58 protein-coding genes and 1 tRNA gene (2 of these 59 cut by a window edge) are annotated in these 55472 nt (G+C 61.1%); 37 read left to right on the top strand and 22 right to left on the bottom strand.

What is annotated here, in order from left to right; genetic code table 11:
- The 11 genes from ruvB to QQL64_RS11225 form a co-directional block, all read left to right on the top strand.
- Positions 1 to 599, top strand: the 3' portion of a protein-coding gene (gene ruvB / locus QQL64_RS11275) for a Holliday junction branch migration DNA helicase RuvB (protein ID WP_284399368.1). It extends 451 nt beyond the left edge of the window; the window shows 599 of its 1050 coding nt (coding positions 452-1050); its start codon lies beyond the left edge, outside the window; the stop codon is at positions 597 to 599.
- A complete protein-coding gene (gene ybgC / locus QQL64_RS11270; protein ID WP_284399366.1) occupies positions 592 to 1005 on the top strand; it encodes a tol-pal system-associated acyl-CoA thioesterase in 414 nt (137 codons plus the stop codon). Before ruvB ends, ybgC begins: the two co-directional genes overlap by 8 nt.
- Positions 1006 to 1047: 42 nt before the next feature.
- On the top strand, positions 1048 to 1734 hold the full coding sequence (gene tolQ / locus QQL64_RS11265; RefSeq protein ID WP_284399362.1) for a protein TolQ: 687 nt from the start codon (positions 1048 to 1050) through the stop codon (positions 1732 to 1734).
- A gap of 12 nt (positions 1735 to 1746) precedes the next feature.
- On the top strand, positions 1747 to 2193 hold the full coding sequence (gene tolR / locus QQL64_RS11260) for a protein TolR (RefSeq protein ID WP_284399359.1): 447 nt from the start codon (positions 1747 to 1749) through the stop codon (positions 2191 to 2193).
- Positions 2180 to 3124 (top strand): cell envelope integrity protein TolA, encoded by a 945-nt coding sequence (gene tolA, locus QQL64_RS11255; RefSeq protein WP_284399357.1) that lies wholly within the window; start codon positions 2180 to 2182, stop codon positions 3122 to 3124. The genes tolR and tolA overlap by 14 nt, the downstream gene beginning before the upstream one ends.
- Positions 3125 to 3132: 8 nt before the next feature.
- Positions 3133 to 4455 carry a Tol-Pal system beta propeller repeat protein TolB gene (gene tolB, locus QQL64_RS11250; protein ID WP_284399356.1) on the top strand — a complete coding sequence of 441 codons (1323 nt, stop codon included), beginning with the start codon at positions 3133 to 3135 and terminating at the stop codon, positions 4453 to 4455.
- Positions 4456 to 4709: 254 nt separating this feature from the next.
- Positions 4710 to 5219, top strand: coding sequence for a peptidoglycan-associated lipoprotein Pal (pal, locus tag QQL64_RS11245; RefSeq protein ID WP_284399354.1), 510 nt, complete (start codon positions 4710 to 4712; stop codon positions 5217 to 5219).
- Positions 5219 to 6064 carry a tol-pal system protein YbgF gene (gene ybgF / locus QQL64_RS11240; protein WP_284399353.1) on the top strand — a complete coding sequence of 282 codons (846 nt, stop codon included), beginning with the start codon at positions 5219 to 5221 and terminating at the stop codon, positions 6062 to 6064. The genes pal and ybgF overlap by 1 nt, the downstream gene beginning before the upstream one ends.
- Positions 6065 to 6101: 37 nt before the next feature.
- Positions 6102 to 6779, top strand: a complete 678-nt coding sequence (gene queE, locus QQL64_RS11235) for a 7-carboxy-7-deazaguanine synthase QueE (RefSeq protein WP_284399770.1) — start codon at positions 6102 to 6104, stop codon at positions 6777 to 6779.
- Between the two features lie 112 nt (positions 6780 to 6891).
- Positions 6892 to 7572 (top strand): 7-cyano-7-deazaguanine synthase QueC, encoded by a 681-nt coding sequence (queC, locus tag QQL64_RS11230; protein WP_284399351.1) that lies wholly within the window; start codon positions 6892 to 6894, stop codon positions 7570 to 7572.
- 53 nt (positions 7573 to 7625) lie between these two features.
- Positions 7626 to 7701 (top strand) — tRNA-Lys (locus QQL64_RS11225).
- A 161-nt stretch (positions 7702 to 7862) separates the two neighbouring features.
- Here QQL64_RS11225 and QQL64_RS11220 read toward each other — a convergent pair.
- On the bottom strand, positions 7863 to 8855 hold the full coding sequence (locus QQL64_RS11220) for an NAD-dependent epimerase/dehydratase family protein (protein WP_284399349.1): 993 nt from the start codon (positions 8853 to 8855) through the stop codon (positions 7863 to 7865).
- A gap of 44 nt (positions 8856 to 8899) precedes the next feature.
- Positions 8900 to 9805: a LysR family transcriptional regulator gene (locus QQL64_RS11215; protein ID WP_284399347.1), complete on the bottom strand. Its 906-nt coding sequence runs from the start codon at positions 9803 to 9805 to the stop codon at positions 8900 to 8902.
- 118 nt (positions 9806 to 9923) lie between these two features.
- Between QQL64_RS11215 and QQL64_RS11210 the strand changes: the two genes are divergently transcribed.
- Both QQL64_RS11210 and QQL64_RS11205 read left to right on the top strand, forming a co-directional pair.
- Positions 9924 to 10664 (top strand): SDR family oxidoreductase, encoded by a 741-nt coding sequence (locus QQL64_RS11210; RefSeq protein ID WP_284399345.1) that lies wholly within the window; start codon positions 9924 to 9926, stop codon positions 10662 to 10664.
- Positions 10665 to 10729: 65 nt separating this feature from the next.
- Positions 10730 to 11641 (top strand): SDR family oxidoreductase, encoded by a 912-nt coding sequence (locus tag QQL64_RS11205; protein WP_284399343.1) that lies wholly within the window; start codon positions 10730 to 10732, stop codon positions 11639 to 11641.
- 94 nt (positions 11642 to 11735) lie between these two features.
- Here the strand turns inward: QQL64_RS11205 and QQL64_RS11200 are convergent, their stop codons facing one another.
- The 5 genes from QQL64_RS11200 to QQL64_RS11180 form a co-directional block, all read right to left on the bottom strand.
- Positions 11736 to 13298, bottom strand: a complete 1563-nt coding sequence (locus tag QQL64_RS11200; RefSeq protein WP_284399341.1) for a DHA2 family efflux MFS transporter permease subunit — start codon at positions 13296 to 13298, stop codon at positions 11736 to 11738.
- A gap of 11 nt (positions 13299 to 13309) precedes the next feature.
- Positions 13310 to 14548 carry an HlyD/EmrA/EmrK family protein gene (locus QQL64_RS11195; RefSeq protein ID WP_284399338.1) on the bottom strand — a complete coding sequence of 413 codons (1239 nt, stop codon included), beginning with the start codon at positions 14546 to 14548 and terminating at the stop codon, positions 13310 to 13312.
- A 71-nt stretch (positions 14549 to 14619) separates the two neighbouring features.
- Positions 14620 to 16110 (bottom strand): efflux transporter outer membrane subunit, encoded by a 1491-nt coding sequence (locus QQL64_RS11190; RefSeq protein ID WP_284399336.1) that lies wholly within the window; start codon positions 16108 to 16110, stop codon positions 14620 to 14622.
- Between the two features lie 43 nt (positions 16111 to 16153).
- The gene (locus QQL64_RS11185; RefSeq protein ID WP_284399333.1) at positions 16154 to 16747 is read right to left on the bottom strand and encodes a MarR family winged helix-turn-helix transcriptional regulator; all 594 of its coding nucleotides are present in this window, start codon (positions 16745 to 16747) and stop codon (positions 16154 to 16156) included.
- A 21-nt stretch (positions 16748 to 16768) separates the two neighbouring features.
- Entirely contained in the window at positions 16769 to 17359 is a 591-nt protein-coding gene (locus tag QQL64_RS11180; RefSeq protein ID WP_284399330.1) for a TetR/AcrR family transcriptional regulator, read from the bottom strand.
- 327 nt (positions 17360 to 17686) lie between these two features.
- Between QQL64_RS11180 and QQL64_RS11175 the strand changes: the two genes are divergently transcribed.
- Positions 17687 to 17890 (top strand): DUF3311 domain-containing protein, encoded by a 204-nt coding sequence (locus QQL64_RS11175; protein ID WP_284399329.1) that lies wholly within the window; start codon positions 17687 to 17689, stop codon positions 17888 to 17890.
- The gene (mctP, locus tag QQL64_RS11170) at positions 17880 to 19349 is read left to right on the top strand and encodes a monocarboxylate uptake permease MctP (RefSeq protein WP_284399327.1); all 1470 of its coding nucleotides are present in this window, start codon (positions 17880 to 17882) and stop codon (positions 19347 to 19349) included. The genes QQL64_RS11175 and mctP overlap by 11 nt, the downstream gene beginning before the upstream one ends.
- 58 nt (positions 19350 to 19407) lie before the next feature.
- On the opposite strand, the gene folE2 is transcribed toward mctP, so the two are convergent.
- The 8 genes from folE2 to QQL64_RS11130 form a co-directional block, all read right to left on the bottom strand.
- Complete coding sequence (gene folE2 / locus QQL64_RS11165) at positions 19408 to 20310, bottom strand: GTP cyclohydrolase FolE2 (protein ID WP_284399769.1); 903 nt, start codon at positions 20308 to 20310, stop codon at positions 19408 to 19410.
- Between the two features lie 86 nt (positions 20311 to 20396).
- The gene (locus QQL64_RS11160) at positions 20397 to 21707 is read right to left on the bottom strand and encodes a S8 family serine peptidase (RefSeq protein ID WP_284399324.1); all 1311 of its coding nucleotides are present in this window, start codon (positions 21705 to 21707) and stop codon (positions 20397 to 20399) included.
- The gene (locus QQL64_RS11155) at positions 21704 to 22336 is read right to left on the bottom strand and encodes an anti-sigma factor (RefSeq protein WP_284399322.1); all 633 of its coding nucleotides are present in this window, start codon (positions 22334 to 22336) and stop codon (positions 21704 to 21706) included. The genes QQL64_RS11160 and QQL64_RS11155 overlap by 4 nt, the downstream gene beginning before the upstream one ends.
- Entirely contained in the window at positions 22333 to 22917 is a 585-nt protein-coding gene (locus QQL64_RS11150; protein ID WP_284399768.1) for an RNA polymerase sigma factor, read from the bottom strand. The genes QQL64_RS11155 and QQL64_RS11150 overlap by 4 nt, the downstream gene beginning before the upstream one ends.
- A 76-nt stretch (positions 22918 to 22993) precedes the next feature.
- A complete protein-coding gene (locus tag QQL64_RS11145) occupies positions 22994 to 23815 on the bottom strand; it encodes a TorF family putative porin (protein WP_284399320.1) in 822 nt (273 codons plus the stop codon).
- Between the two features lie 109 nt (positions 23816 to 23924).
- Positions 23925 to 24254: a c-type cytochrome gene (locus tag QQL64_RS11140; RefSeq protein WP_284399317.1), complete on the bottom strand. Its 330-nt coding sequence runs from the start codon at positions 24252 to 24254 to the stop codon at positions 23925 to 23927.
- A gap of 94 nt (positions 24255 to 24348) precedes the next feature.
- The gene (locus tag QQL64_RS11135; protein WP_284399315.1) at positions 24349 to 25695 is read right to left on the bottom strand and encodes a cytochrome C; all 1347 of its coding nucleotides are present in this window, start codon (positions 25693 to 25695) and stop codon (positions 24349 to 24351) included.
- Between the two features lie 49 nt (positions 25696 to 25744).
- Positions 25745 to 26245: a cytochrome b gene (locus tag QQL64_RS11130; RefSeq protein WP_404600980.1), complete on the bottom strand. Its 501-nt coding sequence runs from the start codon at positions 26243 to 26245 to the stop codon at positions 25745 to 25747.
- A gap of 422 nt (positions 26246 to 26667) precedes the next feature.
- Between QQL64_RS11130 and QQL64_RS11125 the strand changes: the two genes are divergently transcribed.
- From QQL64_RS11125 to QQL64_RS11055, 15 genes are all read left to right on the top strand, one after another.
- Positions 26668 to 27105 (top strand): sugar 3,4-ketoisomerase, encoded by a 438-nt coding sequence (locus QQL64_RS11125; protein ID WP_284399313.1) that lies wholly within the window; start codon positions 26668 to 26670, stop codon positions 27103 to 27105.
- A complete protein-coding gene (locus QQL64_RS11120; protein ID WP_284399311.1) occupies positions 27090 to 27755 on the top strand; it encodes an acetyltransferase in 666 nt (221 codons plus the stop codon). Before QQL64_RS11125 ends, QQL64_RS11120 begins: the two co-directional genes overlap by 16 nt.
- A 6-nt stretch (positions 27756 to 27761) precedes the next feature.
- Positions 27762 to 28715, top strand: a complete 954-nt coding sequence (locus tag QQL64_RS11115) for a glycoside hydrolase family protein (RefSeq protein ID WP_284399308.1) — start codon at positions 27762 to 27764, stop codon at positions 28713 to 28715.
- Positions 28702 to 29634 carry a GNAT family N-acetyltransferase gene (locus QQL64_RS11110; protein ID WP_284399305.1) on the top strand — a complete coding sequence of 311 codons (933 nt, stop codon included), beginning with the start codon at positions 28702 to 28704 and terminating at the stop codon, positions 29632 to 29634. The genes QQL64_RS11115 and QQL64_RS11110 overlap by 14 nt, the downstream gene beginning before the upstream one ends.
- Positions 29634 to 30746, top strand: coding sequence for a DegT/DnrJ/EryC1/StrS family aminotransferase (locus tag QQL64_RS11105; protein WP_284399302.1), 1113 nt, complete (start codon positions 29634 to 29636; stop codon positions 30744 to 30746). The genes QQL64_RS11110 and QQL64_RS11105 overlap by 1 nt, the downstream gene beginning before the upstream one ends.
- A complete protein-coding gene (locus QQL64_RS11100; RefSeq protein WP_284399300.1) occupies positions 30743 to 31993 on the top strand; it encodes an O-antigen translocase in 1251 nt (416 codons plus the stop codon). Before QQL64_RS11105 ends, QQL64_RS11100 begins: the two co-directional genes overlap by 4 nt.
- Positions 31993 to 32943 (top strand): glycosyltransferase, encoded by a 951-nt coding sequence (locus QQL64_RS11095; protein WP_284399765.1) that lies wholly within the window; start codon positions 31993 to 31995, stop codon positions 32941 to 32943. Before QQL64_RS11100 ends, QQL64_RS11095 begins: the two co-directional genes overlap by 1 nt.
- Positions 32944 to 32947: 4 nt before the next feature.
- On the top strand, positions 32948 to 34108 hold the full coding sequence (locus tag QQL64_RS11090) for a hypothetical protein (RefSeq protein WP_284399298.1): 1161 nt from the start codon (positions 32948 to 32950) through the stop codon (positions 34106 to 34108).
- A gap of 10 nt (positions 34109 to 34118) precedes the next feature.
- Positions 34119 to 35018, top strand: coding sequence for a Wzz/FepE/Etk N-terminal domain-containing protein (locus QQL64_RS11085; protein ID WP_284399295.1), 900 nt, complete (start codon positions 34119 to 34121; stop codon positions 35016 to 35018).
- A 91-nt stretch (positions 35019 to 35109) separates the two neighbouring features.
- Positions 35110 to 35913, top strand: coding sequence for a class I SAM-dependent methyltransferase (locus QQL64_RS11080; RefSeq protein WP_284399762.1), 804 nt, complete (start codon positions 35110 to 35112; stop codon positions 35911 to 35913).
- Positions 35914 to 35917: 4 nt separating this feature from the next.
- Entirely contained in the window at positions 35918 to 37150 is a 1233-nt protein-coding gene (locus QQL64_RS11075; RefSeq protein ID WP_284399292.1) for an amidohydrolase family protein, read from the top strand.
- The gene (locus QQL64_RS11070; RefSeq protein WP_284399287.1) at positions 37150 to 37848 is read left to right on the top strand and encodes a class I SAM-dependent methyltransferase; all 699 of its coding nucleotides are present in this window, start codon (positions 37150 to 37152) and stop codon (positions 37846 to 37848) included. The genes QQL64_RS11075 and QQL64_RS11070 overlap by 1 nt, the downstream gene beginning before the upstream one ends.
- 25 nt (positions 37849 to 37873) lie before the next feature.
- Positions 37874 to 39385 (top strand): B12-binding domain-containing radical SAM protein, encoded by a 1512-nt coding sequence (locus QQL64_RS11065; RefSeq protein ID WP_284399284.1) that lies wholly within the window; start codon positions 37874 to 37876, stop codon positions 39383 to 39385.
- A 4-nt stretch (positions 39386 to 39389) separates the two neighbouring features.
- A complete protein-coding gene (locus QQL64_RS11060; protein ID WP_284399282.1) occupies positions 39390 to 40520 on the top strand; it encodes a glycosyltransferase family 4 protein in 1131 nt (376 codons plus the stop codon).
- Positions 40517 to 41647, top strand: coding sequence for a glycosyltransferase family 4 protein (locus tag QQL64_RS11055; protein WP_284399279.1), 1131 nt, complete (start codon positions 40517 to 40519; stop codon positions 41645 to 41647). Before QQL64_RS11060 ends, QQL64_RS11055 begins: the two co-directional genes overlap by 4 nt.
- Here QQL64_RS11055 and QQL64_RS11050 read toward each other — a convergent pair.
- Together QQL64_RS11050 and QQL64_RS11045 are read right to left on the bottom strand one after the other, a co-directional pair.
- Positions 41644 to 42867 carry a nucleotidyltransferase family protein gene (locus QQL64_RS11050; RefSeq protein ID WP_284399276.1) on the bottom strand — a complete coding sequence of 408 codons (1224 nt, stop codon included), beginning with the start codon at positions 42865 to 42867 and terminating at the stop codon, positions 41644 to 41646. The two genes, QQL64_RS11055 and QQL64_RS11050, sit on opposite strands and share 4 nt — an antisense overlap.
- Complete coding sequence (locus QQL64_RS11045) at positions 42842 to 44353, bottom strand: B12-binding domain-containing radical SAM protein (RefSeq protein ID WP_284399273.1); 1512 nt, start codon at positions 44351 to 44353, stop codon at positions 42842 to 42844. The genes QQL64_RS11050 and QQL64_RS11045 overlap by 26 nt, the downstream gene beginning before the upstream one ends.
- 285 nt (positions 44354 to 44638) lie before the next feature.
- Here QQL64_RS11045 and QQL64_RS11040 point away from each other — a divergent pair, with 285 nt between their 5' ends.
- From QQL64_RS11040 to QQL64_RS11010, 7 genes are all read left to right on the top strand, one after another.
- The gene (locus QQL64_RS11040; protein WP_284399271.1) at positions 44639 to 45661 is read left to right on the top strand and encodes a phosphoenolpyruvate carboxykinase (ATP); all 1023 of its coding nucleotides are present in this window, start codon (positions 44639 to 44641) and stop codon (positions 45659 to 45661) included.
- Between the two features lie 162 nt (positions 45662 to 45823).
- The gene (locus QQL64_RS11035) at positions 45824 to 47512 is read left to right on the top strand and encodes an ATP-binding cassette domain-containing protein (protein ID WP_284399269.1); all 1689 of its coding nucleotides are present in this window, start codon (positions 45824 to 45826) and stop codon (positions 47510 to 47512) included.
- A gap of 109 nt (positions 47513 to 47621) precedes the next feature.
- Positions 47622 to 48260, top strand: a complete 639-nt coding sequence (locus QQL64_RS11030) for a class I SAM-dependent methyltransferase (RefSeq protein WP_284399266.1) — start codon at positions 47622 to 47624, stop codon at positions 48258 to 48260.
- A 1-nt stretch (position 48261) separates the two neighbouring features.
- Positions 48262 to 49185 (top strand): flavin reductase, encoded by a 924-nt coding sequence (locus tag QQL64_RS11025; protein ID WP_284399263.1) that lies wholly within the window; start codon positions 48262 to 48264, stop codon positions 49183 to 49185.
- 311 nt (positions 49186 to 49496) lie between these two features.
- Positions 49497 to 50468 carry a LysR family transcriptional regulator gene (locus tag QQL64_RS11020; RefSeq protein ID WP_284399260.1) on the top strand — a complete coding sequence of 324 codons (972 nt, stop codon included), beginning with the start codon at positions 49497 to 49499 and terminating at the stop codon, positions 50466 to 50468.
- Between the two features lie 108 nt (positions 50469 to 50576).
- Entirely contained in the window at positions 50577 to 51287 is a 711-nt protein-coding gene (locus tag QQL64_RS11015) for an SDR family NAD(P)-dependent oxidoreductase (RefSeq protein ID WP_284399258.1), read from the top strand.
- 52 nt (positions 51288 to 51339) lie between these two features.
- Positions 51340 to 51576: a tautomerase family protein gene (locus tag QQL64_RS11010; protein WP_284399256.1), complete on the top strand. Its 237-nt coding sequence runs from the start codon at positions 51340 to 51342 to the stop codon at positions 51574 to 51576.
- Positions 51577 to 51660: 84 nt separating this feature from the next.
- On the opposite strand, the gene QQL64_RS11005 is transcribed toward QQL64_RS11010, so the two are convergent.
- From QQL64_RS11005 to QQL64_RS10985, 5 genes are all read right to left on the bottom strand, one after another.
- Positions 51661 to 52413: a TVP38/TMEM64 family protein gene (locus QQL64_RS11005; RefSeq protein ID WP_284399254.1), complete on the bottom strand. Its 753-nt coding sequence runs from the start codon at positions 52411 to 52413 to the stop codon at positions 51661 to 51663.
- Entirely contained in the window at positions 52410 to 52967 is a 558-nt protein-coding gene (locus QQL64_RS11000) for a nucleoside deaminase (RefSeq protein ID WP_284399759.1), read from the bottom strand. Before QQL64_RS11000 ends, QQL64_RS11005 begins: the two co-directional genes overlap by 4 nt.
- A 5-nt stretch (positions 52968 to 52972) precedes the next feature.
- Positions 52973 to 54733: a glutamine--tRNA ligase/YqeY domain fusion protein gene (locus QQL64_RS10995; RefSeq protein WP_284399252.1), complete on the bottom strand. Its 1761-nt coding sequence runs from the start codon at positions 54731 to 54733 to the stop codon at positions 52973 to 52975.
- An 87-nt stretch (positions 54734 to 54820) separates the two neighbouring features.
- Positions 54821 to 55441, bottom strand: a complete 621-nt coding sequence (gene coaE, locus QQL64_RS10990) for a dephospho-CoA kinase (RefSeq protein WP_284399249.1) — start codon at positions 55439 to 55441, stop codon at positions 54821 to 54823.
- A protein-coding gene (locus tag QQL64_RS10985; RefSeq protein ID WP_284399247.1) for a prepilin peptidase crosses the window boundary here: on the bottom strand, positions 55438 to 55472 show its 3' end. Its footprint extends 823 nt past the window's final position; the window shows 35 of its 858 coding nt (coding positions 824-858); its start codon lies beyond the right edge, outside the window — the gene reads right to left on this strand; the stop codon is at positions 55438 to 55440. The genes coaE and QQL64_RS10985 overlap by 4 nt, the downstream gene beginning before the upstream one ends.

Raw genomic sequence — 55472 nt, 5'->3', positions numbered from 1 at the left:
TGCCGCCTTTCACACTCATCGGCGCCACGACGCGCGCAGGCTTGCTTACCGCGCCGTTGCGCGACCGTTTCGGCATCGTGCAGCGGCTGGAGTTCTATTCGCCGGAAGAACTGACCGCGATCGTGCGTCGTTCGGCGCGCATTATGGGCATCCCATGCGAGCTTGACGGCGCGCAAGAGATCGCACGCCGCTCGCGCGGTACGCCGCGTATCGCCAACCGGTTGCTTCGTCGCGTACGCGATTACGCGGAAGTGCGTGCGGCAGGGCACATCACACGCGATGCAGCGCAGGCGGCCATGACTATGCTGAAGGTCGACGCCGAAGGTTTCGACGAGCTGGATCGGCGTCTGCTGACGGTCATTATCGAAAATTTCGACGGCGGCCCGGTCGGCGTCGAATCGTTGGCCGCCGCGCTCAGCGAAGATCGCGGCACGCTGGAAGACGTGGTCGAACCCTACCTCATCCAGCAAGGTTTCCTGGTACGTACGGCTCGCGGCCGCATGGCCAGCGCCAAGGGCTGGCGGCACCTGGGGCTGACGCCGCCGCCGCGCCAGTCGCAGGCGGCGGATCTGTTCGGCGTGGGCGACGGCGATGCCTGAAACCAAGGTTTTCGACTGGCCCGTCCGTGTTTACTGGGAAGACACCGATGCCGGTGGCGTGGTCTACCACGCCAGCTACCTGCGCTTCCTGGAGCGCGCCCGCACCGAATGGCTGCGCGACCTGGGCGTGGACCAGATGGCGTTCAAGGAAACCACCGGACTGGCCTTTATGGTGCACCGGATGGAGATCGACTTCCTCAGGCCCGCCCTGCTGGACGATGAACTGACGGTGACGGTGGAAGTCAAAGAAAGGCGCGCAGCCAGTATCCTTTTCGCCCAGACGATCACCCGGGCGGACGGAACCGCACTGATCCAGGCGCAAGTACGCGCGGCGTGCGTGGATCTGAAACGAATGCAGCCTGCTCGGATCCCGGACGACATTACCGGCCGGATCGATCGCCATTGAACATCCTTTAGACATGCCCATGCGGTGGAGAACCCCCAAGCCATGAACGGTGGACTGAACGTTTTCGAGATCCTTGCGGACGCAAGCTGGCCGGTGAAGCTGGTGATGCTGGCGCTGCTGATCTTCTCCTTCCTGTCCTGGGTGATCATCATCCGCAAGTATTCGCAGCTGAAGGCGGCGATGGAAAACGCCGAATCCTTCGAGGAGCGCTTCTGGTCCGGCACGGACCTGGCGCAGCTGTTCCGCGAGGTCAGCAACAACGGCGGCGACAACGGCGGCATGGAAAACATTTTCGAGTCCGGCTTCCGCGAATTCGCACGCCAGCGTCAGCGCCGCACGCAGGACATGCGCACGGTGATCGAGGGCTCCGAGCGCGCGATGCGTGTCACGGGCACCAAGGAAATCGGTGCGCTGGAGCGCAATCTGGAATTCCTCGCCAACGTCGGTTCGATCAGCCCCTACGTGGGCCTGTTCGGCACCGTGTGGGGCATCATGGGTGCGTTCCAGGGTCTGGGCGAGATGAAGGATGTGACCATCGCCGTGGTCGCGCCGCACATCTCCGAGGCACTCATCGCTACCGCCATGGGTCTGTTCGCTGCGATCCCGGCTGTGTGGGCCTATAACCGCTACGCCAACAAGGTCGAGCGGGTCGCCTCGCGCTACGAGGTATTCCAGGAAGAGTTTTCTTCCGTGCTGCAGCGGCAGATCCAGATCGACGACACCAACTAAGCGGAGGCGATCATGCGTAATGCAGCGCGCCACAAGCGCTTAAAGCTGAAGTCCGAGATCAACGTCGTGCCGTACATCGACGTGATGTTGGTGTTGCTGATCATCTTCATGGTGACCGCGCCGATGCTCAATGCGAACGTCGACGTGAACCTACCGCAGGCCAATGCCAAGTCGCTGCACGACAAGAAAGAGCCGGTGATCATCTCGGTCGACAGCCAGGGGCAGATGTATCTGACCCTGGGCACCAGCAAGAAAGAGCCGATCGATGCCAACGCGTTGAAAGTGAAGGTGGGCGCTTTCGTGCAGCAGAATCCGGATGTCAGCGTGCTGGTCGCGGGCGATCGCGATGGCAAGTATGACGGTGTCTATCAGGTGCTGGCCTTGCTGCAGCAGGCAGGCGTGGCCAAGGTGGGTTTGATGAGCGCGCCGGAGTCGGGCAGCCCGAATGGACGACCGTAACCCCAAAGGCACCCCGATCGCGGTAGTGCTCTCCGCCATTCTGCATTTGGGCATCGTGGCGTTTCTGTTTCTGGCGATGTTGTCGTGCACGACGTACGACAAGTTCCTGAGTGCAGTGGGTCTGCCCAATCCGATCTCTTGCACGCCGCCACCGTTGCAATTGACCGGCCCGGTGATCGAAGCCACGTTGATCGGTAACACGGGCGCACCACCACCCAAAGCGGTGAAGGTGACGCCGGTGCCCAATACCGTGCCACCGCCACCATCGGTACCGCCGCCCACTCCGCCCCAGGTCGAGCCGCCGAAAACACCAAGCCAATTGCCGCCGCCGCCCGAGCATCCGGACACGGTGGATCAGGAGCGCGTGGTGCAGGATGCGCTGCAGAAAGCCGAAGACGCCAAGAAGGAGCAGGAAGAGAAGGAGCGTCAGCGCCAGGCCGAGCTGGACGCCCAGGCGGCTAAAAAGAAGGCGGAGCAGGAGAAAGTGGATGAGCTGTTCAAGCAGATGGACGCAGCTTCCGCACAAACACAAAAACTCGACACCAAGGCCAAGCAGGCGAAGCAGCAGCTAGCCGATCTGAAGAATGCACAGGAAAACGGTCTGCCCGATCTGCCTAACGCCGCACAGCGCCAGTCAGGCAACAATGCCGCCAACAGCAGTCTGCTGTCGCAATACCTGGCAGCGATTCAGAACGCCGTCACACAGAGTTGGACTCGTCCGGATAACATGCCTAACCTTCCATGTGTCGTGCACATTGTGCAGCTACCCGGCGGCAATGTGATGAGCGCCAAGGTGTCACCCAGTTGTCCGTATGACGAGGCTGGCAAGCGATCCGTCGAAAATGCCGTGCTGCGCGCGCAGCCGCTGCCCTACCAGGGCTTCGAAAGCGTGTTCCAGCGTGAAATTGACTTCACCTTTACACCGCAGTGAGCAAGCCCATGCGCAGATCATCCCGATCACTAGTTACTCTTATCCTGATGTTGATTGCTGGCCTGGTCGCCGGCCCCGCAGCGGCGCAAACGCTGAATGTGCAAATCGTGGGCGGCCTGAAAACAGCGACGCCCATCGCGGTTGTGCCGTTTGCGCAACAGGGGGGCGCCCCGCTGCCGACCGACGTCGCCGACGTGATCCGCAACGACCTCAATCGCTGCGGCAAATTCCGCTCGCTGGCGGTCAGCGAAATCGTCGAGCAGCCCAGTCAGGGCTCGGATATCAAATTCGCCACCTGGCGTCTGCTCAAGCAGGATTACATCGTGATCGGCCGCATCAAGGATGCGGGCGGCGGCGGGCTGCAAGTCGAGTACGAGTTGTGGGATGTCAATCGGCAGCAGCGTCTGCTTTCGGGCACCGTCGATGCATCGTCGTCGGCCGACTTGCGTAATGCCGCGCACAAGACTGCCGACGCCATCTTCCAGCAGATCACCGGCATCCCCGGCGCTTTCTGGACTCGTATCGCCTACATCACGGCGGTCGGTACCGGCAACAACATGAGCTATTCGTTGATCGTGGCCGATTCGGACGGCTACAACCCGCAGGTCGTGGCGCGCTCGCATGAAGCGCTGCTGTCACCGAAGTGGTCGCCGGACGGTAGCCGCATTGCCTACGTGTCGTTTGAAAGCGGCAACTCGGCCATCTATATCCAGAACATATCGACCGGTGCCCGTCAGCTGATTTCCGGACGCGCCCGGGGTATCAACAGTGCGCCGGCCTGGTCGCCGGATGGCACCAAACTTGCGTTGTCCCTGTCCTATTCCGGTAACCCGGAAATCTACGTGATGGATATGGCCTCCCGCCAGGAAACGCGCTTGACCCGCAGCCTGGCGATCAACACCGAGCCGGTCTGGTCGCCGGACGGGCAGAGCATCTATTTCACCTCGGATCGGTCGGGTCGCCCGCAGATCTATCGCATGTCCGCCGCTGGCGGCACACCGGAGCGCGTCAGCTTCCAGGGCCAGCAGAATCTGGACGCAGCGGTCAGCTACGACAGCAAGCAGATTGCCATGGTGCAGGCCAACGGGAACGTGTATCGTATTGCTATCGCTGACCAAAACCTCGGTGGGCAGGTGCGCTACATCTCGCCCGGTCCGATTGACGAGTCGCCAAGCTTCGCACCGAACGCTAGCATGCTGATATACGCCGCCACTGATGGAGCCCAGGACGTGCTTTATGCCGTTTCTGACGATGGCATGGTCAGGCAGCGTCTGGTTCTAGCCAACGGCGACGTCCGCCAGCCGGCGTGGGGACCCTATCGTAAAAACTGAATTCGATCCGGCCGTGTCCCCTGGGGGTACGTCCGGATGACCTGAGGAGGGGTCCGGAATGCTTGAAGCGTTCCGGCTACCAGGGTCGCGGTGCTTTGCCACGTCCCGTTTACAGGCCGTAAGCAGTACAATGCGTGGCTGTAAATTGAAGTGTGAAAAAATAAATACAACAGCCGGTCTACCGGCGATCACTGTCCCGTAACCGCAATCGTCATTGACTGTCGGAAATCAAACCCGTTTGAAGGAACGTCACCATGAATAAGACCGTTCGTATCGCTCTGGTCGCCCTGCTTTGCGTTGGCGCGGCGGCCTGCTCCAAGAAGCAAGAAGTGAAGCCCCAGGCTCAGGCTCCGGAAACCACCCAGGAAACCCAGCAGCCGTCGGGTCCCGCCAAGTACACCCCGGCTGACCTCGACACCGACGCTTGCCTGCGTCAGCGCGTCGTTTACTTCGATTTCGACAAGGACGAAGTGAAGCCGGAGTTCCAGCAGATCATGCAGTGCCACGCCAAGTACCTGCAGGATCGCCCGACCGCTCAGATTCGTCTGGAAGGCAATACCGACGAGCGCGGTACGCGTGAGTACAACCTTGGCCTCGGCGAGCGCCGCGGCAACGCCGTGTCCAGCGCGCTGCAGGCTAATGGCGGCTCCGCCAGCCAGCTCAGCGTGATCAGCTACGGCAAAGAGAAGCCGGTGTGCCGTCAGCACAACGAAGATTGCTGGAGCAAGAACCGTCGCGTCGAGATCGTTTACACGGCTCAATAATGACGGTTTGGCTGGCTAATCGCTTCACGGCCAGTATCAGCATGGCGGGCGCCTTGGCGTCCGCCTTGCTGTTTGTGGCCCCCGCACATGCGCAGAACTCCCCGATGAGCCTGGCCGACCGGGTTGCCCGGCTCGAGCAGCAGTCGCAGAACCAGGGTCAGAACCGCGTCGATCAGCTCAGTCAGCTGCAGCAGATGCAAACGCAGATGCAGCAGATGCAAGGTCAGATCGAAGAACTGCAGCACCAGCTGCAGCAGTTGCAGGATCAAAGCAAAGCCCAGTACACGGACGCGGACAGCCGCCTCGGACGCCTGGAGAAGGGTGCGAGCGCCAATCCGGCCTCGGCTGCCTCGAGCAGCGGACCTGCGCCCGCCGCCTCCGCGCCGAGCAACGCGTCTACTAAGCCTGTTGCATCGCCCACGCCATCGGCGCCTGCAGAATCGGCTGCCGACAAGGCCGCAGCGCTTACCGCTTACAACGCCGCATTCAAGTCCTTGCGCGCTGGCGATTACGTATCGTCGTCGCGCGGGTTCCGGGAATTCATCCAGAAATACCCGAACGATGCCCTCACTTCGAATGCGTTCTACTGGCTAGGCGAGTCGTATTACGCCACGACCAACTACCCGGTCGCCGTGGAAGCCTTCAAGCATCTTTTGAGTCAGTACCCGCAGAGCGACAAGGTGCCGGACGCCACGCTCAAGCTCGGCTACAGCCAGCTGGAGATGAAGCAGACGGATGCGGGTATCGCGACCCTGAAATCGGTGCCGGCCAAGTATCCCAATTCCAACGCGGCCAAGCTGGCCCAGGAACGACTGCGCCGGCTCTCGCAGCAGCCGGCTCACTGAGGCCATGGTCGTGAGTGGCAGCAAGGCAAGCGTGGATATCGCCACGTCGGCTACGGTTTCATCCGCGGTGTCGACCGAGCGGTTGCGCATCACCGAGATCTTTCATTCGATTCAGGGCGAAGCCGATGCTATCGGTTGGCGCACCGTATTCGTGCGTCTTACTGGCTGTCCGCTGCGTTGCGTGTGGTGCGATACCGAGTATTCGTTCTATGGCGGCAACTGGCGCGATATCGACGACATTCTTGCCGAGGTCGCTTCGCACGGTGCACGGCATGTCTGCGTTACCGGCGGCGAGCCGTTAGCGCAGAAGCGCTGCCTCGTGCTGCTGCAGAAGCTGTGCGATGCCGGTTACGAGGTGTCGCTGGAAACATCCGGCGCACTCGATGTTTCCCTAGTGGATCCGCGCGTGCGCAAGGTGATGGACCTGAAAGCACCGGATTCCGGCGAGAGCAGGCGCAACCTGTGGTCCAACCTGGATCAGCTGTTGCCGCACGACCAGGTGAAGATCGTGATTGCCAGTCGTGCCGACTACGAATGGGCGCGCAACGCCGTGGCAGAGCACGCCATCGATCAACGCTGCATGGTGCTGTTCTCGCCCGTGCACGGCGCAGTCGAGCCGCGTGCGCTGGCCGAATGGATCATCGAAGACAAATTACCGGTGCGTTTCCAGCTGCAGCTGCACAAGTTGCTCTGGCATGACGCGCCTGGCCACTGATCGATCTTTCCCTGCACGCAGGGGAGGGCACACGTTTCATGCGCATCGGCCTGTGTCGCCGTTAGCGTTTCCCAACCGGTGACCGGTTGTTTCAGCACGTTGGAATCTATTTATGTCAGGACCCACTCCCCGCAAGGCCGTCATCCTCGTTTCCGGAGGTATGGATTCGGCCGTCACACTCGCCATCGCTCGTCAGCAGGGTTATCAGATCCACGCGCTGAGCGTGGCTTACGGCCAGCGGCACAGTTCCGAACTCGAAGCCGCGGCACGCGTGGCGCACATGCTCGGTGCCGTCGAACACAAAACGGTGCACGTCGATCTGCGCAGCATCGGCGGTTCCGCGCTTACCGCCGATATCGACGTACCGGAAGAGGGCGGTGAAGGCATTCCTGTTACTTACGTACCCGCCCGCAACACCATCATGCTGTCGATAGCGCTGGGTTGGGCCGAAGTGCTGGGTTCCACCGATATCTGGTGCGGTGTCAATGCGGTGGACTACTCCGGTTACCCCGATTGCCGCCCCGCCTTCATCGAAACGTTCGAGCGTCTCGCCAACGTGGCCACCAAGGCGGGAGTCGAAGGCGCCAGCATCCGCATCCATGCGCCGCTGATGGCCATGAGCAAGGCCGATATCGCACGTGAAGGCCAACGCCTGGGCATCGATTTCGCTGCCACCGTCAGTTGCTACCAGGCCGACGCCGAAGGCCGCGCCTGCGGCCATTGCGACGCCTGCCGCCTTCGCGCGCAGGGTTTCCGCGACGCTGGACTGCCCGATCCCACCCGATACGCCTGATTAGCTTGTGTCGCAGGCGGCAAGGCAATAAAATTACCGACTAACTTTTTACCGGGTCGTTAGCTCAGTCGGTAGAGCAGTAGACTTTTAATCTATTGGTCCCGAGTTCGAATCTCGGACGACCCACCAATTCGAAACCCGCACGGCATCAGGCTGTGCGGGTTTTTTTGTGTCGTTCGTTCTGCGCTGACGAACGGTCAATTTCAAATGAGAGCCCGCAACAGTAGTAACCAGTGGGGAACAGCCCGCATGAAACCTGCCGAGGGATGAAGGAGGGAAAGCCGCAATGGCTATCGCGTCACGAGGCCAAGCTTCTTGAACCAAGCGAGCGTGCGCTCGATCGCTTCATCGACGTTCACCTGCGAGGCAAAGTTGAGAGTGCGCTTTGCTTTCTCGCCGCTGATGAATTGGCCAGACGCCATCACCGCGATGGCGCTTTCACTGACGGTCGGTTCCGGGCCGCTGAGGAACTTGTAACGCGCCGATTGGATACTGCTGATGAGGCGCGCAACGGGCAAAGGAATACGCTTCGGCATCGCCGTACCCGTGAGCTTTGAGATCTTGGCCATCAGCTCGGACATGGTGAGATTCTCACCGGCAAGCAAATAGCGTTCGCCAACCGCGCCGTCTTCCGCGACTCGCACGAGGCCGCGACCAGCGTCGCCAGCGTAGATCACATTGCGACGACCCTCGACAAAGCCGGGCAGGGTGTTATTGGCCATCTCAAGAATGAGGCGACCTGTCGTCTTACCCACGTCGTATTCGCCAAAACTCATCGTCGGAATACCGATGGAGACTGGCAAACCTCGCATCGCTGCTTCGCGCGCCTGCTTATCCAGCGCCCACTTCACTTGCAGATACGGGCTGTGATGGCTCGGAGGCTCAGCGTAATCGAGCGCTTCGGTACCGGGTCTGCCTGAGGGGTCTCTTGGAAGTGCGATGGCGGCGCCAACGTAGACCACTTTGGTCAGTGGCAGCGATTCGCACACCTCGTAAAACGTCTTCATCCCGCGCAAAGCGGCATCGACTTCTTCCTGCCAAGGGCGTGGCACGGTTGGGTAGTAGCCAGCGCAGTTAATCACGGCGTTAACGTTTTCTAGCGCGGCGCGAAGCGACGCCGCGTCACCCATGTCCGAAATACGCAGCGCGACATTCGGCTGTTCGATCGCCATCAAAGACGTCTTGCTGCGACCGATAGCCACGACTTCATGTCCGGCCGTCAATGCCGCTTGAACAGTATGGCGTCCAAGCAATCCCGATGCGCCTATGACTGCCATTCGCATGGCATTTCTCCGAGTTGATGCGTGGCTGCAGGATATCCACGAGATTAGTGCTGGATGTCTTGACGTGAAGGGGCCAATGCTTGCGTCACCCAGTCGATAAAGACGCGGACACGCGGTGAGAGTTGTCGACTATGCGGATAAAGCAGCGATACCGGCGTCGGCGAGGGTGGAAAATCGGGAAGGACAGATACCAGTGTTCCCGCAGCCAGGTCTGCTTGAACGTGGTATCGAGGTACCTGGATCAATCCGAGTCCGAGCTTGGCCGCTGCGACGTAGGTTTCCGCGCTGGTCACGGTCACTGTCGAGTGCAAGTTGACGTTTCGCAGCTCGCCGTTGACGGTGAATTCAAGCGGCAATGCCATACCACTGGCTGAAGACATGAAACCGATGCTGACGTGTCCCGCGAGATCGTCGACGCTGACAGGGGTGCCGTGATGCGCCATATAGGCAGGACTGGCGCAGGTCACTTCTTCGAGCAGGGCAACGCGTCGTCCGATCATCGCGCTGTCCTGCAGGTCACCGACGCGCAATACGCAATCGATGCCTTCACGCACCAGATCGACAAGCCGATCCCCTTCGCCGATATGAAGTTGAAGGTCCGGATACTTGGCAAGAAAAGCGGGGAGTGCCGGCAGCACGAAGTGACGCGTTAGCGTGCCATGCACATCGATCCGCAATAGACCCCGTGGCTTGGCGTCGCTGAAGGCCGCCTCGGCATCTTCGACCTCGCCCAGAATGGTTACGCACCGGCGGTAATACGCTTCGCCGTCCAGCGTGGCTTTTACATGGCGGGTGGTCCGCTGCAGCAGTCGCACGCCTAGCCGCTTTTCCAGATCCTGGATGACCTGCGTGGCCGTTGAGCGAGGCCATTCAAGATCCTGGGCGGCCAGGGTGAAGCTATGCCGCTCGACGATCCGGGTGAATAAACGCATGACGTCCAGGCGGTCCATATCAGCCTCATTGTTCGCTCATGGAGAATTCTGTTGCCAGATTAGCACTGATTATTTACTCATTTAGAAAGCCTAGAGTTCTTCCAAGCCGGCACGGTGCTGGTCCTGGAGAAAACTCATGAACAAGCAAACTCAGAAAGTCGCCCTGGTAACTGGCGCTTCGCGTGGCATCGGCGCCGCCATCGCACAACGTCTGGCGGGCGACGGTTTCACCGTCATCGTCAATTACGCGGAAAACGCCGCACCGGCCGAAGCCTTAGTGCGCACGATCGAACAGGCTGGCGGCCATGCACTGGCAGCAAAAGCGGATGTCAGTGATGCCGCGGATGTGCGTCGATTGTTCGATGCTGCGGAAACCGCTTTCGGTGGCGTGGATGTGCTGGTCAACAACGCCGGAATTATGAGCCTCGCCAGCATTGCCGATGCCGACGATGCCTCGTTCGATCGCCAGATAGCCGTCAATCTGAAAGGTACGTTCAACACATTGCGCGAAGCGGCGGCGCGTTTGCGCGCAGGTGGCCGCATCATCAATTTCTCCTCGAGCGTCGTCGCGCTGTTGCAGCCGACCTATGCGGTGTATGCCGCCACCAAGGCCGGTGTCGAAGCGATGACGAGTGTGTTTGCCAAGGAGTTGCGTGGACGCGATATCACCGTCAACTCCGTTGCGCCGGGTCCGACTGCCACGGATTTGTTCCTTAAAGGCAAGCCGCAGGAAATGGTCGAGCGCCTCGCCAAGCTGGCTCCTTTGGAGCGGTTGGGGCAGCCGGAGGATATCGCCAATACCGTCGCCTTCCTGGCCGGTCCGGACGGCAGCTGGGTCAACGGCCAAGTGTTGCGCGCCAACGGCGGAATCATCTGATCACACGCGGACATCAGCGCAAACCGTCGCGTATTTTCCAACTCTCAATGCAAGGAATCCGTATCATGAAACAAGTCATCGTCATCACCGGTGCATCCAGTGGCTTTGGTGCGCTTGCCGCACGGGCTCTTGCCCATGCCGGCCACACCGTCTACGCCAGCATGCGTGAAACCACCGGCCGCAATGCACCCCAGGTTGCCGCTGTGCAACAGTACGCGGCCGAGCATGCTGTCGACCTGCGTGCGGTCGAGCTGGATGTCGCCTCGGAGGCCTCCTGCGAAACGGGCATCCAGGAGATCATTGCGGCGCACGGAAGGCTCGATGTGATCATCCACAACGCCGGCCACATGTCGTTCGGTCCCGCCGAGGCTTTTACGCCAGAGCAATTCGCCCAGCTCTACGACATCAACGTGCTGAGCACGCAGCGCGTCAATCGTGCCGCGCTTCCGCAGCTGCGCAAACAGGGTCGCGGATTGGTGATCTGGGTTTCCAGCAGCAGTGCGCGTGGCGGCACGCCGCCTTATCTTTCGCCGTACTTTGCCGCAAAGGCGGCGATGGATTCGCTCGCCGTCAGCTACGCCAGCGAGCTATCCCGCTGGGGCATCGAAACCTCGGTCATCGTGCCGGGTGCGTTTACCAAGGGCACCAATCATTTCGTCCATTCGGGCTCTCCCGCCGATAAAGCCCGCGCTGCCGAATACGATCAGGGTCCTTATGCCGGCCTTCCGGAACAGAGCCTCAAGGGTCTCGCTTCGCTGGAACCCGCCGACGCTGACGTGGGTGCCGTGGCGGACGCGATCGTGCATGTCGTAGACACGCCATTCGGCAAACGCCCGTTTCGCATGCATATCGACCCATCACAGGACGGTTGCGAGATCGTCAACGGTGTCGCCGATCGTGTTCGTGCGGAGATGTTTCGGCGCATTGGGTTGGAAGACTTGCTGCACCCAAGCGAGGTGGCACATTCCGCCGACTGAGATCGGCATCAACTCAAGTCAACGCAAGGCGGCATGGACTCCATGCCGCCTTGCGTGTCATTCGCCGAAGCACAGCGAACTGCCGCCACGAAAACTAATGGGCGCCCGATGCCGCAGCGGATGCATCGCCACCACCGCCATGCCCCGGCCTTTTCGCAATCCAAATCAGCGCGATAAGCGCGACGAACAGAATACCCGAGATGTAGAAAAGATCATCCACGCCCAGCAGTGCCGCCTGTTGATCCATGACGCGATTGAACACGCCGTAGGCCTGCTGGTGGTCAACGCCGATTCTCTGCACCTGACTCGTGAATTGCTGAAATGCGGGGTTGTAGCTGGTCGTCACTTCATTGAGCTGCGCGTGATGACGAATGGAACGGTGGTCCCAGGCAGTCTGGAAAATCGACGTGCCGATACCGCCGCACAGAATGCGCAGGAAGTTGGACAAACCCGACGCGGCTGCGATGCGCGACGCCGGCAGGCCTGACAAGGTGATACCTAGCAAGGGTACAAAGAACGTCGCCAGACCAATCCCCTGTATCAGGGTGGGTATCATCAGCGATCTAGTATCCACGTCGCTGGTGTAATTGGCGCGCCAGAAGAAACAGGCGGCGAATGCCAGCAGTGATACGGATGCAATCAGGCGTGGATCGATGCGTCCCACCAACTTACCCGTAAACGGTGTAAGTGCGACGGCCACCAGCCCCGCAGGTGCCAACACCAAGCCCGCGTCTGTTGCGCGATAGCCGACGTCTGTCTGCAGCCACAACGGCAGTAACACGATGTTGGCAAAGTACAGACCATAGGCTACCGATAACGCAATCGTGCCTGCGCTGAAACTACGCAGCTTGAACAGACTGAGGTCGACGATCGGATGACGATCGGTCAACTCCCACGCTACGAAGTACACGAATGCGATCGCGGAGGTGGCAGCCAAAGCGATAACCACGGGCGAGTTGAACCAGTCCAGATCCTTGCCCTTGTCCAGCATGATCTGCAATGCGCCGACCCAAATGACCAAAAGCACGAGGCCGAGCTTGTCGATCGGCAGCTTGTGCGTGACCGATTCCCGATCGCGGAAGATCAGCCACGTACCGGCGATGGCAAGGATGCCCACCGGAATATTGACGTAGAAAATCCACGGCCACGTGTAGTTGTCGGAAATCCAACCACCGAGAATCGGTCCGGCCACCGGAGCCGTCAGTGTTGTCATTGACCACAACGCCAACGCCACGGGCGCCTTGGCGCGTGGGAAAGCCGCCAGCAACAGAGACTGCGACAGCGGGATCATCGGGCCCGCTACTGCGCCCTGCAGTACACGCGCCAACAAAAGAACCGGCAAGGTCGGCGCAATACCGCATAGCCACGACGCGATGACGAACAGCACCGTGGCGCTAATGAAAAGCCGAACCTGTCCTACGCGCTGCGACAACCATCCGGTCAATGGCAACGCGATGGCGTTGGACACTGCAAAGGAGGTAATCACCCAGGTGCCTTGGTCCGAGGAAACGCCGAGATTGCCGGAAATCGTGGGAATCGAAACGTTGGCGATCGACGTATCCAACACGTTCATGAACGTCGCCAACGACACGGCAATCGTGCCGATGGCAAGCTTTGCGCCCGATAAGGGTGGATGGTCGATGTGTGTCTCGCTCATGGCGACACTCCTCAGCGCGCGATGGCAACGCTAGATGTATCGCGCAAGGTGCGAGACGCTGCGGCCACCTGCGCGGTGTCGCCACCAGCGTTCTGCACGATGATCTGTGCGATCTCGCCGTTGGCCTCGGCGCCATAGTCCTTGAACACCGGAGTCTGATAGACGGTATTAGGCGCGTTCTCCAACGTTGCACCCTTCTGGTCGTGCAAATCGACCTCGGCGATCACCGACAGGCCAATGCGCAACGGGTGTGCCTGCAATTCGTTGGGGTCCAGCGCAATGCGCACGGGCAAACGCTGCACGATCTTGATCCAGTTACCGGTAGCGTTTTGCGCCGGCAACAGAGCAAACGCCGAGCCGGTACCTGCCGAGAAGCCGACCACATGGCCGTGATACGTGACCGAGGAACCATAGACGTCGGCATGCAGCGCCACGGGTTGACCGATGCGCATATGCTCCAGCTGCACTTCCTTGAAGTTGGCATCGACCCAGATTTCATTGAGCGGCACCACCGCCATCAGCGGCGTGCCCGGCGCCACGCGCTGACCCACCTGTACGACACGTTGCGCCACGTAACCCGTCACCGGTGCCGGCAAGGTATTGCGTGCGTAGGCAAGATACGCATCACGCACGTGCGCCGCGGCGGCCATCACATCGGGGTGATCGGCGATCGAGACATTCCATGTCAGCGCCTGATTCGATGCTAGACGTTGCTCGGCGGCATCGTAGGCGGCCTGCGCTTCGGTCAACGTATCGCGGGCGTGTGTGATCTCTTCGGTCGACACCGCGCCCGATTGGGCAATATCGAGGCGACGGCGATAGTCTTCCTGCGCGCGGGCCAGATCCGATTTGCGCTGATTGAGCACAGCGCGGAACTGCAGGTTATCGACATACAACGTATGCACCTGACGCACCGTCTGCGCCAGCGTCGCTTCAGACTGCTGCAGGGCGATCCGGGCATCGGCCGGGTCCAGTTTCACCAGAGGTTCGCCCTGCTTGATGGTTTGCGTGTTGTCCGCGTTGACAGCGATGACCGTACCGACGACTTGCGGGGTTACCTGCACGACGTTGCCGTTAACGTAAGCATCGTCCGTCGACTCGTAGTAGCGGGCGACCGTCAAATAGTAAGCAACAGCTGCCGCCGCGATGACGGCAACACCGAGGGTGATAAGGGTGAGGACACGGCGGCGGCGACCTCGACCGGTTAGATCGCCACCGTCGGTGGGGTTCGATGAGGCTTGAGCGTTCATGGCTAATTCCGGGGGAATGTGAGGAATGAGTGGGGAAAGGTGTGTTCGCGATGTCAGGCTGCATGGTTCAATCAGGGCGACGCTGCCACGCGGTTGATGGCGGCGACATCGTTCGACGACGTCGTGTAGCCACCACCTAGTGACTGGATCAGCGCAATCTGCGCATCCAGTCGTTGCATGCGCAGCGTCGCAATACGTTGGCTCTGCTCGAGCCGTGCAACGTCGGCCGACAGCACCTGCAGTTGCGGATCGAGTCCGGCCTTGTAGCGGATGATTTCCAGGTCGTAGGCCCGCCGACTGGCGTCGTAGGCGCGCTGTGCGGTGGTCTGCTGCTGCTCGACGGCACGGATCGCGGCCACTTGCGTCGCGACTTCGTTCAAAGCGCCAACCAACGTTTGATCGTAAGCGGCAACCGCCTGGTCATAGTCGGCATAGCGATCTTTCAACTGGGCGCGTAGCGCGCCACCGTCGAACAGCGGCAGATGAATCGCTGGGCCAGCCTGAACTTGCCGACTGCTGGCATCGAACAGATGCCCCCAACCGAACGCGTCGTAGCCGAATGCAGCGACCAGATTGATGTCCGGGAAGAAATCGGCCTTGGCGACTTTCACGTCATGCCCCGTCGCATCGATGCGCCAATGCGCAGCAACCACGTCCGGGCGGCGCGACAGCAAGTCGGCCGGCAGGCTACTCGGCAAGGCGTCATCGGATGCATCGAGCAACACCGGGCGGGTGATCTGCAGACCGCGATCCGGTCCTTTGCCGAGCAACGCGGCGAGTTGGTACCGCGTGGTTGCGATCTTTCCATCCAGTTCCGAGACATCGGTCTGGGTGGCGTTGATGGTCACATCCACGGTGCGGCTTTCGACTTCATTGTCGAGCCCCGTTTGCACGCGCGCCTGCGTCAGCGAACCAATCGACGTGCGGCTGGCCACCTCGTTCTGGGCCACATCGCGCAAGGCATACAACAAGGCGAGATGCACGTACGCATGAGCGACCGACGTCGAGAGAATAAGCCGTGCCTGCTGCTCCTCGGCCTCGGCGGCTTTACGCTCGGAGATCGCCGAACGCAGCGCTTCATGGTTCTTGCCCCAGAGATCCAGCTCATAGGACGCGCCCAACGTCAGCGAGTTTTCGCTCTGCCAGCTATTACCGACCGGAGGTGGAAGATATGTGTTGCCACTGAGATGCTCACGCGTGAAGGCGTACTTGACGTCCGCTTTCGGCCCTATCGCAGCGTGCGCCTGTTCCGTATACGCCGACGCTTTTTCGACCCGCGCCTTGGCTTCCGCGAGGGTAGGGCTGTTGGCGACGGCCTCGTTGATCAGCGCGGTAAGCTGCGGATCGCCGAATCGTTCGGACCAATCCATCGCCGGCCACGCACCGCCTTGTGTCGGGATGCTCACAGCCGCCGAGTAATCGTCGATCGACGCCGGATGGCTGTCACTACGAATACCGCGATAATTCACGCATGCGGCGAGAGCAGTGACCAGCATCGCCACGACGATCACGCGCAGTGATCTGCGCGAATGCCGAGAAGAGATAGATGTGGAAGGGTGCATAAGAGGTGTACCTCGGGGGAAGGTCATACCGTGTCTGGCGACATCACGGTTTCCGCGGAAGGCGGACATCGCGGTTTCGCAGGGGAGAGCGGGCATGTGTCTGGCAGTTGTCTGCCATCTGCTTCAGGCCGAGTTGCAGGGCCTGTAGATCGGACTTGCCGATGCCCGTCGTGAGGGCATCGAGAATGTGGCGAGTAATCTCTATCGTGCGACGAGCCATGCGCCTGGCCTGATCGGTAAGCGCAATACGCACGACGCGACGATCTTCCGTGCAACGCCTGCGCGTCAGCAGGCCGTACTTTTCCATCACGTCCAGTGCATGACTTACCGTGCTGGCATTGACGCCCACGACCGCGGCGAGATCGTTACCTAGCATCGCGGGTTCGGAGGCGAGCAACATCAGAATCTCGGCCTGTATGCCGGTGATGTCGAATTCCTCTTTCATTCGCTGCGTGGTGAGTCGCTTGAAAGCGGATGACGTGCGCACCAGGGCGTGAGCAACGTTGTCGTGATGGTTGCGCGCGGCGAATCGGCGCGCTCTTACTTTTTGCGCCGTGGCACCCTGCTTGGGCGCCGCGGCCAGTGCACCGCTAACGCGTGCGTCACTTACTTTCTTGCTGGTTCTTGAAGTGGCCATGGACCTATACCGACATGAGCGCTATGAGGCTGAGGCCTCCACGACAGCGAGGGCGGCGCGGCGACCGGAGTCCAGAAAGCGATCGGACATCTGCGGATCGTCGGTGGCGCGCGCCAGGATTAACGTGCCGATCAGGCAGGACGCCACAGCCATGGCATCCGCCTCGCGCTGCTTAGGCTTCAGCGATTCGGGCAGGATCGAGCCGACCAGCTTGACCATTTCCTTGATGCCATCGGTCAGCTGCGCACGCACAGGTCCCTCACTGCGACCTGCCTCGACGGCCAGCGTGGCCAACATGCATCCGCTCCCAACGTTGTCGCGATGGCGCGCATTGAGATAGCCGTTGACCAGATCTTCCAGGCGCGCGTCGCCCGTCTTGGTGCTCGCCTTGCGCAGTCGCTCGCGCATGCCTTCCAGCCCCACGGCGAGCGCCTCGCGCGCCAGGTCGTCCTTGGACTCGAAGTGGTTGTAGAAACCGCCCTGGGTCAGTCCGATCTCGCTCATCAGGCTGGCCACACCGACGTTGGCAATACCCTCTTTACGGAAGCGCTCGCCTGCCGCTTCGACGATACGGTGGCGGGTGGCTTCTTTATGTCCTTTTTCGTAGCGCATGGACCTGACCTCAATGGCTGGATTTGCAACGTTTGCGATTGAATTATTGTCATCATATGATATGACGTACGTAATGTAAAGGACCGGCGGCAAGTTTTTTGGACCGGGCGCTCCCTAGTACTGCGACGAGATCGCAGTCATGAATATCCAAGGCAAGAGCGGATGCCGCGCCTACGGATTGGGGTCAGTGTCCGCATTCGCCGATCGAACCGAGGTACATTTCCGGTATTCGGGCTTCATCGGCAACGTCATGTCCCATACCATCGCATCGTTGCCCATCTTCCGTAACCGAGAACGTTCCGAAGTGAACGTCAGGAGTGCCCACCGATGAACACGAACCACGTCAGGCCGCGTCCTATCCTGCTGCTTCTGCTGGTGCCATTCCTGGGATTGTTGGACGTGTCGTTGTACAACGTCGCGGAGCCCACGCTGTTCGGCTTTCCCTTCTTCTACTGGTATCAGCTGCTGTGGGTACCTATCACGGTGCTTCTGATCTGGGTGGTCTACCAGGGGACTTCTCATGACGACTAAACCCGACTATGTGGCGATCGGTATCTTCGCCGCGTTCTTTTTGCTCGTCACCGTGATGGGCTTCTGGGCGGCACGGTGGAAACAATCGTCCGAAGCGATGAGTCTGGACGAGTGGGGTCTGGGCGGGCGTCGGTTCGGAACGTGGATCACCTGGTTTCTGGTCGGCGGCGATTTCTACACCGCGTACACCATCATTGCGGTGCCGGCCCTGGTCTATGCGGTCGGCGCGTACGGATTCTTCGCGCTTCCGTACACCATCATCGTGTATCCGTTCGTCTTCGCGGTGATGCCGGTGATTTGGCGAATCGCCAAGCAACACGGTTATGTCACGGCGGCGGACGTGGTGTACGGGCGCTACGGTTCGCGTCTGTTGGAACTCGCCGTCGCGCTGACGGCCGTGGTCGCGACGATGCCGTACATCGCGCTGCAACTGGTCGGCATGGCTTCCGTGCTGGCCGCATTGGGCCTGCAAGGCGAAATTCCGCTGATCATCGCGTTCGTGGTGCTGGCCGTTTACACGTATTCGTCAGGTATTCGTGCGCCGGCGCTGATCGCCTTCGTCAAGGATGTGATGATCTATATCGCCGTCATCGCCGCCGTGGCGGTGATACCGAGCAAGCTCGGTGGTTACGGCGCGGTCTTTGCGGCCGCCGATGACGCCTTCAAGGCCAAAGGCGCGGGCGGCATTTTGCTGAAGCCCGATCAATTCCTGCCGTATGCCTCGCTGGCACTTGGTTCGGCGCTCGCGGCTTTCATGTATCCACATACGTTGACGGGTGTCTTTGCGAGCAAGAGCGCCAACACCATTCGTCGCAACGCCATGCTCCTGCCGGCATACACGTTGTTGCTGGGACTGCTCGCGCTGCTGGGCTACATGGGTCACGCCGCGCATCTGCAGCTTGCGAGCAATAACGACGTGGTGCCGGTGTTGTTCAAGACGTTGTTTCCGAGCTGGTTTGCCGGTTTTGCGTTTGCCGCCATCGGCATCGGTGCGCTGGTGCCCGCTGCGGTCATGAGTATCGGTGCGGCCAATGTGTTCACGCGCAATTTCTGGAAGGCTTACGTCAATCCCGCGGTGACGCCGGAAGCGGAAGCCGGAGTGGCGAAGATCGTGTCGTTGGTCGTAAAAATAGGGGCCTTGCTCGCCACTCTTTACCTGCCCACGCATTTCGCGCTGGATCTGCAATTGCTGGGCGGCATGTGGATCTTGCAGACGCTGCCTGCTGTGGTGTTTGGTTTGTTCCTGCAAAGCCTGCGGGCTTCGTCGCTTCTGGCGGGTTGGCTTGCCGGTTTGGTGAGCGGGACGTGGTTCATCTGGTCCGATGGACTGAAGCCGATTCACCATCTCGCCATCGGCAGCGCGGGGTTGTCGCTCTATACCGGTTTATTGGCGCTCGTTATCAATTTGGTGGTCGTGGGCGTTGTGCATCTGGCCACTAGCCTTCGGGCAAATCGCTAGGATGTCTGTCGACGCATAGTCAAAGGTGTGATGCTTTGACAGGCGATCGGGTGACGCTTCAACGTCCCCAATCGCCTTTTGAGGTGTAGGCCACGGCGTCATGGGCGTGCAGGCTTTCCTGGTGTTCGAGACGAACGTGGAAGTCGGCGATACGGTTGTCGGCATCGAGCGCACGCTGGATGCGGCGCGCGGCGTCTTCGCAGAACATCAAGTTGCTGCCGTTGGCCAGTGCGAACGCCTGTTCGTCTTCGCGCTTGACCGCGGTCTGCACCGGCGTGCCCAGCGCGTGCTCGACGCGATCGAGCAGGTCGATCAGATTCAACGGCGCGCCGTCGACAAAGCGCACCAGCAAGCGCGCGACGCTGCGTTGTGCATGCGGCGTGGCCACAATGCCTTTCTCGCTGCCCAGCCACGCCAGCACCGCTGTGTAATCCACCGGCTGCGTGGCGTCGAAATCCTTCGCAAACTGCTGCTGGATCAACTGGCGCGACAACGCCGCCGACGCGGGGCAGGTGGATGAGTACACCACTTCCGTACCCAGTTCCATGCGGAAGCTGTCGGCGCAAAGGCTCGCTTCGATCGATACCGGATAGGCACGCCAGCCGCTGTTGTCGCTGCGCAGCGCAGCGCGACGCACCAGTTGATCGAAGCGGATGCTGACGCGTGCGCGATCGGCCAGATCCTTGTGCGATTCCAGGAAGGCGCGCAGCAAGGATTCGAGCATCGCGCTGTCGACCGTGCGAGTGCTCAGGTATTGGTCCATCAACAGGTATAGGCGCGACATATGGATGCCGCGACGGTCCGGACGGATCAGGTTGACGAAGGCGCCGGCCTGGGCACGGGTGCATTGCACCTCGCCATCGCCAGCGTCGAAGCGCACCGGCATTTCGATGCCGTCCATCCCCACCCAGTCCAGGGCGTCGGCCAGATGCGGTTGCGCCTGAATAGCGACATCAGGCATCAGGCCGGCGGTATAGGGGATGTTCTTCACGATGACGTTCCGGATGTGTGGCGGGACCAGGCGGCTTCATGCGGTTGATCCGCCTATCAACGATTGGCCTGTCGCGCGCTGCGCAGCGCCGTCACGGCCGATGCGGCATTGACCTGAAGCACGCCGTTGGAGACTTTGCTGCTTCGTAACAGAAGATCATGGACGGTACGCGCGTCCAGTTTCGGTGCGAGCGATAGCAATAACGCAGCAATGCCGCTCACGTGAGCGGCAGCCATGGACGATCCGGAGGTGAAGTCGTATCCGCCGCCGGGTTGTGTGGTGAGGATGTCGGTGCCCGGCGCGCTCAATACGCCGGGTGGCGCCGTCGATGCGCTGCTTACGCGAACGGCAATGACACCCGGTGCGTTATCGGGAAATCCGCCGCGTGATCCATCCGGCGGCAGTGCCGCGATCACGATGCGGCCCTGGCTCAGCAACTGATCGAGCAGTTTGCCGAGCAGCGGATCCGGGGGGCCGCCCAGACTCAGATTGATGATGCGTGCATTCGTATCGATGATCGCCGCCAGCGCCTTGGCCAGCGTGAAGGAGTTGCAGCGTGCGCCGCTATGGGCCGCCTGCGGATACCAGCACGCCTTGTAAAGGCTGACGACCGACTTCGGCGCCATGCCCACGATGCCCTGATGATTGTCGGCGTCGGCAGCGATGATGCCGGCGACTTCCGTGCCGTGGCTGTCGTGGTTGAACGAGGACACATCGCCATCGACTTCGTTATGCGTATCGCCGATGCGTCCCTGAAGATCCGGATGCGTGACATCGACGCCGGTATCGACGATCGCGATATGCACGCCGACGCCCTGGCTGGTGTTGTGGGCGAGCGCCGCATCGGTTTCCACGAAACCGCGCTGCAAGTTGACGTAGGGGTCGTTGTATCGGTGCGCGTCGGCGGAACGATCGGCGGCAGCGTAGACGGCGTAGTCTTGCAAGGGTTGTGCGAGCTGCACGCGATCGTCTTTGGCGAGTGCCTTGAGCAGCGTGTCGCGTTCTACCCCCGGCGGGGGCTCCAGCACGACGCAGTAGAGCTTGAGCGCCTTGATCGGCCAGCCGGTGACTTCGTGCAATCCATATTGCTGTTTCAATGCCGCCAGTTCGGACACGGCGCGTTGTCCCGCACCGTAAAGCGCGGGTGAGGCATAGCCGAGCAAACTGGAGCCGGCATGCGTCGTGGGCGGATCGATCGGATTGGCAACGGCCAGCACGATGTCGCGCTGACTATCCATGGTGGATACGTCGGTCGCCGATGCACCGCCGGTGCTAGTGGGAGGATCCTGGGATGCCAAGGAAGGCGAATGCGCGCATGCACTCAATAGGGCTGCTACGGCGACCAGAAAAAAGACGCGACGCTTCATGGCGTAACGACGGGCTCCGCCAATCGGATGCCTCGCGCAGTGCGCAACTGCTGCACTATTTGTGGCGTGGTCGTCGTGGAATTCGTCGGCGCCACCGTGTAAGCGCCGACATCGTTGGGGCCGCTCACCACCTGCAGGCGCAGAGAATGCAGCAACGCATTCCAATCGGTCAGCGTCATGCTTGCATCGGGCACGACGCGGATGCTGCCCGGCGCTACGGGTGCCGATACCTGGCTCAAGGTGCGATAGGCCGGTGCGTCGTTTATCGACCAGAGCTTCACGCCCAGCGCGCTCAGGGCGATCGCCTGCACCAGCACCGCGGCAACCAGTCCGCGGGTCAGCCAGCTGCCCGAACGCAAGCGATGAGGGGTTTCTTCGCGTTCGGGTGCATCGATGCGATCCATCAGGCGCTTCAATCCGGCATTCGCATCGAGCTGAATTTCCGTAGGCAGCGACAGCGCAATCCGTAGGCGAGTCTGCTGTTCGAATTCCGCGCGGCACGATGCGCAGCGGACAAGATGATAGTCCAGCCACTCGCTTTGTTCGGGCGATGCGCTTTCTTGCAATACCCAGGGCATTGCCTCCCAGGCGCGGAGACAATCCTGGCCGGTATCCATGGGGTAGGTCATGACACGCTCTCTTTCATAACAGGTGATTCGCCCGCCAAAGTGGGAAGCACGTTGCGCAGCTTGACGCGCGCATGAAACAAGCGTGCTTTCACCGTGCCCACTGGGCATTGCATGATCGCGGCGACATCGTCCAAGGAATGGCCCACACCATAAACCAGTTCGACCACCACGCGCTGGTCGGCCGAAAGACGATCGAGGCCCTTGCTCAACCAGTCGCGCAATTCGCGATCTTCATCCGGATCCGACGACGGCGCGCGATCGTCCGACAAAGCATCGTCTTCCACCGGCTCGTCGCCATGTTGTCGCAGCGCCTTGAGTCCGCAGCGGTAGGCAATGCCCATGATCCAGGTCGACACGCGCGAGTCGCCGCGGAACTCGCCGGATTTCTGCCAGACGATCCAGAAACAGTCGTTGACCACTTCCTCGATGACATCGGTGCGTCGGGTCAGCCGGGACAGAAAGCGGCACAGCCTGCCGTGATAACTGTGGTACAGCGTCGACAGCGCGACACGGTCACCCGTCGACATGCGTTGGAGCAGCATGCGATCGGTGGCGTCGGCGTCGATGGTGGCTTCGTTCATAGGTTTGGAGGAGGTCACCGGATAGCGGCGAGTTTCCACATAAGTGCGCTATCGGCGCGGAAAGGTTGCCCCTGAATCAAAAAGACCAGGAAATGGTCCCCACCCAGGGGGCGGTGACCAGGTTACCCGCATGCCTGGGTATGGCCGGATTCGTCGCCACGCGGTCCAGTTCCACCCGCCAGGGGCCGTAGCTCCATAGCAGTCCGGCATGTCCATACCGATAGACGGCGGTGTTGATGCGCTCACCGTAACCGTAGGAACCACTATTCAAAACAAGGGATTGGCTGACACCCGCACCCAGCGAAAGAGAAAAATGCCAGGCCAGCGGCCAGTGGAAATTGATATCGGCGGCACCTCGTGGTTCGTGACGGGTTCCGTTGATAAGACAGATGCCCGACAGGCCAAACGTCAGAATGTCCCGGTATATCCAGTTAACGCCTATTTCGGTTCGATCGAAAAGCCGGGCCTGGGCATTGCCCGGGTAGTCGTAATAGAGCAGATCCCCTTGCATCTGCCAGTCGCTGGAGAGCGACCAGTAATGCGACACCTGGGCCAGGGCCTCGGAAACATGCCCGGGCGAGCGTATTTCGGTTCCTCCGGAAAGGCCAAGCGACCAGCCCGGCGCGGGCGCCCAGGACACAGCGGCCTGCAAAATAGGCGTAGCCGGCGTCACCGCCTGGCCGCGATCCACCAGCTGGGAACTGACCGCCACCGCGCCGCTGACCGTGGCCGACTGCGCATGAAGCGGTGCCGCCAGGCATGCCGTCGCCGCGAGCAACGCGAGCGAGAGAGCCCCGCGCGCGCGCAAGATGCCCCGCCCGCGCGGATCATGACGGGCGCGCCGGGCAAAGCCTCGGTGCACACTGACTCCAGCGCAAAAGGGGCGACGCTTCTTCATGGGGATCTATGCATTCACACGCACGAAAGCCGCCCTGCGCCAGGTATGCCGCACCTATAGACGGTTCGGTAATACGAGGAAATGTCATCCGTGGAGCGGGAAGCTGTCATCAGTGAATCGTGCCGAGGTATGAAATGAGATCGTCCAGTTGCTTGGAATCGGTCAAGCCGTCGTACTTCATCTTGGTCCCAGGGTTGGCCTGCTTGGCCGGCTGGGACAGGTAGCTGTGCAGCTTGTCCGTGGTCCACACCCATTTGGCTTGCAGCAACGCATCCGAATATTTGTAGTTCGGTGCGGTGCCCGCGTTGCGTCCGACTATACCGAACAGGCTAGGGCCTTTCTTGTTGCGCCCCTCTTTCACGCTGTGGCACTCGGAGCATTCCGTCTTGAAAACATCCGACCCGGCGCTCGCGTCACCGGCCAGGGCAAAAGGGGACATCGACGCCGCCCCCAGATAGAGCCCTACGGCAGCAACGCACCGTAGGAACGGTACCCAAAGCAACTTGGTCACTTTCTGACTCCTGTACACATTTTTAGAAAGCCAAACTCGCCGTTAGCGAAAAGGCGTTGAGATCGTGCGCATTGGTCACCGGGAGGCCTGGCCCCACGCCGAAAATGTTCGTGCTGCTACCGTTGAACCGACTGAAATGGAACCACGTGGCAGCGAGCTTCAGGTTCGCGATCGTTGTAAAAGAGTCGTCCTTGCCGAACGGTGCCCAGTACAAGGTGAGCAGGTTGCTGGTGGTATCGGGAACGCCGTACGGTTGATAGCGAACGATGTCGCGCGTTCCTGTGCTCACCAGATGCGAGAACGTGAGGCCGTAGGTCTGCAAGAACGTGTAGGTCAACGTAAACGTGCGGTCGTGCACGGCGCCGTGCGTTTGCGCGGTGATGCCCGGGAACGGGCTGGGGGGAAGGCTGCCGTAGCGGCGTTGTTCGAGAATATCGACAAAACTCGCCTGCACGATGTTTTCCCGATTGCCGATGTACTGGTAAGTCACGTCGTAGCCGAGATCCGTGAGGTCGTCGGCCGGACCCGAGCGCGGAAGCTGGCGCTTAGCGGTCAGCGCGACGATGCCTGCCGAAAAGAACTGCTTCTTCAGATCCTTCATGTACGCGAAGCGAAAAAAACCGGTGTCGCTGAGCCTGCCCGGGTCGCCCGACAACGCGTAGCCGAGATTGCTCTGCGTGGACTGCGGCAACGAGGTGTAACTGCCGATTTCGCCGTACCAATCGGAGTCGTAAAGGCCATAGGCGGTTGCGCCGACAACGCGATTGGCAAGCGCGTCGGGACTGGAAGGGTTGAGCAGCGTGCCGGTGACACCGGGCGGGCCCAGTAGCGTTGAGTCCGGCAGATCGGACACCGCATCCTCGAATCCGGGACTGTTGTTTACGCTCACGCCGAATGTGGCTTCCTTGCTGCCGAGCTTCAGATCCTTGGCGACGAAGCGCAGATCGACATTGCTCAGTTTGGTGCTGAAGTGGTCCTGGCCATCGTTGTCCGTTTCGATCTTGACGTAGCCGCCGATGTTGTCCGAGATGCGTCCGGCTACGTAGATGTCTGCTTCCGTGAGCTGCGTAGTGTTCTGACCGCGCGCCGGTACCGAATGCGTGCCGATGAGCTGCACGGCCACGGGAATCTTGAAGCCGTTGCCGTCCGTATCGGTATAGCCGTTGAGTTTGAAGCGCATGCCGTAGGGTGTCAGTGCGGGACCGTAGGCACCGGCATGGCAGTCCGCGCACGCATTGCCGGTCTGCCGCGCATAAGCGGGAGTGGCTTGTACGCTGGTGCTGGCAAATAGCAGTAGCGCGGCGACGGCTAGCCACAGGTAAACCCGATGCGTCCGGCGCATCGAGCGTCGGTTCAAAGAGTGCGACATAAGATCTCCTTGTCGTGATCGGATGCGACAGAACACAAAGCGTTCTCCATCAGCGTCGGCGTTTGGGCAGCATCAGCCGCAACGTTCCATCGCGCAGCACGAAGTGGTGCCAGAGCGCGGCGGCGATGTGCAGCGAAACCAGGGCCAGCAACAACCAGGCAGCGTCGAGGTGCCATGCCTGCAATCGATCGGCCAGATCTTCGTCGCCACCCACCAGGGTGGGCAGCGTCAGGCCAAGCAGATGAACCGGCTTGTCCTCCGCATTGCTCAAGGCCCAACCGAGTATCGGCAGGGCAAGCATCAATGCGTACAACGCGATATGTGTCAGCGCCGCGGCGAGGCGAATCGGCCACGACGTATGGCTTGCGGGCGGCAGCTTGCCCAGCCGAATACGGAGTGCCACGCGCAAGAAGAAAAGAATGAGTACGAACAACCCGAAATGGCGATGACCTTCGAGCAGCCATTGGCGCAGGGCGCGGCCGTCGACTTCATCGCGGATCAGAATGAATGTCGCCGCCGTGCACACGCAAAGCACGGTCAACCAATGCATGACCACCAGTTTCCTCGGGCGCTCAACGACGGTCGTCTCCGCGGGTCGCGGTGCGAAATGCTCGGCGTCGGCTTGCACGCCGGGCATGAATGCCACGTTCTTCCCCTGCTTTGGCCCAGCCTTGTTTTCCGATGCCATATCCCAGTCGCCCGCGTTGCCGTCGTCCTGCCGATCTCATGCCCGCCTTGCGTCTGCCTCATGCCCGAAGCGGCATGCCTGGGTGCAGTGAAAACGGCCTCGTGCGTATGGGTGTCGGTTATGGAGCGAAAGGTTGCATCGAATTAACAAAGCGTCGTGGGCAATGCGTGCGGATCGCAACGCATCGCGTCGCGTCGCGTGCGGACGCCACACAACCTTTCCTCATCGACGCGGTACTCAGGTACGTGGGTCAACTTCACGCATTCAAGGCCATGGCCTGAAACATGGACATCGAACGAATCCAGTTGCAAAAGCATGGCGACGACCGCGGCATGCTCATCGCGTTGGAACAGGATCGAAACGTGCCGTTCCAAATCCGGCGCGTGTACTACCTGTTCGCAACGAACAACCATGTGCATCGCGGCCAGCATGCGCACCGGCACCTGCATCAATTGGCGGTGCCGGTGCGGGGCTCGGTCACCATCTTGCTGGACGACGGCAACGGGCCGGTGGAAGTGGTGCTCGACGATCCTGCGCAGGGATTGCTGATCGGTTGCATGGTATGGCGCGAGCTTTACAACTTCAGCGAAGACTGCGTGCTGATGGTGCTGGCCGACCAATTCTACGACCCGACCGACTACATCACCGACTACGCAGAATTCCTGCGTGAAGTGAAAGGTTCCATGCTTCGGGAGGACTTGGCCGCATGCGTAGGCCGTTAGTGATCGTCGGCGCGGGCGAGTTTGCGCAGATCGCCTGCGAGTACTTCGTGCACGACAGCGAGTACGACGTCGTCGCTTTCAGCGTCGAGCGCGAATACCTCACTCAGCCCACGCTGGCGGACCGACCCGTCGTGGCGTACGAGACGCTGGAGGCGCACTACCCTCCCGCGGAGTACGACGTATTCGTCGCGATTCCCGCCACACATCTCAACCGCCTGCGCACGCGCTTTTATCAGGACGCGAAAAGCAAAGGCTATCGGTTCGCCACCTACGTCAGTACGCACGCCTTCGTATGGCGCAATGCCGAAGTGGGCGAAAACAGTTTCATCTTCGAGAATAACGTCATTCAACCCTTCGTCAGCATCGGAAACAACTGCATTCTCTGGAGCGGTAACCATGTCGGGCACCGCACGGTCGTGCACGACAACGTATTCGTCGCTTCGCACGCGGTCATTTCGGGCTATTGCGAGATCGGCGAGGGAAGCTTCATCGGCGTCAACGCCACGTTCAACGATCAGGTGAAGGTCGCGGCGGACAACGTCATCGGCGCCGGCGCCCTGGTCACGCACGATACCGAGCCAGGTCGCATCTACGTGGGTTCGCCGGCCCGCGCGATACCGGACAAGTCCAGCCTCGCCGTGAGGCTTTGAGCGCGCATGTGCGCATGGATCAAAAAAGGCCTGGTGTTCGAAACCGCGCACCACAGCGTAGGTGCGTGGATGCGCCACTCTGCGCTCACGCCGACGCCGTATCGCCTAAGTAGCGAGCTCATACGCGTCTATGCGGGCTTCCGTGATGCCGACGGTGTCAGTCGTATCGGTTATGTGGATCTGCGTGCGGACGACCCAACGGACATCGTGCATGTCGGCGCCGAACCGGTGCTCGATATCGGGCGGGGCGGTTGTTTCGACGACAACGGCATGATCCTCGGCGACATCGTCGATGCACCCGACGGCCTGCACATGTTCTATGTCGGCTTCCAGCGCGTCGCGAAAGCGAAGTTTCTTGCTTTTACAGGCCTAGCGATCTCCCGCGACGGTGGGCTTCATTTCGAGCGCGCGCAGGAGACGCCGATTCTGGACCGCGCACACGGGCGCAGCACCATCGGCGCGGTGCATTCAGTGATGCGGGAAAACGGCCGTTGGCGCATGTGGTACGCCGTCGGCGACGACTGGGAAACCATCGGTGGCCGGCCCTTTCCGCGCTACCACATTCGCTATGCCGAAACGGACGATCCCAGGGTCTTTCCGCGCAACGACCGGATCTGCCTGCAACCACGCGGCAGCGAATACCGCATCGGCCGGCCGCGCGTGTATCGATTTGGCGACCGGTACGTCATGTACTTCACGCGCGGCAATGTCACCGGCGAATACTTTCCCGGCGTCGCCTACAGCGACGACGGCATCACCTGGGAGCGTCACGACGAAGCGCTAGGCGTGACGCTCTCCGAAAGCGGCTGGGATTCGCGCGTCATCTGTTATCCCGCCCTGATTCGTCATCGCGACAAGTTATTGATGTTCTACAACGGCAACGACATGGGAGTCGATGGATTCGGCGTGGCCGAGCTGCGCGACGTTTCCACGGGTGGAGGGCTGCATGTACACGGTTAAGCCCTATGCGCCGATTCACGCGCAGGCTTGGGATGCGGTGGTCGAACGGTCGCGGAACGGCAACTTTCTGCATCGGCGAGGCTACATGGATTACCACGCCGATCGCTTCGTGGATCGATCACTGATGATCGAGCGCGAGGGCAAAATAGAGGCGGTTTTTCCTGCCAACGTGAAAGATAACGTCGTGGTAAGCCACGGCGGCCTCACTTATGCCGGTCTGATTACAACGCAAGATGTGCGTGCCGAAGCGACGCTTGCCCTGTTCGAAACGATGAGCGAGCACTATCGCGCGCAAGGCGTCGAGCGAATCGTCTACAAGGCGATACCGCACGTCTTCCACGCCTATCCCGCCGAAGAGGATCTTTACGCCCTGCATCGGATGGGAGCTCGGCTGAAGCGGCGCGACATCTCATCCGTCGTTTCGCTGCAGGAAGCCTTCCGCTTTACGGATGGCCGCAAACGCTCGATCAACAAGGCGAAGAAGGCGGGGATCCAGTTGAAGGTCGGTGTCGACCTGGCGGCATTCCACGCGTTGCTGACGGAGACGTTGCGCAAGCACGACGCCGCGCCGACCCACAGCTTGCAGGAATTGCAGTTGCTGCAGGCGCGGTTTCCCGATCGCATCGTGTTTCACGAGGCGCGCGTCGACGACACCTTGCTGGCGGCGGTACTTGTCTACGACTTCGGCCGGACCGTGCACACCCAATACATGGCTACGTCGGAGGAGGGGCGCCAGCTCAATGCACTCAGCCTGCTCCTTAGCGAGCTGATCGGCGCTGTTTACGCAGATAGGGTCTATTTCAGTTTCGGTATTTCGACGGAGCAGGAAGGACGGCATCTCAATGGCGGCCTGATCATGCAGAAGGAACGCTTCGGTGCGCGCGCCGTCGTGCACGATTTTTACGAGTGGGAGCTTTGATGGACGTTCCGTTCCTCAACGCCAGGGACATCAACGCCCGTTATGCCGACGAGCTGAAAGCCGCTGCGGCACGGGTGATCGATTCGGGCTGGTACGTACTTGGCCAGGAAGTGGCAGCGTTCGAGCGCGAGTTCGCCGCTTACTGCGGCGTGCGGCACGCCGTGGGGGTAGGCAATGGATTGGACGCGCTGGCGCTGATTCTGCGCGGCTACAAGGAACTCGGTGCACTGAGCGAGGGCGACGAGATCATCGTGCCCGGCAACACCTTTATTGCGACCTTTCTCGCCATTACCGAAAACCGCATGGTACCGGTTCCGGTGGAGCCCGATCCTACGAGCTTCAATCTTGACCCGGGCTGCGTGGAAGCCGCCATCGGCCCGCGCACGCGCGCGATCATGGTGGTGCATCTTTACGGTCAGCTGGCGAACATGCCAGCACTGCTCGCGTTGGCACGCCGCTACAACTTGTTGCTGATCGAAGACGCCGCGCAAGCGCATGGCGCGATCAGCAACGGATGCAGGGCAGGCGCGTTCGGCGACGCAGCGGCTTTCAGTTTCTTTCCCGCCAAGAACCTCGGCGCGCTTGGCGACGGCGGTGCGGTCGTCACCAACGACACGGTGCTGGCGAGTCGCGTCGCCGCGCTGCGCAACTACGGTTCCGAGGTGAAATACTGGCATCTCTTCCAAGGCGTCAATTCGCGGCTTGATGAAATGCAGGCCGCCATGCTGCGCGTGAAATTGAAGTACCTGGACGACGACATCGCACGTCGTCGTCATGTGTCACAACGCTACCGCCAGGGCATTCGACATCCCGATATCCGTTTGCCGGCAGTGACGAGCGAAGAGCAGCACGCCTGGCATTTGTTCGTGGTGCGCTGCGCCCATCGCGATGCCCTGCAGCAGCAGCTGCAGCGATTGGGTATTCAAAGCCAGGTGCACTATCCGGTGCCCCCGCATCGCCAATCAGCCTATGCGTCCTTGCGGGACGTCCGTCTGCCGCTCACCGAACAATTGCACGACGAAGTGCTCAGTCTGCCGATGGGACCGACCTTGCGCGAGGACGAGGTGGGTCGGGTCATTGCCGCCTGCCAAGCGTTCGAGTGTCCGCCATGAGTTTCGTGCGCACCGGCTTCTACACGACCATCGCCACCGCGGCGCGGCTGCTCGCGGGTCTGGTCGTGATCAAGCTCGTCGCGTGGTTTGCAGGGCCCGAAGGCGTTGGCAAGCTGGGGCAGTTCATGAGCCTGATGTCGCTGCTGGCCGTGCTGGCCGGCGGCGGCATCAGTGCGGGCGTCGTCAAATACGTCGCCGAGTATCGCCACGATGCGCAGCGGCTGTCGCGCCTGCTTGCCGCGGCACTCTGGTATGCATTGTGCGCGTCGTGCCTGATGGGATGCGTGGCGCTGGTGTTCAGCCGCAGTATCGCGCTGTGGCTGCTAGGTGATCCGCATTACGAAAGCCTGATCCGTATCCTCGCCATCGCGCAGCTCGGCATTGCGCTGGTCAACTATATTCTCGCGGTCATCAACGGTTTCATGGATGTGCGCCGGCTTGCCTTGGTGCAGGTGCTGGGTTCGGCGATCGGCGTGGTGATGGTGGTCGAGCTCTCGCGGTGGCTGCAGCTCTACGGTGCGCTGCTGGCGCTGGTAGTCGGGCAGGTGCTGACGCTCGTCGTCGGCTTGCCGGCCTGGTGGCGCAGTCCGTACTTTCGCCGCAGCATGCTAAGCATCCGCTTCGACCGCGAGATGACCGGTCGATTGGCGGCGTTTTCGGTGATGACGCTCACCTCGGCGCTGTTGCCGCCCTTGATCAATATCGCGGTACGCAACCACCTCGCGCTCCAATTCGGCTGGGAGCAAGTCGGTTACTGGCAGGCGGTGAGCAAGGTATCGGATGCGTATCTCTTGTTCCTCACCACGGCCATCAACATCTACTACCTGCCCAAGCTGGCGTCTACGCACGAACGCGCATCGCTGGTGCAGGAATTGCGCGGCGCGTATCGGCACTTGTTGCCTGTCGTCATTGCGCTTGCGGCGTTGGTTTACGTGCTGAGGAACTGGGTGACGCATTTCCTATTCAGCGTCGACTTCACGGCCGCCAACGCGCTTTACGGTCCGCAGTTGATCGGCGACGTGATCAAGATCGCATCGTTCGTGCTGTCGTACCTCATGCTGGCGAAGGCCATGACCCGGCTGTTCGTGATATCCGAGTGTGTGTTCGCTCTCAGCTATCTCGCGCTGGTTTATCTCTTCACGACCTACTTCGGGCTCGTGGGTGCCATGTACGCCTTTGCGGTCAACTACTTTTTCTATTTTTTGTTCAACGTGCTGGTCGCGCGACGCTATCTGGGAGACTCATGATGGTATCCGACGCCGCACCGATGGATGCGCCGGCCATGCCGCTGGTCTCGGTGCTTATTCCTGCGTTCAACCACGAACGCTTCGTGCAACGCTGCCTGGATAGCGTGCTGGAAGATCTGTATCCGTCCAAGGAAATCGTCATCATCGATGACGGTTCCACCGACGGCACGCCCGAGCGCATCGCCGATTGGATCGCCAGGCACGGCAGCAAGCTGCGCGTGAATTATGTGCGCCGCGGCAACAAGGGCATTGCGGCGACCTTGAACGAGCTGGCGGCGCGCGCCCAGGGTGAATTTCTCCGGTTGGGCGCGAGCGACGACTATCTGCTGCCGGGCGGTCTGGAAGCCCAGGTGCGCTACCTGATGACGCATCCGTTCAAGAAAGCGGTGGTCGGCGACTCGATCGTCGTCGATGAGAACGGACTCATCCTGCATGGTAGCGGCATGCACGATCTCCACGGCGCGAACAAGCGACTCTATCGCTCCGACGAAGGCATACGTCGCGCCGTGATCAGCCAGTGGGCTATCGGCGGACCCGTCGCCATGATCCGAAAGAATGCGCTCGATACGGTCGACCGCTGGACGGAAGGCTTGCGCATCGACGATTGGGATTTCTTCCTGCGCCTGGCCGCGCTCGATGCGCTCGGCTTTATCGATGTCAGTGTTTGTGCATACCGTCTTCACGGCGCGAACTTAAGCAAGACGCGGCATCGGGCAACGCGGGTGGTCAATCTGGTCGAGTCGCGCTATGTCGCCATGCGCAGAGCCCATCTGTTCGAAGAACCCTACCGGACCTTGCTCAAGGCGCAGGCGCATCTCATTGGCGCCAAGATCGCTTTCCTGCAGCGACGCCTATTCCTGCTGATGTTCCACATGGCGGTATATCTGTCGCTGATCCTGATCTCCAAGCTTGGATTGCCGGCGTCCCACTCGATGGTAAAGGAGGCCTGACAGGATGTTGCGCCTTCCTTCCACCTATCTCGCGCCTCCCATCTTGCTGTCTTGCGGGCTGACGTTGCTTACATACGATCTGCCCGGCAGCTACCTGGAAGGTGTACTGCTGCTGGCGATGACGGCGTTCGTCATCATGCTGGTGGATCTGCTGTTCGGCGCACGGCTTCCGACCTTCGCCCAGTTTCGTGCGCACGGTTATGTCGGCACGCGCGAAGCATTCGTCGCCTTGGCATTCGCCTGCGGAGTGATGTTTTTCTGTCTGCTTGATCTGACGCTGTATCCGATTCCGCTGATCGACAATCCGGCGTCTTACGCCAACATGGAAGGCGGGCACGAACATATCCGGCACATTTCCGACATGTGCTGGGCGCTTCCACCCATCGGTCTTCTCTGCGCGCGGAGCAAATGGCTGCGCAACCTTCTCATCGCTGCTGGGCTGATCTTTCCGGTGCTGGTCATTGATCGCAACAGGATCTTTGCGTCCCTGTTTTCATTCGCGCTGGTAGTGATGTTCCGCCGCGACGAGTCCAGGCCGTTGCCGTGGAAGACCGTCGGCTTTCTGGCGCTGACCGGTGGCGTGGTCTTCTCAGTACTGGGCATGTTGCGATCGGGCTCACTCGATACGGTCACGCTGCCATTCAGTGCGATGTATCGCGCGGCACCGCAAGGAGTGAAGTGGTTGTTGCTCTACGTCAGTGCAGGTCCTTACAACTTCGGAGCCATGCTGGCCAAGCACTACTCGAACGCGAGTTTTCTCATCAATCAGGTGGTTCCGATGGCGGGGTCCATCGCGACCGCCGGAACGGGCATTCCGCTGGATGCGCCGAATATCAACGTAGGCACGGAATTTTTTCCGTTTCTGATGGCGCTGGGGCCCGTCGGTGCGGTGGCTTCGATCCTCGCCTTGTACGCCATGCTGTGGTGGAGCGTGCGACGTCTTCGCTCACCGATTTCCGTGTTCTCGTGGTTGATATTCCTGCGCATGTCGTATGTCTGCGTCATGTCACCGTTCGCGCCGCAGGCCTTCACCTGGACCCATGGCGGTTTTATCGCACTGTGCCTGGTCATGCAGGTACTTGCAGCGTGGTTGCCGAATCGAAGAGCGCCGCCGATGGGCATGACGCACGCCGCAAAAGAAATCTCTCTCCCCACTTTCCAGTGAGTCCAAGACGATGGAACAGAATGAAATTTATCTGATCGACACGTGGCGGATACTGCTCCGCGAGTGGAAATGGTTCGTGACGATGCTGGTGCTGGTGCTGGTGTGCGTATTCGCATTCATGCGCGTCGCCAGGCCGCAATGGGAAGCGACCGCGTGGGTCCAGATCGGCCAGGTGGGTGCCGCACCACCGGGCCAGGATCCAAAGGCCGAACCGCTGGCGCGCGTGCTTGAGCGTTTGCAGCTGGTGCCCTTCCAGGACGACGTCGTGCAAAGCATCGGTCTTTTGCCCACCACGCGCGAGGCTCATCTCTATCGCAAGAGCCTGAAGCTCGATCCCCTGCCGTATGCGGGGCCGCTCGTCAAAATAACACTGCGCGCGTATTCGCCGAAGCAGGCCGTTCAGCTCGCCAACGCGACGGTGGACCAGCTAGAAGCGATCCATCAACGCATCGAGGCGACACCGCTGGCGCATGCACGTGCGCGTCTGGATGAGGTGCAGGCGGAACTGCAAGCCGCACTGGCCGATCGCGATCGGTTAGTGCAAGCCGCTACGTCCGGGAACAAGGATGACGCAGCAAGCAAGAGCGCACCGGGCCCGATGTTGGCGAGCGCGCTGCTGTCCAGCAAGAACGAGGAGATACACACCTTGCAACAGACCAAGAGCGATCTCGCTGACCGCTTGAGCGCCACCTACACCTACGACACCTCGCTGATGTGGCCCGCCTACGTGCCGGACCATCCGGCGTTTCCCAATCCTGTGTTGATGTGGGCCGTGGGCATGGTGCTGGGCTTGTTTTTGGGAACGCTGGCGGCGATTGCGCGCAACGCCTTGCGGCGCGCCGCCGCGACGCAGCCTGTGTGGGGTAAAAGCATTCAACCAAAAAAGCCCATTCCCGCACTCACGGATTAGAAAGCGTCAATCCCGACGCATGCCATCCGGTGGAACGGAGATCGAAGTGAGCAGGGCATACAAGCTTGAAACCGGAAGCAGGACGGTCGCGCTGGACGAGACGCAATTGCTCGATACGCAACGCGCCTTCGACAGCGTGGCGGCCGACTATGACGGTCCGCGTGGCAACAATGAACTGATCCAGCGCATGCGGCTCACGCTGTGGGATACGGTGGGCCATACCTTTCCCGCCGGTTCGCGCCTGCTTGATCTGGGTTGCGGCACCGGTATCGATGCGGCCGAGTTCGCACGCCGTGGTTATGACGTGGTCGCCACCGACTGGTCGCCGCAGATGGTCGAGCGTACGCGCGCACGCGCAAACGAGCACGGACTGACCGCGCGCGTGAAAGCCGTGCACGTTGGCGTCCATCAGCTGGATCGGCTCGACGATACGTTCGATGGCATCTATTCGAACTTCGGTCCGCTCAACTGCGCGCCCGATCTCGGCGCCGTCGCCGCCGAATGCGCGCGGTTGCTTCGGCCGGGCGGCACGCTGGTGTTTTCGGTGATCGGTCGAATCTGTCCGTGGGAGCTCGGTTATTACACGCTGAAAGGGCGCTTCAAGCGCGCGGCCGTTCGCGCCGCACGCGGCGCCACGGCGGTGGGCATGAATCGCCATACCATCTGGACGTATTACTACTTGCCGCGCGAGTTCTATCGCGCCTTCGCCAGTCACTTTTCGCTGGAGAGCTACCGCGCACTGAGCTTGTTCATGCCGCCGCCTTACCTGGTTGATGTGTACCGGCGCCACCGCGCCGGATACGAGCGTATGGGCCGGCTCGACGACCGCCTCGGCGCGCTGCCGTTGCTGCGCGACATGGGCGATCACTTCCTTATCGTGATGCGTCGGCGCTGAATCCGTGAACACGCCTCCGGCAAGAACGAACGCTACGCTATGCCACGCGGCCTCGGTCGCGCCCGGCGGCGTGACGCGAGCGCCGTTGCCGATACGAGCGGGACGCATTGGTTCGTCGAAGGCGGCGTGGGCCTACCAGCTCGATCTCCGCGATCACCTGATCTTTCCCGGCTTGATCAATGCGCACGATCATCTGCATGTCAACGCGGTCCCGCCGTTGACATCGGACGCGCCCTTTCCCAACAGCTATGCGTGGATTGCGGCGTTTCAATCGCATTTCGAGAAGGCCGCCGTCTCTGCTGCACTGCAGATACCTAAGGCGCTGCGGCTGCGGCATGGCGCATTGAAGAACCTGCTGGCAGGCACCACCTGCGTGGCACATCACGATCCCTGGCATCCCGCGCTCGATGCGCCGGACTTTCCGGTGGCGCTGCTACGCAACTACGGCTGGAGCTACGCGCTCGGGTGGCCGGGTTACGGCCCTCCCGTACAGCAAAGTTTTTCGGCGACGCCGGCCGAGTGGCCGTGGATGATTCACCTGGCCGAGGGCACCGATGCGACAGCGCAGGCGGAGCTGGCGCAGCTCGATATGCTCGGTTGCCTCTCGGCTAACAGCGTGCTGATCCATGGCGTGGGTTTGCGCGAGCAGGATATCGAGCGGGTCATCGCCAGCGCCGCCGCGGTGATCTGGTGTCCCGGCAGCAATCGCGCCTTGCTGGGCCGCTCGCTCGATCCGCGCCGTTTGTGTGCGGCTGGCCGGCTTGCGCTGGGCAGCGATTCGCGACTCAGCGGCGCGCGCGATCTGCTGGATGAATTGCGCGCTGTCATCGACACGTGCCAACTCAGCGCCGCGCAGTTGCTGGGCCTGGTTACGACGCAACCTGCGCATATCCTGCGTTTGCCTTCGCGTGGTGCGCTTGCGCCCGGCGCGCATGCGGACCTGGTGGTCGTCGAAGATCTCGGCGGCGATGCAGTGCGTAGCCTGGTAGGCATCGAGCGCCACCAGATCCGCGCGGTAGTGCGCGATGGTGTTCCCCAGATCGCCGATGCCGACTTCGCCGAATGGTTTGCGATGACGGGTGTGGAAGCGGTGCGGGTGAAACTGGACGGCAAACCCAAATTGCTCGCCAGCCATCTCGCCGAACCGGCCCTTATCGCACTCGAACCCGGACTGGAACGCGCCGCCGATGGGGATGTGCGTGAGTGCGATATGGCCATGGAGGCTCGGTACTACTGATGTCGAACACGCCGATTCTCACACCTGCGAAAGCCTATGCATTGTGGGCGCCCCACTATCCGGCGCGCGCGCACAATCCGCTGATGCAAGCCGAGGAGCGCGCGATGCTCGCGCTCATGCCGGAAGGATTGCACGGACAAAGCGTGCTCGATGCCGGCTGCGGCAGCGGTCGTTACATGCTTCATGCACTCCATCGCGGCGCTCATCGCGTGAAGGGTGTGGATCTCTCCGTGGATATGCTGCAACGCGCGGCACTGGAATTGCGCGAACACCACTTCGACGCCGATATCAGCCTGGTGCAGGGTTGTTTGACTGCGCTGCCGACGCCGGATGCCTGGGCGGATCTGACCATCTGCGGTCTGGTGATCGGGCATCTCGAGAATCTGGAACAGTCGCTATCCGAACTGTGTCGCGTCACGCGTCCCGGCGGCACAGTGCTGTGCAGCGATGTGCATCCGATCGGTCACGCGCTCGGATGGCTGCGCGATTTCAAGTCCGACGGGCAGCGCTACGCCGTGCAACACAAGGCGCACCGCTACAGCCATTGGCATGCGGCCTGCGCCAACGTCGGGTTGGACATCGAACAAGTGCTCGAACCCATGCTCGATCCGGAAGACATACCCGACGGCGCGAACTTCGATCGCATCGCGCTGGATGTTCCCGTGGCGCTGGTGTTCCAGTTGCGGCGGACGCCATGACTTTCCCTACCCTTGATATCCGCCCATGACGCGCCCGCATACGCTGCTGGTCAACCCGACTATCACCTCGCGCTCCAGCGCGCGGTTTCCGTTGTCCCTGCTGCATCTGTCGGCTGCGCTGGACCGAACGGGCAGTAGCGAGATCATCGACGGCAATGTCGATCGTGATTTCGTCGGCGACACGCTGCATGCGCTGCAGGAGCGCCGCTTCGACGCCGTGGGGATCAGCGTGATGGGCGGTCCGCAGATGGAGCCCGCCATCGAATTGTCGAAGGCGGTTCGCGAACATTTTCCCGCCATGCCGATCGTTTGGGGTGGTTACTTTCCCACGCTCTACACGGATACGGCGTTGGCTGCGCCTTATGTCGATTACGCCATTCGCGGGCAGGGCGAGGAGAGCTTTCCGGAACTGATGACGGCACTCAGCGATAAAAAGGAATCTTCGCTGGCGAAAATCGGCGGATTGTCGTGGAAGAACGGCGAGGAGGTGATCCACAACCCGAATCGCCGCTTTTCGCTGGCCGATCCCGGCACGGTGTTGCCATACGACAAGCTAGGCGATCCGCGTCGCTATCTCGCGCGCACCTTCCTCGGCCGACGCACCGCCGCGCATCAGGCCGCGGTGGGATGCCGCTTTCGCTGCACTTTCTGCGGCGTGGCCGCCATGTTCGGCGGCGCCACGGCGTTGCCGGCCGCCGTGCGTCTGGAGCGCGAACTCAGCTACCTCAAGTACGAATTGGGTGCCGATTCGATTCAATATTTCGACCACAACTTCTTCGACCGCGAAGAAGACATGGTGCCGCTGCTCGAAGTGATGGCCAAGCTCGAACTGCCATGGTGGTGCTACGCGCGTTCGGATGCGCTGCTGAATCTCTCGGAAAGCTCCTGGAAACTAGTGCGCAAGAGTCGGCTGCGAATGGCGTATATCGGTGCGGAATCGCCCAGCGGCCAGATGCTTAAGGACATTCGCAAAGGCACTCGGCCGGATCAGACCTTGCAGGTGGCCGAGCTGTGCCGGCGCAATGGCGTGATTCCCGAATTGTCGTTCATGGTCGGGCCACCGGAACACACGGAGGAAGAAACCGAGCAGACGTTCGAATTCATTCGCGAGTTGAAGCGCATCAATCCGCAGTCCGAGATCATCGTCTACGTCTACACGCCGTTGCCCGAGAGCAGCCGTCACGAGAAGGATCGGGGCAAACGCCCTTCGGCGCCGTTGCTCGATGTGCACGGCGAGCCGGTGGTCTTCCCGAAATCGCCGGAAGAATGGACGCAGCAGCGCTGGGTCGACTACGCCTGCCACGCGGACGCGCCATGGTTGACCGACAAATTGCGGCGCCGCATCCGTGACTTCGTGACCGTACTGCGTTGCCGCTATCCCACCGCGCAGGATCTGCGTTCGCCACGCTGGGCCAAGCGCACGCTCAGCGCCGCGGCATCGTGGCGCTACAGCTACCGCAAATACGATCGGCCGTGGGAGTTGGAGCTTGCCAATCGTCTAGTGAAACTGCGCATGCCGCAGGTTTCAGGTCTCTGACCGGATGTCGGCGCTGCACGTTGCGCAAATCAATTTTGTCCCGGTGCCGGTAGGCCTCGGCGCGACCGATATTTTCAGGCAATGGCCGTCGCTGGTCGATGTTGCCGAGGCCGTCGCCAGTTCAGGCACGCGCGTATCGGTGATTCAGGCCACGACGCGTCCCGTGCACGTGGTCCGCAACGGCATCGGCTATCACTTCAGCGACATTCGCGATGCGGATACGGTGGCGATTCGCGGTCGACGCTTCGCCAGTCTGATCGACGATATCAAGGCAGATGTGCTGCATGTGCACGGCCTCGATTTCGCCGAAGATGCGTTCGCCATCTCGCAATGCCTTCCTCATTTGCCGATCGTCTTCCAGGATCACGCCAACCGGCCACCGCACTGGTGGCGACGCGCACAGTGGCGGCGCTGGTACAAGGCTGCATCGGGCATGGTGTTCACCGCGCCGGAACTCGCATGGCCTTATACCCATGCGGGTTTGCTCGATCCCAGTGCGCAGGTGTTCGCGATTCCCGAATCCAGTTGCCGCTTCACGCGCGGCAGTCGCGCCCGCGCCCGCGCCGAGACCGGACTTTATGGCGATCCGTGCATCCTGTGGGTGGGACATTTGAATGCGGGCAAGGACCCGATGACCGTGCTCGACGGCGTTGCCAAGGCGGCGGCGAAACTGCCGGGCCTGAAACTGTGGTGTGTTTTCGGCAACGCGCCGCTGCTGCCGGCCGTACAACGACGCATCGACCGCGATCCGCACCTTTCCGGGCGAGTGCATCTCTTGGGAAGCGTCGCGCACCAGCGGGTGGAGTTGCTGATGCGTGCGGCAGATCTGTTCGTTTCGGGCAGTCGCAGCGAAAGCTGCGGTTATGCCTTGCTGGAAGCCATGGCGTGCGGCGTCACGCCGGTGGTCACAGACATCCCGTCGTTCCGTGCACTGGCCGGCGACGTCGGCCATCTGTGGCCATGCGGCGATGCAACGCGATTGGGCGAGGCATTGGTTCACGCGGCCACGCATCGCGCGTCGCCCGAATGCGTGCGAGCGCACTTCGATGCCACGCTGTCGTTTACCGCGGTAGGGCGCCAGTGGGCCGATGCCTATGCGCAAGTACTCGGCAGCCAGCCACGGAGTGTGCGATGAAGCTGGCGCTGGTCGTTCCAGGCGGGGTAGATCGCACCGGAGAATTCCGGGTAATACCCGTACTGCTGGCGTTGATCGAGCGGCTGGCACGCGTGCATGAAGTGCATGTCTTTGCCTTGCGGCAGGAAGCCGAGCCTGGCCGGTGGGAACTCGCCGGCGCCACCATTCACAACATCGGTGACGGATGGCCGCGTCTTCGCGCCATCAAAGCCATCCGCGCCGAACACCAACAAGTTCCCTTCGATCTCGTGCACGCGATCTTTTCGGGCTCCTGCAGCTTCGTCGCCGTGGCGGCGGCGAAGTCATTGCGATTGCCTAGCGTGGTGCACATTGCCGGCGGCGAGCTCGTCGCGCTGCACGAGATCGGCTATGGCGGGCGGCAGCGTTGGAAAGGGCGATTGCGCGAAGCGTTGGTGCTGCGCGCCGCCGATGCGATCACAGCGGCAAGCGTGCCGATTATCGATTCACTACGCGATCTCGGCTTGCATGCGGAGCGCATCTCGCTCGGCGTCGACCTCAAGCGGTGGCCGCCGATGTCGCCGCGCGGCCGCAACCATGCGCAGGCGCGTCTTATCCATGTCGCCAGTCTCAACCGCGTCAAAGATCAGCCGACGTTGCTCCGCGCGCTGGCTGCACTGATGAATGCAGGCGTGGCATTCCAGATGGATATCGTCGGTGTCGATACCTTGCAAGGTGAGACCGAGCGACTCGCCCAACAGCTTGGGCTGGCGTCGCACGTTCGTTTCCTCGGTTTCAAGACGCAACGCGAACTGCGGCCGATCATGGCATCGGCGGATCTGCTGGTGATGTCGTCGCTGCACGAAGCGGGGCCGCTCGTTTTGCTAGAAGCCGCCGTGCTGGGTGTGCCCACGGTCGGAACGGCGGTCGGGCATATCGCCGAATGGTCGCCGCAGGCCGCGTGCGCCGTTCCGGTGGGCGATTGGCAAGCATTGGCGCGTACCATCCAGCACGTGCTTGCGCACGAAGAGCTACGGCTTCATCTGGCGAGCGAAGCGCAGCGTCGCGCCATTGCCGAGGATGCGGACTACACCGCGGGCATGTTCGAAGCGCTTTATCGCCAGCTGCTGGCGGCCCGCTGCCACGACGGCTGGGACGTCGCGCGTTAAACAGCGAGCGTAGTCGACTCCAGCGCCGCGCGCACCACGTACAAGGTATCCATGCGCGGCACCGGGTTCGTCAGCCAGGTCAGGATGCGACGGCCGTGATTCAACGTGACCCAGCTTTGCCCCTGCAACCACACTTGCGTGCGCACCATGTCAGCGCGTTCCTTGACGGCTTCGTCGGTGGGTCTGATGCGGTTGCGGATGCAGTGGCCGGCTTCGCCGACCGAGCGCGACCATTCGATGCCCGGCAATGCATTGAGCCAAAGCGCGGAACACGAAACCTGTGTCAGCGTCTGGCGGCGCGAGACCATGCGTAGCGGAGCATGGCAATCCCGCTCGACACGCGCGAGTACCGAACGGGGAATCGCTCCACGGTAGTAACGTGCGACCAGGCGCAGGGGCGGCAACGCCCACCAGGGCGAATCGGTGGCGTGTTCATCCCATAGCGCCTCCCAATCGTTGGCGGTCATGCGCGTGGCCAGCAGGGAGATGTCGTTCAAGTGGATCAGGCGAAGGCTGCGGCCGCAGATATTGCCAGCGGCATGCAGCAGCAGGTGGCTCATCAATGCGCCCGAGGACGGGTAGGGATTCAACCCGGGGCGAGGTTTCCGTGGGTAAATGCGTGCGGTGATGTCGACGGTGGAGATCGGCAACCGTTCCTGGATGCGCGTATGCAGTTCGATATTGATCGGGGTATCGCGATGCTCGCCAAGGCCGGCAAACGCTTCGCCGGTCGATGGTTTGAATACCCGATGCTTCCATTGCACGAACGACTCGACGTAGCCGAGTTCTTCCAACAATGCGGCCGCCCGCTCCGTATCCACGTCGCGCACCAGCAAGTCGATATCGGCCATGGGACGATCGCCCGCCGCATAAAGCCCGATGGCGTGAAGCGCCGAACCCTTCAAGGGCACGATGGCCAGTCCGGCTTCGCGCGCTTCGGTGTCGATGCGCGCCAGCAGCGATGCGATGCGTTGGTAGCGAAGTTCCACGTGCTCGCGCTGTTCGGCGAGAAAATGCTTCCAGCCGGCGTTTTGCCAATAGGAGAACCGAGAAAGCAGCGGCGACACACCATGCGCGACCGCCGCGGCCGAGGCCAATCGCCATTCGAGATCGCTCCACGCGGGCGTCGTCGTGCCCGGCCGCGCAAGCGCCAACTCGTGAGCGAGCGCTTCGGTGGTGCGATATAAGCCGGCCTTAACGGTTTTGAGCGGAGGCAACATGGCGTGGCAGTCGAACGAGGGTTGAGGTTGTCGCGAGTGGCGGGGTCGCATGTTCGGTGCGATGCTGCTGTTCGATAGCGAGTAGCGCATTCCATTGCGCATCGAGGGTGGCGAGCGCTTCGCGGAGGCGTTCCGGTGGCTCGGCTTTCATCGATTGCTGGATGGTGATCTGCTCGTGCATCAGATCGCGCACGCGCCGGTAGAAGTCGGAATCGTAGGCACCGCGAAACATCATGGCGAGGTCGGCACTGTCCTGCCAATGCGTCTTTTCGCCCAGCTGGGCCTTCACCTGTTCGTAGAACTTGGTGCCCGGAAGCGGATAGGAAACACTGACGCCGATGTCATCCGGCGCCGCCGTCGTGATCAGCTCGCGCGTTGCCAGCAGATCGATGAGCTGCTCGCCCAGGTAGCCGAGCTGGATGAAGAAACCTACGCGTATGCCGTGTTTGCCCAATCGTTCGCGTGCGGCGATAAGTTCCGCGACCTTCGTGCCCTTGGTCATGGCATCCAGTACGCGTTGACTACCGCTTTCCGCGCCGATCCACGCTTCGGCACATCCCGCCTGTTTCAGTGCGGCAGCCATGCGCTCGCTGATCAGATCGGCGCGCGTCTGGATGGTGAAGGGTATCGAGCCATCGGCGGCATCTAGATGTTCGGCGAATTCCACGACCCAATCGACATGAAAGCCGAAGATATCGTCGGCCATCCAGATGCGATCGGGCTTGAACATCCGCTTCAGGTAGGTCATTTCCGCGGCCATATCCTGCGCGCTGCGTTGCTTGTAGTGGTTGCCCCAGATCGGCTTGGCGCACCAGTTGCAGCGGAAGGGGCAGCCGCGTGAGGCCGCCATATTGAGGCTGAAATAGCCGTGACGCGCGAGCCACATCGTGCGGTAGCGTTCGATGTCGACGAGATCCCAAGCGGGATGAATCGTCAGGCGCGGATCCGGCGGTTGCACGCCGATGCGCGTTACGTGCGTGCGCTCGCTCACCAGCGTGGCGACACCCGCGATGCCCGACGTCCAGGTCTCGGTATCGATGCCCGCATTCTGTTTCAACCGCTCGATCAATTCGACCAGCGCCGCGACGCCTTCGCCGATCAACACGGCATGCGCGCCGGCCGCAAGAAACGCGTCGGGCTGATCGGAGGCATCGGAGCCGGCAACAATGACGCGCGCGCCATAGGCGCGGGCTTCGGTGATCATCTGGCACGCAGCCTCGCGCATGCGCGCCAGGCACATCTTGGTCAGGAAATTGAAGTTGTCTTCATAGATGACGACGACGTCCGGTTGCGCGCCGTACAGCGATGCATCGTAGTCATCGACGCTATCGGCCAGCATCGCATCGAACAGCGTAATCTCGTGCCCCATCTCCCGCAGGAGTGCGGCGACATGCAAGGTGGCAAGGGGAGGGTAAGGCTTGCCGCGCTCCCACTGTTTCCGATCGTATGTCAGGAAGTAGGAGTGGGCTACCTGGATCTTAAGCATCTGAAAGGGGCCTCGATCGTTACCGCGGGATAAGCTGCAGAAGCGCGGGTGCCGGCGTGTCGGTGCCGTCGTTTGACGCTGCTTGGTCGTGAGTGCTCCGCTTTGGGCGTGTGGTTGCCTGACTTGGAAAAATAGTTGCGGCAGCAAGCGATTGCATCTCGCAGCCGCGCTATGGCGAGAGAAGGCCGCAACCTTTCAGGTGGTATGCGGTACTCACTGGCAAATCCGTCTGGATGGATCTAGTGCCGCGCTACCTAGGGCCGGACTCGAATCGGCTGACACCTTATGGCTTTGACTTCTAGCTCCGCCACGCGCGACGTCAGCGACGATCCTTTTCGCGAGCGATCGCGTTCACCCTTTTCCGCGCGCAAACAGATCCTGGGCGGAAGCTTTCTGTTCGAAAGCAACAGCGTTGCGTTGTTGCAGGTGGTCGATCAGGCCTATGGTCGTTTGCCACCGCACCGGATGCCGGTACCGGTGACGGAATTTCACATCGAATTGCGGCTAGTGATGCGCAACGCGTCGATGGCGAACGAGCCACCGCCCGTGCAGACGCAATCCGGTGCGGGCATGCTCTGCGGCATCATGGACGCGTGCAATTACACGATCCTGATGCCGGAACAGAACAAGGCGTTGGTGGTGGCGTCGGAAGACATGCTGCAGCGTCCTTACCATCTGCGTTACGAGCTGATCGAATTCGCGGTCTTCACGCTCGCATCGCGCGGGCTGGGCCTGGTTCCGCTGCATGGCGCATGCGTGGGAAGCAACGGACGTGGCGTGCTGTTGCTGGGTTCCAGCGGTTCAGGAAAATCCACGCTGGCCTTGCATAGCGTGCTGCATGGGCTGGACTTTCTCGCCGAAGATGCAGTGTTTGTGCAACCGGAAAGTCTGTTCGCCACCGGCGTGGCGAATTATCTGCATCTGCAAGCCGATGCCCTGCGCTTCGTCGAAGACGAAAGAATGCGCCGCTGGATCGGCGCATCGCCCGTCATCCGTCGTCGCAGCGGCGTGGAGAAATTCGAGGCCGACCTCCGGCAGGGATACGGTCGGCCAGCTGCTACACCGCTGGAAGTGGTCGGTGCAGTGTTCGTGTCCAGTCAGCCGGCCGACGAGGCGGGGGTGTTGTTGCGCGCTATCCCGGAACAAGACATCGCCGCCCGACTTGTCACCGACCAGCCGTATGCCGCAGGGCAACCGGGTTGGTCGCATTTCGAGAAGCAACTGAAGCGCACCGGCGTCTACCAACTGCGCCGTGGAAGTCATCCGCGTGCATCCGTCGATGCGTTGCTGCAATTGCTCGATGAATAACGCCAACGCTCGCAATGACGGTGCGGGTGCAACCCGCGCCCCCGAAGAACGCACTTACGGGCATGGCGATGTGCCATGCAACAGGAGAGGCGTTCTGCATCGAGCCGACATATCGATGAAGTCGCGGTCGTCCTGGCCAGGCGGCCGCGAGGGAGGTTAGCGATGCTTGGCAAAACGACCTTGCCGAACGATGTGCTGCGCGCGTTTGCGCGCACGCTAAAGAGCGTTGGCTTGACCGGCGTCATCATTTACGTGTTGCTGTCCTTGGGATCGGCCCTTGCCGGCAGTCTCGTGGCGGTGTTTCTGGTGCCGCTGGTACAACCGGGTCACACGCTCCCTCTGGGCGGCGGTCTGTTCGACGTACAGGGCGGCATCGACCTGCATTCAGCTGTATTTGCGGGTACCGCCATCGCATTTGCTCTGTTGCGCTGGCAGGCAGCACGGCTGGGTGCGCGCCTTGTCGGTCGCTACGGTATGAATCTGCGGTGCATGGTCCATGCACAATTGATCGATGCACCCTTGGCCTCGCTGGCCGATGCCACTTCGGCGGAAATCGCCAACGTTCTCACCCACAACATCGAAATCGTCACCCAGGGATTCAACGCGTTATTGCAGTTGCTGGTGGTCGGCGTGACCTCCATCGTGAGCGTTGGCTTTGCGCTCTGGGTATCGCCGCCGCTGGTCTTCGTGGCGCCGCTGCTGGCAGGTTTCGGGCTGATGGCTTCGCGCATCAGCAGTCGCGAGCAATCGCTCGTGAGTCGGCAATACGTGTCGGACTTGACGCGTTTGTTCTGGCACAGCGAGGACTTTCCTCGCCGCTTGCGCCATGTGCGTTCGTTCGAGAAAGAGGAGGCGGAGAAAGATGGTTACGGCGCCATTTCAGAACGCCTAGGCTATGGTTATCAGCGTCAGCTGGAGCTGATAGCCTCCGGGCGGCTGATGTTGGAACTGTTGGCGGCGGTGGGTATTGCCGCTGTTTTCATGCTTGCTTATCGCCTGCATGGTGTCGATCAGGCATCGCTCATCGCAGTGTGCCTCTTGCTTGGGCGTTTGTTGCCTTATCTGGTGTCGACGCGGCAAAGCTTCCAGCAGTTGCGCTCCGCGGTACCCGCATTCGAACTTTGGCGGCGATACATGTATCTGCAGCCGACGCGTTCATCTGCGGCACCGCCAGGTGCTGTTGCGTCCGGCGACGTGCTGTACGTAGAGCATATACGGCTGATGCCGCCGCTAGACGCGCTCGACATCGACGAACTCGTGCTGATGCCCGGCGAACTGACCCTGATTTCAGGCGATTCCGGCATCGGCAAGAGTAGCCTGGTCGATGTACTCGCAGGGATGGCAACGCCCAAGGAATTTTCCGCGCGCATCGATGGACAATCCATCGATTTCGACACGTACTGCCAACTCGTACGACGAGGCGCATACGTCAGCCAGAGTGTTCGACCCTGGCAGCGTTCGATCCGCGAATGCCTGCTGTGGGCTGCGCCCGGCGCCACGGACGAGATGCTGACGAGCGCGCTGGAGGATGTGGGGCTTGCCAAGCGATTGGCCGCATCACGCCGAGGCCTCGACTCCGCCATCGACAATGCGTCGAGCAAACTTTCCGGCGGCGAACTGCAACGTTTATTGCTGGCGCAAGTGATCCTCCGCCAACCGCGCGTGGCCCTGCTCGACGAAGCAACCAGCGCGCTGGATGTCGCCTCGGAAATCATGGTGCTTTCACAACTCAAACACCGCTTGCCGCACACGATCCTGATCGTGGTCTCGCATCGGCCCGATGTGATGGCGATTGCCGATCAGCGCCTCGTTATCGGAGAGGATCTCAGCGTGGTTGCAAGCGTGGCGTGAGCCGCGACACGTATGGGCATGGGCTCGCGACTTGCGCGTGTTTCAACGCAACTTTCCATGACGTAGCCGGTACTCACATAGGATTGAAGCTCAAGGCTCCATTGAGGTAGTGGACGACGTGCATACTGGAGAGCAATACCACACATTCATTCTGACCTCGCGGCGGGACCGGGTGGTGCGCAACAGGTTTCAGAAGATGGCGCTGGATCTGCTGCCCGAGGGAGCGGCGGTGCTCGATTTTGGTGCGGGTACCGGCATTGATGCAAAGGACTATGCCGCTAACGGACACCCGACTTTCGTGTATGAACCTTCAGGAGCGATGTGCGAGTACTTGGCGCAGTACTGTCGCGATGAAATCGCCCGCAAGTCCATTGTCACGGTGACGTCGCCTCTCGCTTGCAAGGTGCAGGCGGTTACGGCGAACTTTGCCGTGCTCAATCATTTCGCGGATCACACATTGCTTTTTGAAGAGCTGTCGCGCGTGGTTCATCGGGGCGGGTTTGTCCTGGCCAGTATGCTCAATCCTTATTATCTCGGGGATGCGCGGTACGGCTGGTGGCGGGCGAACGTCATGAATCTTGTGCGACGTGGTCACTACGCCATCCCCAGTGAAAGTCGCATCCATCGTTTTACACCACACGTCGTGGCGCGCGCCGCAGCACCGTATTTCCGGCTGGAACGTTTCATTCCGCGTGGTTTCGGATGGGCCACCGATCTATACATGTTTTTGCTATTTCGGCGGGTATGACATGTGGAAAGACTGGATAAGACCGTTCCTGCGTCCACTGCCGCAATGGTCTACGGTCGCCGTTGCTCCTCCGCAGCGGATGGTCATCGCGACCTTGCGCTGGGACGGTAAATCGGTAGATGTCACGGGGGACCATACCGTGGCTTCGCTCAAGCCACTCGTGATCGCGACCAGTCTTGATGCGGGCCAACGTCCCGTCTTGGAGTACATCGATAGCGCCACGGGAAAGCTTCTCGGCGCTTTGCATCTGGTGCGGACGGCGTCCATAGCTACCGAAGAGACGTCACTCACCCTCTACCATGTTGCAGCTGGCGAACACCGCTGCCTCGGTTGGCCGCGGCGCTCGTGGAATGCGTGGCTTCAGAACCGCCAGATGCTGAAAAATCGCTCGTCGCACCACTTCAATATGGAGACGGCTGGAGTACAGCAGCTTATGATCGCCTATCTGTGTCCGCGGCCGGTCGTTCTTGTCTCTGTCGGCGCACCAGGCCATCAAAATATCTTCCCGATGGATTTGATTGGCCCGCTGGGGCGAAGTGGACTTTTTTCGCTCGCGCTACGCAGCACTAACGTTTCCATGCCAGTCATGCGCGAAGTGCGCCGGGTTGCCCTGTCCAACATCCCTGCAGCGATGAAGGCGATCGTTTACAAGCTCAGCGAGCATCATAAGCATGCGCTCGGGGACTGGAATGCGCTTCCGTTTCCCGTTCGAAAGTCGCGAGAATTCGGCATTCCTGCCGTTGCCGCAGCGCTGCGCATTCAAGAGTTGAGCATCGTGCATAGTCAGGAGATCGGCTCGCACACGTTTTTCCTCTGCCGTATCGTTTCCAACGAAGATTTGGCGGAAGGCGCGCAACTGCATCACACGGCAGGCTTTCATCAAGCCTATCGCCGCCGGCAGGACATGCCGCTCGCGGAAGCCTAGCCCGCGCTAAGTCTGTCGTCTTTCGCTGGATTACGTTTTGTTACTTTATGAATTCAGTAACTCATTGAAATTAGCCGTAGACTTTCAATGGATTGCACGACGATTCGAATCCGTCTGGTCCACCCATTTCAAACCCGCATAGCTCACGGCCTTGCGGGTTTTTTGTAAGTAGTCGTAGGGGCACAATGACAGCTGCCACTCACACCCGATCCGGCTCAACGGAACATGTGTAGTGATCACATCGATACGAGACAATGCCGGATCGACCATCGGTATTTACGTTTTTAACGCACATCAGCGAGGCGCTCCTAATGGATCGTATTGATGCCATGAAAGTCTTCATCGCAGCGCTCGATGAAGGCAGCCTCGCGGGAGCCAGCCGTAAGACAGGCCGTTCGGCGGCTGCGGTGAGCAGGGCGGTTGCTTTTCTCGAGACACATGTGGGCGTGCCGCTGCTGCATCGGACCACGCGCTCCATCAAGCTGAGTGAAGCCGGCGAGCGGTACGCTGCGGCATGCAGGAAATTGCTCATGGATTTGGAGGAGGCGGATAGGAGCGCGGCAGGCGAGCGATCAGTGCCCCGTGGCACGCTGACCATTACCTCAACCGTGTTCTCTGGAGTGGAATTGCTCCGGCCGATCGTCGATGCCTTCATGGATCAATATCCGACGGTCAACGTTCGAATGCACATGTTGGAACGGCCGGTCAATCTGATCGATGAAGGTATGGATCTGGCGCTGCGCATTGTGCATCTGGCCGATTCCACGCTTGTCGCGCATCGCGTTGGAGATGTTCGGCGAGTCATCGTAGCGTCGCCACGTTATTTGGCAACGCACCCCCGTATTGAGGAACCCGCGGACCTAGCAAAGCATCAGATCATCGCCCTGGCGCATGGTGGACTGGACTCGTGGAGCTTTCCGCCGTTAGCGGGGTCGTCGGTCCCTCGCTCCGTTTCATTCACGCCGCGCTTGGTGATCAATAGCGTACGAGCTGTCGTGGAGTCGGCGGTCGAAGGTCATGGCGTGACGCGTCTGCTCTCCTATCACGTGGCTAAGGAGATCAAGCAAGGGTTGCTGCGTATCGTTCTTGCCGATGCCGAGCCTTCGCCCCTTCCCGTGCATATCGTGTCACCGCATGGTCGTCTCTTGGTGCCGAAGGTGCGTGCATTTGTCGACTTCGCACTTCCGCGGTTGCGTGCCCAGTTTGCGAGCCTGGCGAAGGAGGCTGAGGCGCCAGCCGACCCGCCGATTCCACCGCGGCGCGGAAGAATGTCTGCCGGGTAGCAGGGATTCGCTAATGCGTGGTGTGCGCCTAGATTTGGGGCGTCGGCGGTATTGATCCGACCGGGATCAAGCCGACCTCCCCCCTTTCATCTTCGAGTGGCACACATCATGAACATTCAACAGAAAGTCGCCGTCGTTACCGGTGCGTCGCAAGGCATTGGCGCAAGCCTGGTCAAGGCTTTTCGGGATAGCAATTACCGCGTGGTTGCAAACTCGCGTTCGATCAAACCATCGAGCGATCCCGACGTCATCGCCGTGCCGGGTGACATTTCGGAGCGCGCCGTGGCCCAGCGCATTGTGTCCGAGGCCATGTCCCGTTTCGGCCGTATCGACACACTGGTGAACAATGCCGGCATCTTTCTCGCCAAGCCTTTTACCGATTACACCCAGGAAGAGTACGCCCGCACGTTGGCAGTGAACCTCGACGGCTTCTTCCATATCACGCAGCTCGCTATACCGGAAATGGAGAAGCAGGGCAGTGGCCATATCGTCAATATCACGACGAGCCTCATCGATCATGCGATCGATGGTGTGCCGTCGGTGTTGGCATCGTTGACGAAGGGCGGGCTGAACGCCGCTACCAAGTCGCTGGCTATTGAATATGCCAAGCGCGGGATTCGCGTAAACGCCGTAGCGCCTGGCGTCATCAAGACGCCGATGCACGCGCCGGAAACGCATGCTGCTCTCGCCAGCCTGCATCCGGTGGGTCGTATGGGCGATATCTCAGACATCGTTGACGCCATTCTCTATCTCGATTCCGCAGGCTTCGTAACGGGCGAGATCCTCCACGTCGACGGCGGACAGAGCGCCGGACACTGACGAATCATGGGGTGGGCACATCGCCCGCCCTTCGCTAACCAGGAGAACGAACATGCCTATCGTCACTATCCAGATTACCCGCGAAGGTTCCGGCCCGGGCCGCAAGGCAGCCACGGCAGAAGAGAAAGCGGCGCTTATCAAAGGGAGTAGTCAGTTATTGCTGGATGTTCTGAACAAGCCACTCGATGCCACGTTCGTGGTGATTGAAGAGGTCGAGATGGAAAACTTCGGATGGGGTGGATTGCCCGTCGCCGAACGTCGAAAAAAGCAGGAAGTCAGCAGCAAGTGATGCTGGTGAGGTGCGGATTTGCCTCTTGGTCCTTGTCGGTCCATGGGCAATCCGCATCGTTCGGTTGCCGCAACGGTGCTGAAGTCAACCGGTGGGCCCGATTCCGCGCGAAGGCGGCTTTTCTTGTGAGCTTTCCGCCGCGGCATGGCGCTTGGTGCGGATAAAGTCGACCAGCAGCGGAAGCAGCGACAGCAGCGCCAGCACACCCAATGGCCACATGATGCTGGGATCGAAGAACAGATCCGCGCCGAGTCGGTGCCCGTGGCTCAAGGCTTGGCTCAATCCGGCGCCCACCGAGGTCTCGAACGCCAGCATCAGCGTACCGCCTAGCCAGGTGGCGCCCAGGAACAACCACAGCGGACAACGCAGCCATGCAAGCGCGACCGTCAGCAAGCCGAATGGAGCGACAGGTACCAACCGCAAAAACAGCGTGTAGCTCACCGGATGGCGTTCAAAGCCGTGGTGCAGTTTTTCCGCAATCGCCGGCGGATGTTTGCTGCCTTCGCCGAAGGCATAGCGACTGGCGAGAAACAGAATCAACGAGCCCAGCGTAAGCCCGATCGAGGAATACATGGTGCCTTCAACGATACCGAAGGCAAACCCCCCTGCCAGAATCAATACGATGGTCAGAGGAATGCCGGTACATGTCGCGAGTGTCAGCAGGCCGATATAAACGAGACGGCTCAGCCAAGGATCCGCATTGATGCGCGCATGGATTTGCTGCTGATGCGCGACCAGATGCCCTGGATGGAAACGGTCGAAGATACCGGAGCTAACCAGCACGATTCCCGCAACGATCAGCAGGATCAGCGGCAGTGAGGCGCGGAGGCGGTTCAATAGCTCTCCCCCGTTGCGCCATATTCGGCCAGTACGCTGCGTGCCTGATTGCGGAGAATGTCGCGTCGTACGGCAATGCCACGGCGTTCCAGTTCACCGACCCAGTCGGCGGGAAGCGGGCCTTCGTCGAACTCGGTGAGTTCTTCCACGTCTTCGGCGCGGGCGCCGATCAGTAGCGTATCGACGCCGGCCCAGACCGTGGCGCCATAGCACTGGCAGCAAGGTTGTGAGCTGGTGGCGAGAGTGTAGTGGCCACCCTGTTCATTCAGACGGTAGCTGGCCAGACGTTGCTGTGCCGCCATGTAGGCGAGCATTTCCGCATGGGCCACAGAGCAGGTTTGCGGCACGACCCGATTGGCTGCAGCGGCGATCAGCCGGCCATGCTCGTCGAACACCGCGGCGCCAAACGGGCCGCCGCTGCCGTGCTGGATATTGCGCCGTGACAGCTCGATCGCCAGCTCCATGCGCTCCTCGTCGGTGAGATAACGCCGGCTAGCGTCGGCAACCTCTTCGATCCAGGGCGGCAGGGTGAGGTGGATCTGCAGCGGCAGCATCATGCTCAGGCTGCCTGCTTGGCCCAGGTGTCGCGCAAAGTCACGGTGCGGTTGAACACGGGTGCCTCGGCGCGATGGTCCACACGATCGGCTACGAAATAGCCCAGCCGTTCGAACTGGTAGCGCTGCTCCGGCGCGGCATCGGCGGCGGCGGGCTCCAGCCAGCCGCGCACGACGCGCTTGGCGTCGGGATTGATGTGCTCGAGCCAGGTTTTGCCGTCGCTTTCGTCGTCCGGTGTGGGCACGTTGAACAGGCGATCGTAGAGGCGAATTTCGGCGGCAACGCCATGCTGCGCGCTGACCCAGTGGATCGTGCCCTTCACTTTGCGGTCGGCGCCTGGCATGCCCGAGCGCGATTCGGGATCGAGTGTGCAATGCAGCTCGATCACGCCACCGTTGACGTCCTTGATCACCTGCTCGCACTTGACGATGCCGACGCCGCGCAGGCGCACTTCGCCATCGGGCTTCAGGCGATGGAAACCCTTGGGTGGCACTTCGGCGAAATCCTCGCGCTCGATCCACAGTTCGCGTGAGAACGGTACGTGGCGAGTGCCGAAGCTTTCGTCCTTGGGGTGATTGGGAAAGGTCAGTGTTTCTTCGTGACCCTCGGGCAGATTGGTGATCACCAGCTTCAATGGATCGACCACCGCCATGCGGCGGGCAGCGCTGGTGTCGAGGTCTTCGCGGATGCAGTTTTCGAAGATCGCGTAGTCGATCACGCTGTTCTGCTTGCTTACACCTAGCCGTTCGATCAGCAGGCGGATGCCGCCCGGCGTAAAGCCGCGACGACGCAGGCCGCGCAGCGTGTTCATGCGCGGATCGTCCCAACCTCCGACCAGTCCTTCGCTCACCAGTTGCGCGAGCTTGCGCTTGCTAGTGATGGAGTAGGTGAGGTTGAGACGCGAAAACTCGATCTGTCGCGGCTTGGCCGGCTCGGTACGGAAGCCGTTGTCACGCATGTGCTGCCACAGTTCCGGATGGTTGGGCAGATCCACGTTGTCCACGAACCAGTCGTAGAGCGGGCGGTGATCCTCGAACTCCAGTGTGCACAACGAATGAGTGATGCCTTCCAGCGCGTCGGAGAGGCAGTGCGCGTAGTCGTACATCGGATAGATAGGCCACACATCGCCGGTGTTCTGGTGCGTGACTTTGCGGATGCGGTAGATCGCCGGATCGCGCATGTTGATGTTGCCCGAGGTCATATCGATCTTCGCGCGCAGCGTCTTGCTGCCATCGGCGAACTCGCCCGCGCGCATGCGGCGGAACAGGTCCAGGTTCTCCGTCACGCTGCGTTCGCGGGACGGCGAGTTGCGACCCGGTTCGGTGAGCGTACCGCGATAAGCTCGCATCTCATCGGCGGTCAGATCGTCCACGTAGGCGTGTCCGTCCTCGATCAGCTTGATCGCGGCACGGTAGAACACCTCGAAATAGTCGGACGCGTGGCGCAAGTCATGCCACTCGTAGCCCAGCCAGCGGACGTCGTCCTTGATGCCCTCGACGAACTCGGGGTCTTCCTTGCCGGGGTTGGTATCGTCCAGGCGCAGGTTGCACCAGCCGCTGAATTCCCGTGCGATGCCGAAGTTCAGGCAGATCGCCTTGGCGTGCCCGATATGCAGGTAACCGTTGGGTTCCGGCGGGAAGCGCGTGCAGATCGCGTGGTGCTTGCCTCGCGTTAGGTCCTCGCGAACGATCTGGCGGATGAAATCGCGCGGCGCATCGGTCTCGGGGGTTACGGCAGGCTTGGCGGCGACGGATTCGGTGGACATCGGGTCAGGATTCGCACGAGGGTGGCGGGAACCACCAAGTTTAACCGCTTGAAGGATTTACGACACCGCGGGTCGGATCGAGGGTATTCAGCGCCGGGCGGCGGCCAATGCCAGGTAACGCTGATGCAGAGTCTCAACCTGCGCGTCCAGATCAGCCTCCGGGCCGGCGTTGTCGATCACATCGTCAGCCAGCGCCAGGCGGCTATCGCGGGATGCCTGGCTGGCCAGGATGCGGGCGGCCAGAGTTTCGTCGATAGCGTCGCGTGCAACCAGTCTTTGAATCTGGATGGCTTCCGGTACGTCCGCCACCAGGATTCGGTCCACCCAGCGGTAATGCCCGATGTTTTCGGTCAACAGGGGAATGGCCAGCACCACGTACGGCCCTTTGTCGGTCTGTGCATGCTCCAGCATCCATTGCCTGACGCGCGGATGCACGATCGCCTCCAGCGTCTTGCGCGCGGTGGGATCGGCAAAAACGCGCTTTCGCATGGCGGGACGGTCGAGTCGTCCGTGGGCATCCAGCACGTCGTCGCCGAAAGCGGCGACGATCGATGCCAGGCCATCACTGCCGGGCTCTACTACCACGCGCGCCGCGTGGTCGGCGTCGTAGACATGCGCGCCGAGCATCCTGAAGCGCTTTTCGACAGCACTTTTGCCGGAGGCAATGCCGCCTGTAAGCGCCACTGTGAACGGCATGGTCGTGCTCATCCCATTCCGGTCAGGCCAAGATACGCGTGCA

The organism is Dyella lipolytica, assembly GCF_030160075.1.
GTDB lineage: Bacteria > Pseudomonadota > Gammaproteobacteria > Xanthomonadales > Rhodanobacteraceae > Dyella_B > Dyella_B lipolytica.
The sequence above is the reverse complement of the archived record's forward strand: the minus strand, read 5'-3'. Positions and strand labels throughout refer to the sequence as shown.

What these genes read in the sequence shown, in the direction of transcription:
- ybgC (WP_284399366.1), top strand. Translation starts at nt 592, where the DNA reads ATGCCTGAAACCAAGGTTTTCGACTGGCCCGTCCGTGTTTACTGGGAA.
- tolQ (WP_284399362.1), top strand. Translation starts at nt 1,048, where the DNA reads ATGAACGGTGGACTGAACGTTTTCGAGATCCTTGCGGACGCAAGCTGG.
- tolR (WP_284399359.1), top strand. Translation starts at nt 1,747, where the DNA reads ATGCGTAATGCAGCGCGCCACAAGCGCTTAAAGCTGAAGTCCGAGATC.
- tolA (WP_284399357.1), top strand. Translation starts at nt 2,180, where the DNA reads ATGGACGACCGTAACCCCAAAGGCACCCCGATCGCGGTAGTGCTCTCC.
- tolB (WP_284399356.1), top strand. Translation starts at nt 3,133, where the DNA reads ATGCGCAGATCATCCCGATCACTAGTTACTCTTATCCTGATGTTGATT.
- pal (WP_284399354.1), top strand. Translation starts at nt 4,710, where the DNA reads ATGAATAAGACCGTTCGTATCGCTCTGGTCGCCCTGCTTTGCGTTGGC.
- ybgF (WP_284399353.1), top strand. Translation starts at nt 5,219, where the DNA reads ATGACGGTTTGGCTGGCTAATCGCTTCACGGCCAGTATCAGCATGGCG.
- queC (WP_284399351.1), top strand. Translation starts at nt 6,892, where the DNA reads ATGTCAGGACCCACTCCCCGCAAGGCCGTCATCCTCGTTTCCGGAGGT.
- QQL64_RS11220 (WP_284399349.1), bottom strand. Translation starts at nt 8,855, where the DNA reads ATGCGAATGGCAGTCATAGGCGCATCGGGATTGCTTGGACGCCATACT.
- QQL64_RS11215 (WP_284399347.1), bottom strand. Translation starts at nt 9,805, where the DNA reads ATGGACCGCCTGGACGTCATGCGTTTATTCACCCGGATCGTCGAGCGG.
- QQL64_RS11210 (WP_284399345.1), top strand. Translation starts at nt 9,924, where the DNA reads ATGAACAAGCAAACTCAGAAAGTCGCCCTGGTAACTGGCGCTTCGCGT.
- QQL64_RS11205 (WP_284399343.1), top strand. Translation starts at nt 10,730, where the DNA reads ATGAAACAAGTCATCGTCATCACCGGTGCATCCAGTGGCTTTGGTGCG.
- QQL64_RS11200 (WP_284399341.1), bottom strand. Translation starts at nt 13,298, where the DNA reads ATGAGCGAGACACACATCGACCATCCACCCTTATCGGGCGCAAAGCTT.
- QQL64_RS11195 (WP_284399338.1), bottom strand. Translation starts at nt 14,548, where the DNA reads ATGAACGCTCAAGCCTCATCGAACCCCACCGACGGTGGCGATCTAACC.
- QQL64_RS11190 (WP_284399336.1), bottom strand. Translation starts at nt 16,110, where the DNA reads ATGCACCCTTCCACATCTATCTCTTCTCGGCATTCGCGCAGATCACTG.
- QQL64_RS11185 (WP_284399333.1), bottom strand. Translation starts at nt 16,747, where the DNA reads ATGGCCACTTCAAGAACCAGCAAGAAAGTAAGTGACGCACGCGTTAGC.
- QQL64_RS11180 (WP_284399330.1), bottom strand. Translation starts at nt 17,359, where the DNA reads ATGCGCTACGAAAAAGGACATAAAGAAGCCACCCGCCACCGTATCGTC.
- QQL64_RS11175 (WP_284399329.1), top strand. Translation starts at nt 17,687, where the DNA reads ATGAACACGAACCACGTCAGGCCGCGTCCTATCCTGCTGCTTCTGCTG.
- mctP (WP_284399327.1), top strand. Translation starts at nt 17,880, where the DNA reads ATGACGACTAAACCCGACTATGTGGCGATCGGTATCTTCGCCGCGTTC.
- folE2 (WP_284399769.1), bottom strand. Translation starts at nt 20,310, where the DNA reads ATGCCTGATGTCGCTATTCAGGCGCAACCGCATCTGGCCGACGCCCTG.
- QQL64_RS11160 (WP_284399324.1), bottom strand. Translation starts at nt 21,707, where the DNA reads ATGAAGCGTCGCGTCTTTTTTCTGGTCGCCGTAGCAGCCCTATTGAGT.
- QQL64_RS11155 (WP_284399322.1), bottom strand. Translation starts at nt 22,336, where the DNA reads ATGACCTACCCCATGGATACCGGCCAGGATTGTCTCCGCGCCTGGGAG.
- QQL64_RS11150 (WP_284399768.1), bottom strand. Translation starts at nt 22,917, where the DNA reads ATGAACGAAGCCACCATCGACGCCGACGCCACCGATCGCATGCTGCTC.
- QQL64_RS11145 (WP_284399320.1), bottom strand. Translation starts at nt 23,815, where the DNA reads ATGAAGAAGCGTCGCCCCTTTTGCGCTGGAGTCAGTGTGCACCGAGGC.
- QQL64_RS11140 (WP_284399317.1), bottom strand. Translation starts at nt 24,254, where the DNA reads ATGTCCCCTTTTGCCCTGGCCGGTGACGCGAGCGCCGGGTCGGATGTT.
- QQL64_RS11135 (WP_284399315.1), bottom strand. Translation starts at nt 25,695, where the DNA reads ATGTCGCACTCTTTGAACCGACGCTCGATGCGCCGGACGCATCGGGTT.
- QQL64_RS11130 (WP_404600980.1), bottom strand. Translation starts at nt 26,245, where the DNA reads ATGCATTGGTTGACCGTGCTTTGCGTGTGCACGGCGGCGACATTCATT.
- QQL64_RS11125 (WP_284399313.1), top strand. Translation starts at nt 26,668, where the DNA reads ATGGACATCGAACGAATCCAGTTGCAAAAGCATGGCGACGACCGCGGC.
- QQL64_RS11120 (WP_284399311.1), top strand. Translation starts at nt 27,090, where the DNA reads ATGCGTAGGCCGTTAGTGATCGTCGGCGCGGGCGAGTTTGCGCAGATC.
- QQL64_RS11115 (WP_284399308.1), top strand. Translation starts at nt 27,762, where the DNA reads ATGTGCGCATGGATCAAAAAAGGCCTGGTGTTCGAAACCGCGCACCAC.
- QQL64_RS11110 (WP_284399305.1), top strand. Translation starts at nt 28,702, where the DNA reads ATGTACACGGTTAAGCCCTATGCGCCGATTCACGCGCAGGCTTGGGAT.
- QQL64_RS11105 (WP_284399302.1), top strand. Translation starts at nt 29,634, where the DNA reads ATGGACGTTCCGTTCCTCAACGCCAGGGACATCAACGCCCGTTATGCC.
- QQL64_RS11100 (WP_284399300.1), top strand. Translation starts at nt 30,743, where the DNA reads ATGAGTTTCGTGCGCACCGGCTTCTACACGACCATCGCCACCGCGGCG.
- QQL64_RS11095 (WP_284399765.1), top strand. Translation starts at nt 31,993, where the DNA reads ATGGTATCCGACGCCGCACCGATGGATGCGCCGGCCATGCCGCTGGTC.
- QQL64_RS11090 (WP_284399298.1), top strand. Translation starts at nt 32,948, where the DNA reads ATGTTGCGCCTTCCTTCCACCTATCTCGCGCCTCCCATCTTGCTGTCT.
- QQL64_RS11085 (WP_284399295.1), top strand. Translation starts at nt 34,119, where the DNA reads ATGGAACAGAATGAAATTTATCTGATCGACACGTGGCGGATACTGCTC.
- QQL64_RS11070 (WP_284399287.1), top strand. Translation starts at nt 37,150, where the DNA reads ATGTCGAACACGCCGATTCTCACACCTGCGAAAGCCTATGCATTGTGG.
- QQL64_RS11065 (WP_284399284.1), top strand. Translation starts at nt 37,874, where the DNA reads ATGACGCGCCCGCATACGCTGCTGGTCAACCCGACTATCACCTCGCGC.
- QQL64_RS11060 (WP_284399282.1), top strand. Translation starts at nt 39,390, where the DNA reads ATGTCGGCGCTGCACGTTGCGCAAATCAATTTTGTCCCGGTGCCGGTA.
- QQL64_RS11055 (WP_284399279.1), top strand. Translation starts at nt 40,517, where the DNA reads ATGAAGCTGGCGCTGGTCGTTCCAGGCGGGGTAGATCGCACCGGAGAA.
- QQL64_RS11050 (WP_284399276.1), bottom strand. Translation starts at nt 42,867, where the DNA reads ATGTTGCCTCCGCTCAAAACCGTTAAGGCCGGCTTATATCGCACCACC.
- QQL64_RS11045 (WP_284399273.1), bottom strand. Translation starts at nt 44,353, where the DNA reads ATGCTTAAGATCCAGGTAGCCCACTCCTACTTCCTGACATACGATCGG.
- QQL64_RS11040 (WP_284399271.1), top strand. Translation starts at nt 44,639, where the DNA reads ATGGCTTTGACTTCTAGCTCCGCCACGCGCGACGTCAGCGACGATCCT.
- QQL64_RS11035 (WP_284399269.1), top strand. Translation starts at nt 45,824, where the DNA reads ATGCTTGGCAAAACGACCTTGCCGAACGATGTGCTGCGCGCGTTTGCG.
- QQL64_RS11025 (WP_284399263.1), top strand. Translation starts at nt 48,262, where the DNA reads ATGTGGAAAGACTGGATAAGACCGTTCCTGCGTCCACTGCCGCAATGG.
- QQL64_RS11020 (WP_284399260.1), top strand. Translation starts at nt 49,497, where the DNA reads ATGGATCGTATTGATGCCATGAAAGTCTTCATCGCAGCGCTCGATGAA.
- QQL64_RS11015 (WP_284399258.1), top strand. Translation starts at nt 50,577, where the DNA reads ATGAACATTCAACAGAAAGTCGCCGTCGTTACCGGTGCGTCGCAAGGC.
- QQL64_RS11010 (WP_284399256.1), top strand. Translation starts at nt 51,340, where the DNA reads ATGCCTATCGTCACTATCCAGATTACCCGCGAAGGTTCCGGCCCGGGC.
- QQL64_RS11000 (WP_284399759.1), bottom strand. Translation starts at nt 52,967, where the DNA reads ATGCTGCCGCTGCAGATCCACCTCACCCTGCCGCCCTGGATCGAAGAG.
- QQL64_RS10995 (WP_284399252.1), bottom strand. Translation starts at nt 54,733, where the DNA reads ATGTCCACCGAATCCGTCGCCGCCAAGCCTGCCGTAACCCCCGAGACC.
- coaE (WP_284399249.1), bottom strand. Translation starts at nt 55,441, where the DNA reads ATGAGCACGACCATGCCGTTCACAGTGGCGCTTACAGGCGGCATTGCC.